This window comes from Rhizorhabdus dicambivorans (assembly GCF_002355275.1).
In the GTDB taxonomy this organism is placed as follows: domain Bacteria; phylum Pseudomonadota; class Alphaproteobacteria; order Sphingomonadales; family Sphingomonadaceae; genus Rhizorhabdus; species Rhizorhabdus dicambivorans.
Genome location: NZ_CP023449.1, coordinates 504,095 through 561,349 on the forward strand (window position 1 = coordinate 504,095; position 57,255 = coordinate 561,349).

At 68.5% G+C, this 57,255-nt stretch carries 48 protein-coding genes (2 of these 48 only partly in view); 26 read left to right on the forward strand and 22 right to left on the reverse strand.

Annotated features, from left to right (window positions below):
• Positions 1-678, forward strand: the 3' portion of a protein-coding gene (locus CMV14_RS02440; protein ID WP_066960348.1) for a GGDEF domain-containing protein. 492 nt of this gene lie to the left of the window's left edge; only the last 678 of its 1,170 coding nucleotides appear in the window; the start codon falls outside the window, past its left edge; its stop codon occupies positions 676-678.
• A gap of 150 nt (positions 679-828) precedes the next feature.
• On the opposite strand, the gene CMV14_RS02445 is transcribed toward CMV14_RS02440, so the two are convergent.
• From CMV14_RS02445 to CMV14_RS02455, 3 genes are all read right to left on the reverse strand, one after another.
• Entirely contained in the window at positions 829-2,277 is a 1,449-nt protein-coding gene (locus tag CMV14_RS02445; RefSeq protein ID WP_066960351.1) for an AMP nucleosidase, read from the reverse strand.
• 27 nt (positions 2,278-2,304) lie between these two features.
• A complete protein-coding gene (locus tag CMV14_RS02450) occupies positions 2,305-2,787 on the reverse strand; it encodes a peroxiredoxin (protein WP_066960354.1) in 483 nt (160 codons plus the stop codon).
• A 106-nt stretch (positions 2,788-2,893) separates the two neighbouring features.
• Entirely contained in the window at positions 2,894-3,895 is a 1,002-nt protein-coding gene (locus CMV14_RS02455) for a glycosyltransferase family 2 protein (protein ID WP_083215701.1), read from the reverse strand.
• A 24-nt stretch (positions 3,896-3,919) separates the two neighbouring features.
• Here CMV14_RS02455 and CMV14_RS02460 point away from each other — a divergent pair, with 24 nt between their 5' ends.
• The 3 genes from CMV14_RS02460 (at position 3,920) to ahcY (ending at position 6,713) form a co-directional block, all read left to right on the forward strand.
• On the forward strand, positions 3,920-4,480 hold the full coding sequence (locus tag CMV14_RS02460; RefSeq protein ID WP_066960456.1) for a YqgE/AlgH family protein: 561 nt from the start codon (positions 3,920-3,922) through the stop codon (positions 4,478-4,480).
• Between the two features lie 181 nt (positions 4,481-4,661).
• On the forward strand, positions 4,662-5,150 hold the full coding sequence (locus CMV14_RS02465; RefSeq protein WP_139114677.1) for a hypothetical protein: 489 nt from the start codon (positions 4,662-4,664) through the stop codon (positions 5,148-5,150).
• Positions 5,151-5,303: 153 nt separating this feature from the next.
• The gene (ahcY, locus tag CMV14_RS02470) at positions 5,304-6,713 is read left to right on the forward strand and encodes an adenosylhomocysteinase (protein ID WP_066960359.1); all 1,410 of its coding nucleotides are present in this window, start codon (positions 5,304-5,306) and stop codon (positions 6,711-6,713) included.
• Positions 6,714-6,826: 113 nt separating this feature from the next.
• Here ahcY and CMV14_RS02475 read toward each other — a convergent pair whose 3' ends face one another.
• Complete coding sequence (locus CMV14_RS02475; protein ID WP_066960362.1) at positions 6,827-7,417, reverse strand: TetR/AcrR family transcriptional regulator; 591 nt, start codon at positions 7,415-7,417, stop codon at positions 6,827-6,829.
• A gap of 109 nt (positions 7,418-7,526) precedes the next feature.
• Between CMV14_RS02475 and CMV14_RS02480 the strand changes: the two genes are divergently transcribed.
• From CMV14_RS02480 to trxA, 10 genes are all read left to right on the forward strand, one after another.
• Positions 7,527-8,669, forward strand: coding sequence for an efflux RND transporter periplasmic adaptor subunit (locus CMV14_RS02480; protein ID WP_066960365.1), 1,143 nt, complete (start codon positions 7,527-7,529; stop codon positions 8,667-8,669).
• A gap of 6 nt (positions 8,670-8,675) precedes the next feature.
• A complete protein-coding gene (locus tag CMV14_RS02485) occupies positions 8,676-11,819 on the forward strand; it encodes an efflux RND transporter permease subunit (protein ID WP_066960368.1) in 3,144 nt (1,047 codons plus the stop codon).
• A complete protein-coding gene (locus tag CMV14_RS02490) occupies positions 11,816-13,237 on the forward strand; it encodes an efflux transporter outer membrane subunit (RefSeq protein ID WP_066960371.1) in 1,422 nt (473 codons plus the stop codon). Before CMV14_RS02485 ends, CMV14_RS02490 begins: the two co-directional genes overlap by 4 nt.
• A 253-nt stretch (positions 13,238-13,490) precedes the next feature.
• Positions 13,491-15,872 carry a PAS domain-containing sensor histidine kinase gene (locus tag CMV14_RS02495; RefSeq protein ID WP_066960374.1) on the forward strand — a complete coding sequence of 794 codons (2,382 nt, stop codon included), beginning with the start codon at positions 13,491-13,493 and terminating at the stop codon, positions 15,870-15,872.
• A 72-nt stretch (positions 15,873-15,944) separates the two neighbouring features.
• Positions 15,945-16,388 (forward strand): tRNA (adenosine(37)-N6)-threonylcarbamoyltransferase complex ATPase subunit type 1 TsaE, encoded by a 444-nt coding sequence (tsaE, locus tag CMV14_RS02500; protein ID WP_066960377.1) that lies wholly within the window; start codon positions 15,945-15,947, stop codon positions 16,386-16,388.
• On the forward strand, positions 16,385-17,344 hold the full coding sequence (locus tag CMV14_RS02505) for an aminoglycoside phosphotransferase family protein (protein WP_066960380.1): 960 nt from the start codon (positions 16,385-16,387) through the stop codon (positions 17,342-17,344). Before tsaE ends, CMV14_RS02505 begins: the two co-directional genes overlap by 4 nt.
• The gene (locus tag CMV14_RS02510; protein WP_066960383.1) at positions 17,341-18,099 is read left to right on the forward strand and encodes a nucleotidyltransferase family protein; all 759 of its coding nucleotides are present in this window, start codon (positions 17,341-17,343) and stop codon (positions 18,097-18,099) included. Before CMV14_RS02505 ends, CMV14_RS02510 begins: the two co-directional genes overlap by 4 nt.
• Before the next feature lie 139 nt (positions 18,100-18,238).
• Positions 18,239-21,322, forward strand: a complete 3,084-nt coding sequence (addB, locus tag CMV14_RS02515) for a double-strand break repair protein AddB (RefSeq protein ID WP_096367658.1) — start codon at positions 18,239-18,241, stop codon at positions 21,320-21,322.
• The gene (gene addA / locus CMV14_RS02520; protein ID WP_066969700.1) at positions 21,319-24,759 is read left to right on the forward strand and encodes a double-strand break repair helicase AddA; all 3,441 of its coding nucleotides are present in this window, start codon (positions 21,319-21,321) and stop codon (positions 24,757-24,759) included. The genes addB and addA overlap by 4 nt, the downstream gene beginning before the upstream one ends.
• A gap of 87 nt (positions 24,760-24,846) precedes the next feature.
• Positions 24,847-25,167, forward strand: coding sequence for a thioredoxin TrxA (gene trxA / locus CMV14_RS02525; protein ID WP_066969698.1), 321 nt, complete (start codon positions 24,847-24,849; stop codon positions 25,165-25,167).
• A gap of 39 nt (positions 25,168-25,206) precedes the next feature.
• On the opposite strand, the gene CMV14_RS02530 is transcribed toward trxA, so the two are convergent.
• The 3 genes from CMV14_RS02530 to argJ form a co-directional block, all read right to left on the reverse strand.
• Positions 25,207-26,001 carry an inositol monophosphatase family protein gene (locus CMV14_RS02530; protein ID WP_066969696.1) on the reverse strand — a complete coding sequence of 265 codons (795 nt, stop codon included), beginning with the start codon at positions 25,999-26,001 and terminating at the stop codon, positions 25,207-25,209.
• Positions 26,001-26,612, reverse strand: a complete 612-nt coding sequence (locus CMV14_RS02535; RefSeq protein ID WP_066969693.1) for a glutathione S-transferase family protein — start codon at positions 26,610-26,612, stop codon at positions 26,001-26,003. The genes CMV14_RS02530 and CMV14_RS02535 overlap by 1 nt, the downstream gene beginning before the upstream one ends.
• Before the next feature lie 129 nt (positions 26,613-26,741).
• Positions 26,742-27,965 (reverse strand): bifunctional glutamate N-acetyltransferase/amino-acid acetyltransferase ArgJ, encoded by a 1,224-nt coding sequence (gene argJ, locus CMV14_RS02540; protein WP_066969690.1) that lies wholly within the window; start codon positions 27,963-27,965, stop codon positions 26,742-26,744.
• Between the two features lie 317 nt (positions 27,966-28,282).
• Between argJ and secA the strand changes: the two genes are divergently transcribed.
• The 6 genes from secA (at position 28,283) to CMV14_RS02570 (ending at position 35,896) form a co-directional block, all read left to right on the forward strand.
• Entirely contained in the window at positions 28,283-31,018 is a 2,736-nt protein-coding gene (gene secA / locus CMV14_RS02545; RefSeq protein ID WP_066969710.1) for a preprotein translocase subunit SecA, read from the forward strand.
• Between the two features lie 150 nt (positions 31,019-31,168).
• Entirely contained in the window at positions 31,169-31,540 is a 372-nt protein-coding gene (locus CMV14_RS02550) for a YbaN family protein (RefSeq protein WP_066969686.1), read from the forward strand.
• 160 nt (positions 31,541-31,700) lie between these two features.
• A complete protein-coding gene (locus CMV14_RS02555) occupies positions 31,701-33,641 on the forward strand; it encodes an ATP-binding protein (RefSeq protein WP_066969684.1) in 1,941 nt (646 codons plus the stop codon).
• 99 nt (positions 33,642-33,740) lie between these two features.
• Positions 33,741-35,108, forward strand: coding sequence for a ribosome biogenesis GTPase Der (gene der, locus CMV14_RS02560; RefSeq protein ID WP_066969682.1), 1,368 nt, complete (start codon positions 33,741-33,743; stop codon positions 35,106-35,108).
• Position 35,109: 1 nt separating this feature from the next.
• A complete protein-coding gene (locus CMV14_RS02565; protein WP_066969680.1) occupies positions 35,110-35,328 on the forward strand; it encodes a sulfurtransferase TusA family protein in 219 nt (72 codons plus the stop codon).
• A gap of 133 nt (positions 35,329-35,461) precedes the next feature.
• Positions 35,462-35,896 (forward strand): Hpt domain-containing protein, encoded by a 435-nt coding sequence (locus tag CMV14_RS02570; RefSeq protein ID WP_238147170.1) that lies wholly within the window; start codon positions 35,462-35,464, stop codon positions 35,894-35,896.
• 170 nt (positions 35,897-36,066) lie between these two features.
• On the opposite strand, the gene bfr is transcribed toward CMV14_RS02570, so the two are convergent.
• Positions 36,067-36,546, reverse strand: a complete 480-nt coding sequence (gene bfr, locus CMV14_RS02575; RefSeq protein ID WP_066969706.1) for a bacterioferritin — start codon at positions 36,544-36,546, stop codon at positions 36,067-36,069.
• A 214-nt stretch (positions 36,547-36,760) separates the two neighbouring features.
• Positions 36,761-36,931 (reverse strand): (2Fe-2S)-binding protein, encoded by a 171-nt coding sequence (locus tag CMV14_RS02580; protein WP_066969677.1) that lies wholly within the window; start codon positions 36,929-36,931, stop codon positions 36,761-36,763.
• A 113-nt stretch (positions 36,932-37,044) separates the two neighbouring features.
• Between CMV14_RS02580 and CMV14_RS02585 the strand changes: the two genes are divergently transcribed.
• The gene (locus CMV14_RS02585; protein ID WP_066969676.1) at positions 37,045-37,818 is read left to right on the forward strand and encodes a methyltransferase domain-containing protein; all 774 of its coding nucleotides are present in this window, start codon (positions 37,045-37,047) and stop codon (positions 37,816-37,818) included.
• 128 nt (positions 37,819-37,946) lie between these two features.
• On the opposite strand, the gene CMV14_RS02590 is transcribed toward CMV14_RS02585, so the two are convergent.
• The 3 genes from CMV14_RS02590 to CMV14_RS02600 form a co-directional block, all read right to left on the reverse strand.
• Positions 37,947-38,345: a hypothetical protein gene (locus tag CMV14_RS02590; RefSeq protein WP_139114809.1), complete on the reverse strand. Its 399-nt coding sequence runs from the start codon at positions 38,343-38,345 to the stop codon at positions 37,947-37,949.
• A 64-nt stretch (positions 38,346-38,409) separates the two neighbouring features.
• A complete protein-coding gene (gene ppc / locus CMV14_RS02595) occupies positions 38,410-41,091 on the reverse strand; it encodes a phosphoenolpyruvate carboxylase (protein WP_066969672.1) in 2,682 nt (893 codons plus the stop codon).
• Between the two features lie 190 nt (positions 41,092-41,281).
• Complete coding sequence (locus CMV14_RS02600) at positions 41,282-41,986, reverse strand: dienelactone hydrolase family protein (RefSeq protein ID WP_066969704.1); 705 nt, start codon at positions 41,984-41,986, stop codon at positions 41,282-41,284.
• A gap of 118 nt (positions 41,987-42,104) precedes the next feature.
• Here CMV14_RS02600 and gpmA point away from each other — a divergent pair, with 118 nt between their 5' ends.
• The 3 genes from gpmA (at position 42,105) to CMV14_RS02615 (ending at position 44,485) form a co-directional block, all read left to right on the forward strand.
• Positions 42,105-42,791, forward strand: coding sequence for a 2,3-diphosphoglycerate-dependent phosphoglycerate mutase (gene gpmA, locus CMV14_RS02605; protein WP_066969702.1), 687 nt, complete (start codon positions 42,105-42,107; stop codon positions 42,789-42,791).
• A 139-nt stretch (positions 42,792-42,930) separates the two neighbouring features.
• Entirely contained in the window at positions 42,931-43,419 is a 489-nt protein-coding gene (gene purE / locus CMV14_RS02610) for a 5-(carboxyamino)imidazole ribonucleotide mutase (RefSeq protein WP_066969669.1), read from the forward strand.
• Complete coding sequence (locus tag CMV14_RS02615; RefSeq protein WP_238147171.1) at positions 43,394-44,485, forward strand: 5-(carboxyamino)imidazole ribonucleotide synthase; 1,092 nt, start codon at positions 43,394-43,396, stop codon at positions 44,483-44,485. Before purE ends, CMV14_RS02615 begins: the two co-directional genes overlap by 26 nt.
• 164 nt (positions 44,486-44,649) lie before the next feature.
• Here CMV14_RS02615 and CMV14_RS02620 read toward each other — a convergent pair whose 3' ends face one another.
• From CMV14_RS02620 to CMV14_RS02630, 3 genes are all read right to left on the reverse strand, one after another.
• Complete coding sequence (locus CMV14_RS02620; RefSeq protein WP_066969665.1) at positions 44,650-45,132, reverse strand: hypothetical protein; 483 nt, start codon at positions 45,130-45,132, stop codon at positions 44,650-44,652.
• 116 nt (positions 45,133-45,248) lie between these two features.
• The gene (locus CMV14_RS02625) at positions 45,249-45,545 is read right to left on the reverse strand and encodes a hypothetical protein (protein WP_066969663.1); all 297 of its coding nucleotides are present in this window, start codon (positions 45,543-45,545) and stop codon (positions 45,249-45,251) included.
• Positions 45,542-48,496, reverse strand: coding sequence for a M16 family metallopeptidase (locus CMV14_RS02630; protein ID WP_096367659.1), 2,955 nt, complete (start codon positions 48,494-48,496; stop codon positions 45,542-45,544). The genes CMV14_RS02625 and CMV14_RS02630 overlap by 4 nt, the downstream gene beginning before the upstream one ends.
• A gap of 192 nt (positions 48,497-48,688) precedes the next feature.
• Between CMV14_RS02630 and clpB the strand changes: the two genes are divergently transcribed.
• Entirely contained in the window at positions 48,689-51,268 is a 2,580-nt protein-coding gene (gene clpB / locus CMV14_RS02635) for an ATP-dependent chaperone ClpB (RefSeq protein WP_066970073.1), read from the forward strand.
• 106 nt (positions 51,269-51,374) lie between these two features.
• Here clpB and CMV14_RS02640 read toward each other — a convergent pair whose 3' ends face one another.
• From CMV14_RS02640 to CMV14_RS02655, 4 genes are read right to left on the reverse strand one after another with little or no spacing between them, the layout of a single operon-like run.
• The gene (locus tag CMV14_RS02640) at positions 51,375-51,992 is read right to left on the reverse strand and encodes an aspartyl/asparaginyl beta-hydroxylase domain-containing protein (RefSeq protein WP_066970075.1); all 618 of its coding nucleotides are present in this window, start codon (positions 51,990-51,992) and stop codon (positions 51,375-51,377) included.
• Positions 51,992-52,615 carry a sulfotransferase family 2 domain-containing protein gene (locus CMV14_RS02645; protein ID WP_066970077.1) on the reverse strand — a complete coding sequence of 208 codons (624 nt, stop codon included), beginning with the start codon at positions 52,613-52,615 and terminating at the stop codon, positions 51,992-51,994. Before CMV14_RS02645 ends, CMV14_RS02640 begins: the two co-directional genes overlap by 1 nt.
• A 7-nt stretch (positions 52,616-52,622) precedes the next feature.
• Positions 52,623-53,588 (reverse strand): aspartyl/asparaginyl beta-hydroxylase domain-containing protein, encoded by a 966-nt coding sequence (locus tag CMV14_RS02650; protein WP_066970078.1) that lies wholly within the window; start codon positions 53,586-53,588, stop codon positions 52,623-52,625.
• Between the two features lie 42 nt (positions 53,589-53,630).
• Entirely contained in the window at positions 53,631-53,885 is a 255-nt protein-coding gene (locus CMV14_RS02655) for a hypothetical protein (protein ID WP_066970079.1), read from the reverse strand.
• 77 nt (positions 53,886-53,962) lie between these two features.
• On the opposite strand from CMV14_RS02655, the gene CMV14_RS02660 reads away from it, so the two are divergent.
• Positions 53,963-54,676 (forward strand): 2OG-Fe(II) oxygenase, encoded by a 714-nt coding sequence (locus CMV14_RS02660; protein ID WP_066970080.1) that lies wholly within the window; start codon positions 53,963-53,965, stop codon positions 54,674-54,676.
• Between the two features lie 68 nt (positions 54,677-54,744).
• On the opposite strand, the gene CMV14_RS02665 is transcribed toward CMV14_RS02660, so the two are convergent.
• From CMV14_RS02665 to CMV14_RS02675, 3 genes are all read right to left on the reverse strand, one after another.
• Entirely contained in the window at positions 54,745-55,005 is a 261-nt protein-coding gene (locus CMV14_RS02665; RefSeq protein WP_066970081.1) for a hypothetical protein, read from the reverse strand.
• 74 nt (positions 55,006-55,079) lie between these two features.
• A complete protein-coding gene (locus CMV14_RS02670; protein ID WP_066970082.1) occupies positions 55,080-57,071 on the reverse strand; it encodes a tetratricopeptide repeat-containing sulfotransferase family protein in 1,992 nt (663 codons plus the stop codon).
• A 133-nt stretch (positions 57,072-57,204) separates the two neighbouring features.
• Positions 57,205-57,255: the end of a TonB-dependent receptor domain-containing protein gene (locus CMV14_RS02675; protein WP_096616425.1), read on the reverse strand. 3,021 nt of this gene lie beyond the right edge of the window; the window shows 51 of its 3,072 coding nt (coding positions 3,022-3,072); its start codon lies off the right edge, out of view; its stop codon occupies positions 57,205-57,207.

Consider the following 57,255-nt stretch of genomic DNA (forward strand, 5'->3'; position numbering starts at 1 on the left):
GATTTCTCGCTGGCGGCGATCGCGATGGGGCCGGGCACCGCCAACGACGAGGGCAGCCTGTTCTTCTTCCGGTCGGTGGTGACGATGCTCTACCCGATCGCCTTCACCGGTGTCGGCCTGTTCTCGGTCTTCCTCGTCGCCGCCGATCTGGCCGATGACATGCGCCGGCTCGCCACGTCGGACATGCTGACCGGCGTGTACAACCGGCGCGGCTTCGAGGATTCGGCCGAACGCGCGATCCGCAACGCCCAGCGGCAGCGGCAGCCGCTCAGCGTCGTCGTCGCCGATATCGACAATTTCAAGCTGATCAACGATCGGCACGGCCACACCGTCGGCGATCGCGCGCTCCGCCATTTCGCCAGCCGGCTCGAACGGCTGGTGCGCCGTGGCGACCTGATCGGCCGGATCGGTGGCGAGGAATTCGCGCTGCTGCTGGTCAACACCCGCCCCCAGGACGCGCTGGAGGTGGTCGAGCGAATCCGCCGCGACATCGCCGCGATGCCGGTCGACGGTGCCGCCCGGATCGTGATGACCGCCAGTTTCGGCGTCACCGGCCTGCGCCCGGGCGACATCTCGCTCGCCTCGCTGCTCGCCCGCGCCGATCGTGCGCTCTACCGCTCGAAGCTGGAAGGCCGCGACCGGGTGACGAGTGCCGACGAGCTTGAAGAGGTGGCTTGAGAATGCCCTTCTTCCCCTCTCCCGCCTTCGCGGGAGAGGCCGGGTGAGGGTCTTCTTCTTGTTCCGACGTCGGCAAGACCCTCACCGCTGCGACTAGTTCGCTACGCTCACAAGTCTCGCTCCTCTCCCGCGAAGGCGGGAGAGGGATTTTCACCGAAACGGCGGCTCGTTGAACGCGCGCAATTTCCGGCTGTGCAGCCGCGCGCCCTCGCCGCGCAGCTGGTCGACCGCGGCGATGCCGATCTGGAGATGCTCGGCGATCGCGCGCTCGTAGAAGCGGTTGGCCTGGCCGGGCAGCTTGATCTCGCCATGGATCGGCTTGTCGGAGACGCACAGCAGCGTCCCATAGGGCACGCGGAAGCGATAGCCCTGCGCCGCGAGCGTCGCCGATTCCATGTCGATCGCCACCGCGCGGCTCTGGCTGAAGCGCAGCGCGGAGGCGGTGTAGCGCAGTTCCCAGTTGCGGTCGTCGGAGGTGACGACGGTGCCGGTCCGCATCCTGAGCCTCAGCTGCTCCATGCTCTCGCCCGATACGATCTCGGCCGCGCGGGTCAGCGCCTGCTGGACCTCGGCGATCGCCGGGATCGGGATTTCGGGGGGCAGGACATGGTCGAGCACATGGTCGTCGCGCAGATAGGCGTGGGCCAGCACATAGTCGCCGATCCGCTGGCTGGGGCGCAGCCCGCCGCAATGGCCGATCATCAGCCAGGCCGCCGGGCGCATCACCGCCAGATGGTCGGTGATCGTCTTGGCGTTGGACGGGCCGACGCCGATATTGACCAGGGTGATGCCCGAACGGTCGGGCGCGACCAGATGATAGGCCGGCATCTGGTGCTTGCGCCATGCGCTGTCGGCGATCGCCTGCTTGGGATCGGGATCGCCGGGCCTTATCTCGACGCCGCCCGCCCCGCTCAGCAGCGTGTAGCGGCTGTCGCCGTCGAGCTGCTCGATCGCCCAGTGGACGAACTCGTCGACATAGCGGTGATAGTTGGTGAACAGGATATAGTCCTGCACATGGCCGGGCGGCGTGCCGGTATAGTGGCGCAGCCGGGCCAGGCTGAAATCGACGCGCGGCGCGTCGAACAGCGCCAGCGGACGCGCCATCGCCCCTTCCTGCACCCACAGCCCGTCGGCCAGCTCGTCACCGATCTGCGACAATTCGGTCGACGGGAAGATGCGCGACAGCTCGACCGGCGAGGCGCCGGTCAGGTCGAGGTCATGGCCCGCGTCGAGCACATAATTATAGGGAATCTCGGTGGTGCTGAGCCCGGCGGTCACCTCCACCCCGTAATCGGCGATCAGCAGGTCGATCTGCTGGGCCAGATAGGGGGCGAACAGCCGGGGCTGGGTGACTGCCACCGCATAGTCGCCGGGTTCCTGGAGCCGCCCGAAGGATCGGCCGAGCGGCCCGGGATCGCGGCCGCCGGCATAACTCAGCCTTATTTCGGGATAGGCGAAGGCGCCGTCCCGCCGCAGGGCGGGATCGGGCCGTTCGCCGGTCCGGATGAACTGCGTCAGCGCGGCGCGCAGACGGGTAACCGATTGCTGGTAGATCGTGTCGAGCTGCTCGACGATTTCAAGGCTCTGGTTTGAAGGCAATATTTTCTCCTTTTGTGCCTTTGCGGATCATAGCTGCGTCAGCATGTGCTCCGCGCTGCTGACATTATATTCGCGCGGGGCCTCGACATTGAGGGTGGTTATCACCCCGTCCTTGACGATCATCGAGAAGCGCTGGCCGCGCATGCCGAGCCCGGCGGCGCGGCCGTCCATCTCCAGCCCGATCGCGCGCACGAAATCGCCATTGCCGTCGGCCAGCATCGTCACCTTGCCGTCGGCGCCGGCCGACTTGCCCCAGGCCCCCATCACGAAGGCGTCGTTGACGGCGGTACAGACGATCTCGTCGACGCCCTTCGCCTTCAGCTCAGTGGCCTTGTCGACGAAGCCCGGCAGGTGGCGCGCCGAGCAGGTCGGCGTGAAGGCGCCCGGCACCGAGAACAGCGCCACGGTGCGGCCGCCGAACAGAGCGTCGCTGGCGATGTCGGCGGGCCCGTCGTCGGTCATCGTCTTGAAGGTGGCGGCGGGAATGCGGTCTCCGGTGCTGATCGTCATCGTCTCTCTCCTGGAAGGCTGATGGCTAAACGAGTCTTGTTGCGGTTTTGCGGGGGAAAGGGAACCCCCACGATCCTCCCCACGCTGCGCGCAGGGAGGATATCACTCACACCCGTTCACGGAGCTTCAGCAGCCAGGGGGCCAGGAACGGCGCGATCCGCATCAGCGCCAGCGCCTTTGCCCAGCGCGGGCTGCGCTTCCCCACGCCGAGCCGGACGAGATCGGCCACAGCGGCGCGGACGTCGCCTGCCTTCACCCGGGCGAAGGCATCCTCGATCGCCATGTCATGCTCGATCCGGGCGATCATCTCCTCGGCGGCCCGCGCCTCGGGACGGCCGGCGAGATGGTCGCGCGCCTTGCTCATCACCGCATGGGCGGTGCGCAGCATGACGGGCGTGTTGCCCGACATCTGCCCCTCGCGCCGCCGGTAGCGGGCCAGCGGACGCGGCACATGGGCCAATTCCCATCCGGCCGAGAGCAGCCGGATCCAGGCGTCGAGATCCTCGGAGGATTTGAGACTCGTGTCGAAGCCGCCAATCCCCAGGATCGCCTCGCGCCGCATCGCGGTCAGCCCGAATATGTTGAACTCGCGCCGGATCAGCTTCTCCAGGGTCGGCGGCCCCGCCTGCGGGCAATAAGCCGAGAACAGCTCGCCTACCCGGTCGGCGCCGAAGAAGGTGGCGTCGCCGGTCGCGAAGCCGGCCTTGGGATTGGCCTCCAGCGCGGCGATCATCGCGGAGACGAAATCGGGCTCCAATATGTCGTCGCCGTCGAGCAGCGCGACATAGGGCGTCTCGGCCACCGCGATCGCCCGGTTGCGCGCGGTCGGCAGCCCGCCATTGTCGGTCTGCAGGAACCGGATGCGCGGATCGGCCAGATAGGGCGCGACATGCTCGGCCACCCTCTGGTCGCCATCGTCGACCACGATCGCCCGCCAGTCGCCGCGATCCTGCGCCAGCACCGAATCGAGCGCATCGGCCAGCATCGCGCCGACGCCATAGGCCGGGATGACGATCGTTATGGCGGCGGGCGTTATGGCGGCGGGCGTGATGGTGGCGGGCGTTGCTCCCGCGCCCGTCTCCGCAGCTTCCCCGGTTGGCGTCCCCATGGCGCTGGACTATAGATGCTGGCGATGGATGCGCCAGCCTCTCTCAGCGGGCAGTTCCTGCTCGCCATGCCGGGGATCGGCGATCCCCGCTTCGAAAAGGCCGTGATCGCGATGTGCGCGCATGACGGGCAGGGCGCGCTGGGCGTCGGCATCGATCGTCTCCTGCCGGGCATCACCCTCCACAGCCTGCTCGAACAGCTGGAGATCGAACCGGGGGTGGCGCCCGATTGCGGCATCCATGCCGGCGGCCCGGTCGAGCAGCAGCGCGGCTTCGTCCTCCACAGCCCCGAATGGACCGGGGAGGACAGCCTGTTCGTCGAGGATCGCTGGGCGCTGACCTCGACCCTCGATGTGCTGCGCGCGATCGCGGGGGGCACCGGCCCGCGCCGCTGGCTGGTCGCGCTCGGCTATGCCGGCTGGGGGGAAGGGCAGCTCGACGGCGAGATGCGCCGCCATGGCTGGCTCGCGACTCGGGGCGACGAAGGCTTGTTGTTCGACCATGAGGCCCCCGCCCGATGGAAAGCCGCGATGCGGTCGGCCGGTATCGATCCGCGTCTGCTGGCGGCGACGAGCGGCCAGGCGTGACCTCGTACACATCCTGGATGTGCACTAGGAGTCTCATTACACTATCGTACTGAATTATTTAGACTTTTGGACCTGGCCTTAACCAGTTTCCGCAAGACATTACGAAAATTTACAGTCAATCCTTTGCGCACGGGAAGTGCCGCCCGCGGGGGGCGGCTCCGGGGAGTAGGGGCAAGCACCCATGCGTAAGACGATATGCGCGGCCATGGCCGCGCTGTCGGCCATGTCACCGGCCTATGCCGGTTGCTGGTCGGCCGAACATGCGAGCGCGGCGCGTATCCGCGATCTACAGACCTACCTCATGGTCGAAACCCTGCGCTGCCAGGCGATGGGATTCAACATTTCGACCGACTATAACGCGTTCGTTCGTGGCAACCGTGCGGCGATCGGCGCGGCGAACGACCGGCTCAAGGCCTTCTTCGTCTCTTCGGCGGGTCCGGTCCGCGGCCAGAACGCCTATGACCGCTTCACCACGTCGCTCGCCAACGCCTATGGCGCCGACCGCACGAGCCAGGACAGCTGCTACGAAGCCGCATCGACCGCCCGCGAGGCGACGATGATGGCCAATGACCGTGAAGGCCTCGAGATGATCGCCGACCGCCAGGGTCTCGATCCGGTCCTTCCCGGCGGACGCTGCGGACGCGGCGCCGTCGCCCAGATCGCCCGCTAAAGCGCAGGCGATCCGCCCTCTCCTCCTACTCCAGGGGAGGAGAACAGGCCCATATAAAGATATCTTTATATTTGCATTTGACGGCCTGCCCGGCTATTGCGCCCGGCATTGCCGCCGGCTTGCCCCGGCTGCCCCCATGTGAGGAGAAGCCCGGTGGCCACCGCCGCAGCGACCGAATTCAACGATTATGTCATCGCCGATCTGAGCCTGGCCGATTTCGGCCGCGCCGAGATCAACATCGCCGAAACCGAGATGCCGGGCCTGATGGCGCTGCGCTCCGAGTTCGGCGCGTCGCAGCCGCTCAAGGGCGCGCGCATCACCGGCTCGCTGCACATGACGATCCAGACCGCCGTCCTGATCGAGACGCTGGTCGCACTCGGCGCCGACGTCCGCTGGGCGACCTGCAACATCTTCTCGACCCAGGACCATGCCGCCGCCGCCATCGCCGCGCGGGGCATCCCGGTGTTCGCGATCAAGGGCGAGAGTCTGGCCGATTATTGGGACTATGTCGGCTCGATCTTCGACTGGGGTGATCAGACCGCCAACATCATCCTCGACGACGGCGGCGACGCCACCATGTTCGCGCTGTGGGGCGCGAAGCTGGAGGCCGGCGCCACCCTGGGCGAGCCCGAGAATGCCGAGGAAGTCGAATTCCAGCGCGCGCTCAAGGCGTTCATCGCCAAGCGCCCGGGCTATCTGACCGAGACCGTCAAGAACCTGAAGGGCGTCTCCGAAGAAACCACCACCGGCGTCCACCGCCTCTACGAGATCGCCAAGAAGGGCGAGCTGCCCTTCCCCGCGATCAACGTCAACGACAGCGTCACCAAGTCGAAGTTCGACAATCTCTATGGCTGCAAGGAATCGCTGGTCGACGCGATCCGCCGCGCGACGGACGTGATGCTGGCCGGCAAGGTCGCCTGCGTCGCCGGCTTCGGCGATGTCGGCAAGGGCTCGGCCGCTTCGCTGCGCAACGGCGGCGCCCGCGTCCTCGTCACCGAGATCGATCCGATCTGCGCGCTGCAGGCGGCGATGGAGGGCTATGAGGTCGTGACGATGGACGAGGCGGTCAAGCGCGCCGACATCTTCTGCACCGCCACCGGCAATGCCGACGTCATCACCGCCGATCACATGAAGGCGATGAAGCCGATGTCGATCGTCTGCAACATCGGCCATTTCGACAGCGAGATCCAGATTGCCGCGCTCGACAATTACGAGTGGTCCGAGGTCAAGCCCGGCACCGATCTGGTCAAGTTCCCCGACGGCAAGCAGATCATCATCCTCGCCAAGGGCCGCCTGGTGAACCTCGGCTGCGCCACCGGCCACCCGTCCTTCGTGATGTCGGCCAGCTTCACCAACCAGACGCTGGCGCAGATCGAGCTGTGGACCCGTGGCGACAGCTACGAGAACAAGGTCTATGTCCTGCCCAAGCATCTCGACGAGAAGGTGGCCGCGCTCCACCTCGAGAAGCTCGGCGTCCAGCTCACCAGGCTGAGCGAGAAGCAGGCCGCCTATATCGGCGTCAGCACCGAAGGGCCGTTCAAGCCCGATCATTACCGCTACTGATATCGGCGCGGGGGCTGGGCATCGGCCCGCCCCCGCCGCCTTACCCTATCCATGTCATGCCCCGATTGGCGCTTCAGGCTGATTCAGCCTGAACCGATCGACGTCCAGGACTCCTAGGACTCCGCGTTCTTCAGCATTGCCATGATCAACCGCGCGATTTCTGATGCGGTGGCCTCGCGGTCGAGATGATGGTCGCCCAGATTGCGTCCGGATAGCCCGAACAGCGTGGCCATCAGCAGTTCGGTGACGGCTTCCAGATCGCGCTCCCCCAGCCGGTCATTGGCCCGGCAGGCCAGATCGCGCAGCACCGCGCGGAAATCTCCCGCGAACTGCCTGATCCGCGCGCCGACTTCGGCCGAGCGGCCCGCTTCGGCCAGGATTTCGAAGGTCAGCGTTTCATACTCGTCGGACAGGGTTTCGAGGATGAGCCGCTCGAACGCCTCGGCGGGGGATATCCGTCCGCTGACGGCAGCGTCGCGGACCTGGGTCATCTGCACCATCCATTCGCGATGATCGTCCTCGACGATCGCCAGAATGATGTCGTCCTTGTTCTTGAACAGCCGGTAGATCTGGCCGACGCTCACCTGGGCCTCGGCCGCCAGTTCCGACATCGCGGTCAGATGGAAGCCGCGCGACGCGAACAGGTTTCGCGCCGCGGCGATGATGCGGGATCGCCCGTCCGGCCTCTGTTGCGCTGCAACCAAATTTCCCGCTCCGACCTTTTGCCCCTTGACCCGCTTATAGCTCCGAAGTAGGGCGCCGGCAAGCGGAATGAACGTTCATTCCAGGCCAGTCGACCGAGTTGAGTTTCCTATGCGACAGCTTCCCATCCCCGGTTTCGCGGCGCTCGCCGCGCTCGCGCTGCTGACCGCCTGTGGTGGCGATCCGCCGCCCGCGCCGCCGCCGCCGCAGGTCGGCGTGGTGACGCTGTCGACGGGATCGGCACCGTTGCAGACTGAGCTTCCGGGGCGGATTTCCGCGCTGGAAACCTCGGAGGTGCGCCCGCAGATCAGCGGCGTGGTGCGCCGCCGCCTGTTCGAGGAAGGCGCGATGGTCCGCGCCGGGCAGCTTCTCTACGTGATCGAGGACGCGCCCTACAGCGCCGCGCTCGGGACTGCCCAGGGCAACCTGGCCCGCGCCCGGGCCTCGATCAACGCCACCCGTCTCCAGGCGCAGCGCTATCGCGAGCTGGTCGGGATCAATGCGGTGAGCCGCCAGGAAGCCGATAATGCCGATGCTGCGGCGCAGCAGGCACTGGCCGATGTGACCGCGCAGCGCGCGGCCGCCCGTGCCGCGCAGATCAACCTCGATTTCACGCGCATCAAGGCGCCGATCTCGGGCCGCATCGGCCGATCGCTGGTAACGCCGGGCGCGCTCGTCCAGGCCGGCCAGCCCGATCCGCTGGCGACGATCCAGCGCACCGACCGGGTCTATGTCGACATCACCCAGTCGGCCGCGCAGCTGCTCGACCTGCGCGAGGCGATGCGGGCGGGCGGCGTCGAGGCGAGCGCGGGCGCCCCGGTGCGGCTGATCCTGCCCAACGGCAAGCCCTATGGGCTTGCGGGGCGGCTGCAATTCTCCGAAGTCAGCGTCGATCCCGCCAGCGGGGCGGTGACGCTGCGGGCGACCTTCCCCAATCCGGACGGGCTGCTGCTGCCCGGCATGTTCGTGCGCGCGCAGCTGACCCAGGGCGTGCGCAGAGCGGCCATTCTGGCTCCCCAGCGCGGCATCACCCGCGATCAGCGGGGCCGCCCCGTCGCCCTCGTGGTCGGCCGGGGCAACAAGGTCGAGCAGCGCATGGTCACGGTCGATCGGCCGCTAGGCGACAAGTGGATCGTCACCGGCGGGCTTCGTCCCGGCGACCGGCTGATCGTCGAGGGGCTGATGAACCTCAGGCCCGGCACGGTGGTGACGCCGGGTGCCCCCCAGCCGGCTCCCGGGACCGCCGGAAACTGATCGGCCATGTCCCGCTTCTTCATCGACCGGCCGATCTTCGCCTGGGTCATCGCGATCATCCTGATGCTCGCGGGCATCGTCGCGCTGCGTTCGCTGCCGATCGAGCAGTTTCCCGAGATCGCCCCGCCCAAGGTGACGATCGCCACCGCCTATCCAGGCGCCGACGCCCAGACGCTGGAGAACAGCACCACCCAGATCATCGAGCAGCAGCTCAAGGGCATCGACAATCTCAGCTATTTCTCGTCGACCAGCGATTCGGCCGGCAATCTGGCGATCACCCTGACCTTCGAGCAGGGCACCGATGCCGATACCGCGCAAGTGCAGGTCCAGAACAAGCTCCAGCAGGCGACCCCGCTGCTGCCGCAGGAGGTCCAGCAGCAGGGCCTGCGCGTGTCCAAGTCGGCGGCCAGCTTCCTGCTGATCGCGGCGCTCTATTCGGAGGACGGCAGCCAGGATCAGGTCGACCTCGGCGACTTCGTCGTGTCGACCCTGCAGGATCCGCTCAGCCGCGTGACCGGCGTCGGCGACACCCAGGTGCTCGGCGCGCAATATGCGATGCGGGTCTGGCTCGATCCGTTCAAGATGGCCACGCTCGGCGTCACCGTCGGCGACGTGAAGGCCGCGATCCGCGCGCAGAACGCCCAGGTTTCGGCGGGGCAGGTCGGCGGGCTGCCCTCGGTGAAGGGTCAGGCGCTCAATGCCGTCATCACCGCCCAGTCGCGCCTGCGGACGGTCGAGGAGTTCCAGGAAATCCTGCTCCGTTCGAACCGCGACGGCTCGGCCGTCAAGCTCGCCGATGTCGCGCGGGTCGAGCTGGGATCGGAGAATTACGCCTTCGTCGCGCGCTTCAACGGCAAGCCGGCGGCCGGGTTCGGCATCAAGCTGGCCCCCGGCGCCAACGCGCTGGAGACGGTCGAGGCGGTGAAGGCCGAGGTCGCCCGGCTGGAGAGGAATTTTCCGGCGGGGCTCAAGGTGGCCTACCCGGTCGACAACTCGACCTTCGTGAAGCTGTCGGTCGAGCAGGTGGTGAAGACGCTGTTCGAGGCGATCGTGCTCGTCTTCATCGTGATGTTCCTGTTCCTGCAGAACTGGCGGGCGACGATCATCCCGACGATCGCCGTGCCGGTGGTGCTGCTCGGCAGCTTCGCCGTGCTCGCCGTGGCCGGCTATTCGATCAACACATTGACCCTGTTCGGCATGGTGCTGTCGATCGGCCTGCTGGTCGACGACGCCATCGTCGTGGTCGAGAATGTCGAGCGGCTGATCCAGACCGAGGGGCTCAGCCCCAAGGAGGCGGCGCGCAGGTCGATGGACGAGATCAGCGGCGCGCTGGTCGGTATCGGCCTCGTGCTGTCCGCGGTCTTCCTGCCGATGGCCTTCTTCGGCGGGTCGACCGGCGTGATCTTCCGCCAGTTCTCGATCACGATCGTCTCGTCGATGGCGCTGTCGGTGCTGGTCGCGCTGATCCTGACGCCGGCGCTGTGCGCCACGATCCTGCGGCCGGCGCGCGAGCATCAGGAACGCAAGGGCCTGTTCGGCTGGTTCAACCGCAGCTTCGATCGCGGCGTCACCCGCTATGATCACGGCCTGCGCCGGGTCGAGCGCCGCTGGGGCCGGACCCTGCTGCTCTACACCGCCATATTGGGGGTGCTTGCCATCCTGTTCCTGCGCCTGCCCGGCGGCTTCCTGCCGGAGGAGGACCAGGGCGCGATGATGGCTTCCGCCACCCTCCCGGCCGGCAGCACGATCGAGGAAACCGATGCGGTGATGAAGCGCATCCAGAATCATTTCCTGGTCGACGAGAAGGACAATGTCTCCGCCATCTTCACCGTCTCCGGCTTCGGCTTCGGCGGGCAGGGGCAGAATGTCGGCATCTCCTTCATCAAGCTCGCCGACTGGAAGGAGCGCAGGGGCGCGGACGCCCGTGTCGGCGCCATCGCGCGGCGCGCCAATATGGCGTTCAGCCAGTTGCGCGCCGGGATGGTGTTCGCCTTTGTGCCGCCTGCCGTCATCGAACTGGGCAACGCCTCCGGCTTCGATTTCCAGCTGAAGGATGCCGGCGGCCTCGGCCATGACGGGCTGCTCGCGGCGCGCAACCAGCTGCTCGGCATGGCGATGGCCGACAGGCGTCTGGTGCGGGTGCGTCCCAACGGGCTGGAGGATACGCCGCAGCTGGCGCTGAAGGTCGACAAGCAGGCGGCGGGCGCGCTGGGCATCGCCCAGGCCGACATCAACGAAGCGATATCCACCAGCCTGGGCGGCTCCTATGTCAACGACTTCATCGACCGCGGGCGGGTGAAGCGCGTCTTCGTCCAGGCCGACGCGCCGTTCCGCACCACGCCGGAGGCGATCGGTGCGGTCCACGTTCGCGGATCGACCGGCACGATGGCGCCGCTCTCGTCCTTCGCGCGCACCGAATGGAGCTTCGGCCCGTCGCGGCTGGAGCGCTACAATGGCGTGTCCTCGTTCGAGATCATGGGCTCTCCCGCGCCCGGGCTCAGCACCGGCGCCGCGATGGCGGCGATGGAGGAGCATGCCGCCAAGCTTCCGCCCGGCGCCAGCTTCGAATGGACCGGCATCTCCCATGAGGAGAAGCTGTCGGGCGGGCAGGCGCCCCTGCTCTATGCGCTGTCGCTGCTGATGGTCTTCCTGTGCCTCGCCGCGCTCTACGAAAGCTGGTCGGTGCCGCTGTCGGTGCTGCTGGTGGTCCCGCTTGGCGTGTTCGGCGCGGTGCTGGCCGCCTGGGCGATGGGCCTGAACAACGACATCTACCTGCAGGTCGGCCTGATCACGACGATCGGCGTCTCCGCCAAGAACGCGATCCTGATCGTCGAGTTCGCCGAGGAGAAGATGCGCGAGGGCCTGTCCGCCGGCGCGGCGTCGATCGAGGCCGCGCGCCTGCGCCTGCGCCCGATCCTGATGACCAGCTTCGCCTTCATCTTCGGCGTGCTGCCGCTGGCCCTCGCCAATGGGGCCGGGGCGGGCGGGCAGCGCGCGATCGGCTGGGCGGTGGTGGGCGGCATGCTGTCGGCCACGGTGCTGGCGATCTTCTTCGTGCCGCTGTTCTTCACCCTGGTGAAGCGGCTGTTCCGTCAGGACGGGCCGGGCGCCGCGCATCTCCAGGGCAAGCCGGTGGAGGCCGGAGCATGAGGCACATCCTGCTTCCCGCCATCGCCGGCCTGCTGCTCGCGGGCTGCAACCTCGCTCCCAAATATGTCCGGCCGGCCCTGCCGGTTCCGGCTTCGACGCCGGACTATTCGGCGCCGGCGGCCGCCGCCGGGGCGGCGATCGTTCCCGCCGACACCGCCTGGCGGGATTTCTTCGTCGACGATCGGCTGCGCGGGCTGATCGCCCTCGCGCTCGATCAGAATCGCGACCTCCGACTCGCGGTCGCCAATGTCGAACAGGCGCGCGCGCTCTATCGGGTCCAGCGTTCCGATCTGCTGCCGGGCGTCGCCGCGTCGGGCGGCGCGACCTACCAGAAGAGCCCGGTCGGCGGGCTGGGCGGCGGCGGGGGCGGTGCCGCAGCCGGCGCCGGGCGGTTCGACATCTATTCGGCCTCGGTCGGCGTCTCCGCCTGGGAGATCGATCTGTTCGGCCGCGTCCGCAACCTCACCCCTTCGGCGCAGGAGCAATATTTCGCGAGCGAGGAGAACCGCAACGCGGCCCAGGCGACCCTGATCGCCGAGGTCGCCAGCGCCTGGATAACGATGGCGGCGGACCAGGAGCGGTTGCGCATCGCCCGCGATCTGGAGCGGACCTTCGGCATGGCGCTGGAGCTGAACCGCGCCCGTTTCCGCGCCGGGGTCGCTTCCGAACTGGAGGTGCGCCAGGCGCAGACCAGCCACGACCAGGCCCGCTCGGACATCGCCGCCGCGACCGCGCTGGTGGCGCAGGACCAGAATGCGCTGAACCTGCTCGCCGGAACCACCGTGCCCGCCGATCTGCTGCCCGCCGCGCTGGACGAGCGGGAGGCGATGCTTGACAACCTGCCCGCGGATCTGCCGTCGGAGGTGCTGCTGCGCCGGCCCGACATCGCCGCCGCCGAGCATCGGCTGCGGGCGGGCAATGCGGATATCGGCGCGGCGCGCGCGGCCTTCTTTCCCCGCATCTCGCTGACGGCGGCGTTCGGCGTCACCAGCCTCGGCCTGTCGAACCTGTTCCAGTCGGGCAGCGAAAGCTGGTCGGTCGCGCCCACAGCCTCGCTGCCGCTGCTCGATTTCGGGCGCAACAGCGGCAATCTCGCTTATTCGAAGGCCAGTTATCGGGCGCTGGTCGCGCAATATGAGAAGACCGTCCAGCAGGCGTTTCGCGAGGTTTCCGACGCGCTGGCCCGTCGCGCGACGATCGGCGACCAGCTCGCCGCGCAGCGTTCTCTCGCCGATGGCGCGCGGGCCGGCCACCGGCTTTCAGAGGCGCGTTTCCGCTCGGGCATCGATCCCTTCCTGACGACGCTCGATGCGCAGCGCACGCTGTACGCGGCGGAGCAGGGGCTGCTGACAACGCGGTTGCAGCGCGGATTGAACGCGGTCGAACTATACCGCGCCCTGGGCGGCGGGCTACGCTGATCGGCAGTTCACGTCGCGGACGGCTAGAGCAGGATGCTCGTCGCCACCCAGACGAAACCGGCCATGCACAGGATCATGCACGCGCGGTCGCAGATAATGTCCACCCGATCCATCATCGGACTCTCCCCGTCCGGTCGTTGCCGGACAGGCCATTCTACGCTGATTCGCGCCCGGCGATAATCGGCAATCGTCGCTGCACCGCAATGTACCGGTCCCGTTGTGGTCGGGGCACTTGCTGCCTAGAAGTGTCACCATGTCGCACATGATCCAGCTCGATCCGATCGCTGCCCTGATGCTCGCGATCATCGTCGCGCTGTGGGTGGCGGCGGCGGTCGCCTCGATCATCATGGGGTTGCGGCGCGACGCGGTCGCCAAGTCCCGCGCCCGCGATGTCGAGCGGCAGGGTGCCCTGCTCGCCAGCGCGCCCGCCGTGCCCTTCCGCATCGGGCAGGACGGGCGGATCGGCGCCGATCCCCGCCTCGCCCACTGGCTGGGGCTGGAAGCCATCCCCGCCAGCATCGACGAGATGGCGGGGCAGGGCGCCGGCGGCATATCGGTGGTCGATGTCGAGGGGCTCGCCGCCGACGTCAACGCCGCCTTCCAGGCCGGCCGGCCGTTCGAACGCGTCCTCCATCTCGCCGGAACCGACCGGGTGCTGCTCGCGCGTGGGCGCCTCGCCCCGCCCGCGATCGGCGACGGGGTGATCGTGTGGCTGTTCGACAATAGCGAGGCGGAGCGTACGATCGCCCGGCTGTCGGCCGATTGCCAGTCGATCAGCGACGCGCTCGACAGCTGCCTCGCGCTGATCGAGGCGGCGCCCTTCCCGATGTGGCATCGCGGGCCGGACCTGAAGCTCGCCCTGGTCAATTCGGCCTATGTCCGCGCGGTCGAGGGCGAAAGCGCGGAGGATGTCGTCGTCCGCGGCGTCGAGCTGGTCGATGCCGCCGAGGGCCGCCCGCCCCGCGCCACCGCGCTCGCCGCGCGCGATACCGGGCGGATCAAGACCCATGTCGTCCCCGTCACCCTGGGCGGCCAGCGCCGCACCATGCGGATCACCGACGTGCCGATGGGCGAGCATGGCGTCGCCGGCTATGCCTTCGACATCCAGGACCTCGAACAGACGCGCGGCGAACTCGGCCGTTTCCAGGAGGCGCAGCGCGAGCTGTTCGACCGGCTCTCGGCCGGCGTCGCCCAGTTCGCGCCCGATCGCAGCCTGATCTTCTTCAACCAGCCCTTCCTGCAATTCTTCGCGCTCCAGCCCGAATGGCTGGCCGACCGCCCCGAGTTCGATCGGGTGCTGGAGCGGATGCGCGAGACCCAGCGCCTGCCCGAGGCGCGCGACTTCCCCGGCTGGAAGAATGAGCGGCGCCACTGGTTCAACGCGGTGGATTCGGTCGAGGAGACCTGGACCCTGCCCGGCGGCCAGCATCTCCGCGTCGTCGCCCAGCCGCTGCCCAATGGCGGGCTGCTGCTGTTCTTCGAAGACCGCACCGAGCAGGTCCAGCTGTCCAGCGCGCGCGACACGCTGCTCCGCGTCCGCGCCGCCACCTTCGACAATCTGTTCGAGGCGATCGGTGTGTTCGCCGCCGACGGGCGCCTCCACATCTGGAACCAGAGCTTCCGCGACATCTGGGGCCTCAGCGACGCCGATCTCGCCCAGAATCTGCGCGTCGACGCGATGGTCGAGCTGGTCGCCGCCAAACTGGCCGATCCGTCGCGCGCCCAGCTGCTGCGCGATCTCGTCCGCATCGCCACGGTCGATCGCCAGGCGCGCACCGGCCGCATGGCGCTGGCCGACGGCCGCTATTTCGACTTCGCGGTGGTGCCGCTGCCCGACGGCAACGCGCTGTTCACCCTGCTCGACATCACCGCCTCGCGCGGGATCGAGGAAGCCCTTCGGGGGCGCGCCGACGCGCTGGAGGAGGCCGACAAGCTCAAGACCGCCTTCGTCGCCAATATGTCCTACGAGCTGCGCGTGCCGCTCACCTCGATCGCCGGTTTCGCCGAGCTGCTCGATGCCGGCTATGCGGGCGAGCTGCCCGGCGTCGCGCATGAATATGTGAAGGCGATCCTCGCCTCGGTCGGCCGGCTCGGCAGCCTGGTCGAGGACGTGCTTGACCTCACCCAGGGCGCCGCCGGCAACCTTCCCCTCGCCGAGGAGGATGTCGACATGGGCGCGCTGCTCGGCGAGGCGGTCGAGGGCGCCCGCAAGGCAGCCGCCGCCAAGCCGCTCAGCCTGGTCGTCGACATCGATCATGACCTCGGCATGATGCGCGGCGATCCGCGCCGCCTGCGCCAGATCGCCGACCATCTGCTCAACAATGCGATCACCTACACCCCGCCCGCCGGCAAGGTGACGATCCGCGTCCATGGCGACGACGACCTGATCGTCTGGACCGTCGCCGACACCGGCCAGGGCATGGAGCCCGCCCAGCGCGCCGGCATCTTCGACGCCTATCCGCGCATCGACGCCAGCAATGACGAGGGCAAGCAGCTGATCGGCATCGGCCTGCCGCTCACCCGCCAGCTGGTCGAGGCGCATGGCGGCTCGATCGCGCTGGAAAGCGAGCCGGGGCGGGGGACGACGGTGACGATCCACCTGCCCCGCCGCCATGTCGAGCATGGCGATGGCTAGTCGTCACGGGCCCACGCCTTCCGTCATCCCGGATCAGGTCCGGGATGACGGTGATGTTATGGCGATGAGCCGGTGATCCTCGCCGGCCCTGACGAAACCGCCGCCGCGGGCGCCGCGCTCGCCGCCGTTCTCCGCCCCGGCGACGTGGTCGCGCTGTCGGGCGATCTCGGCGCGGGCAAGACGACCTTCGCGCGCGGGCTGCTCCACGCGCTGGGCTTCCAGGGCGAGGTGCCGAGCCCGAGCTTCCCGATCGTCATCCCCTATGCGCCGCCCGAGCTGGCGATCCCGCTCTGGCATGTCGATCTCTACCGGATCGAGGACCCGGAGGAGCTGCTCGAACTCGGCCTGGACGAGGCTCGCGCGGACAGCGTGGTGCTGATCGAATGGCCCGAGCGGATGGGCCGGCTGCTCTGGCCCGATGCGCTGCGGCTGACCATCGCCCCGCACGGCACCGATGCGCGCCGCTTGACTTGGGAAGCGCCCGCGCCATGGGAGGGCCGATGGCCAGTACGATGATTCCCCCGCCCCACGCCTTCCCCTTCCTCGACCGCGCCGGCTGGTCGGATGCGGAGGTGTTGCCGCTGGCAGGCGACGCCAGTTTCCGGCGCTATTTCCGGGTTTTGCGTGGGGGCGAGACGGCGGTTCTGATGGATGCGCCGCCCGAGCATGAGGACAGCCGCCCCTTCCTCGCCGTCGCCCGCCATCTCGCCGCGATCGGCTTCCGCGCGCCGCGCGTCCTGGCCGAGGATCTGGAACAGGGGCTGATCCTGCTCGAGGATTTCGGCGACGCCCGGATGAAGGAGGTGATCGACGCCGATCCGCTGGTCGAGACCCATATCTATGGCGAGGCGATCGATCTGCTCGCCGATCTCCACGGCCATGCGGCCGGGCCGCTGCCCCCCTATGACATGGCCGTCTATCAGCGCGAGGCGGCGCTGTTCCCTGAATGGTACATGCCCGCCGTCGGCCTCGATCCCGACATGGCAACGTGGCAGGCCGCCTGGCATGACGCGCTGGCGCCGATCGCCGCCGATCATTCGATCTCGGTGCTGCGCGACTATCATGCCGAGAATATCATGCTGCTCGGCAACAAGGATCTCGGCCTGCTCGATTTTCAGGACGCGCTGGCCGGCCACCCCGCCTATGATCTCGTCTCGCTGCTCCAGGACGCCCGCCGCGACGTCGCGCCCGAGCTGGAGGCGGCGATGATCGCGCGCTACGCCGCGCGCCGTCCGTTCGACGAGGCCGCCTATGCGCTGCTCGGGGCGCAGCGCAACACCAAGATTCTCGGCATCTTCACCCGCCTGTGGAAGCGCGACGGCAAGCGCCGCTATCTCGATTTCCAGCCGAGGGTGTGGGGCTATCTGGAGCGCGACCTCGCCCATCCCGCGCTGGGGCCGGTCAAGGCGTGGTTCGACGCCCATGTCCCCGCCGCCAGGCGCGCGCCCTTCGACTGGAGCGCGATCGCATGAGCTTCGCCAAGCCGCTGTCGCTGCGCCCCAACCCGGCCGCATCCCCGGTCGGCACCGCGATGGTGCTCGCCGCCGGGCTCGGCAAGCGGATGCGCCCGCTCACCGCCACCCGCCCCAAGCCGCTGGTCGAGGTCGCGGGCAAGCCGCTGCTCGATCATGTGCTCGATCGGCTGCGCGGCGCCGGCATCGGCCGGGTGGTGGTCAACGTCCATTATCTCGCCGATTCGCTGGAGGCGCATCTCAAGCGCAAGGCAGCCGACCTCGACATCCGCGTTTCGGATGAACGCGGCCTGCTGCTCGAAACCGGGGGCGGGGTGGCGAAGGCGCTGCCGCTGATCCCCGACGATCATTTCCTGATCGCCAACAGCGACAATCTCTGGGTCGACGGCCCGGTCGACGCGATCAGCCTGCTCGCCGATCGCTGGGACGATGCGGCGATGGACGCGCTGCTGCTGCTCGTCCCGCTCGCCCGTGCCAACTGCCATAGCGGCCTCGGCGATTTCCACATGGACGCGAACGGCCGCATCACCCGCCGCCGCCCATCCAAGGTCGCGCCCTTCGTCTATACCGGGGTCCAGATCGTCTCGAAGCGGCTGTTCACCGACCTGCCGGAGGGGCCGTTCGGCTTCATGCTGCTGTGGGAACGCGCCATCGCCGCCGGCCGCGCCTTCGGCCTCGTCCACCAGGGCCTGTGGTTCGACGTCGGCACACCCCCCGCGATCGGCAAGACTGAGGCGCTGCTGGGGCGGAATTGACGATATCCGTCGCCCCGGCGGAGGCCGGGGCCGTCCCGATGTTCACGCATCCGAGCCGCTGGCGGCCCCGGCCTCCGCCGGGGCGACGATTCGCAACGGGGCTTCCGCCTCCGTCATGGTCGGTTAGAGTAGCTAGCCGATGACCACCCCCGCCGTCTTCACCATTCCCGCGCACCGCGCCTTCGCCGATGCGCTGGCGGCGGGGCTGATCGCCCAATATGGCCCCGATCCGCTGGCGCTGGCGCGCACCGCGATCCTGGTGCCCAACAACCGCGCGGCGCGCGCGATCAGCGATGCCTTCGTGCGGCGGGCCGAGGGCGGATTGCTGCTGCCCCGGCTCGTCGCGATCGGCGATCCCGAGCTGGACGAGCGGCTGGGCGGCCTGCTCGATCCGATCGCCGGCGAGGACGAGGCACCGATCCCGCCCGCGATCGACCCGCTCGAACGGCAGATGATCCTCGCCCGGCTGACGTCGGAGGCGCGCGCCGCCGCCGGGGCGCCGGTCGACGGCGGCGAGGCGATCCGGCTGGCCGGCGAACTCGGCCGCACCCTCGATCAGCTGCTGATCGAACTGGTGCCACCTGCGCGGCTCAAGGATCTGGTCGACCTGCCCGACCTCTCCGACCATTGGCAGCGCTCGCTCGACATGCTCGAAGCGATCCTGACCCGCTGGCCGGCCGAGCTGGAGAAGCGCGGCCGGATCGACCTGGCCGACCGGCGCAACCGCCTGCTCGATCGCGTGGCGAAGCGCTGGCGCGGCGATCCGCCGCCCGGCCCGGTCATCGCCGCCGGCATCGCCAGCACCACCCCCGCCGTCGCGGCGCTGCTCGCCATCGTCGCCCGGCTGCCGCGCGGGATGGTCGTCCTCCCCGGCATCGACACGATCTCGGCGCGTGAAGAGTGGGACGCGCTGGGCCCGCACGAACCCCGCGACGCCGAGGAGCGCGCGCCGCGCCCGATCGAGAGCCACCCTCAGTTCGCGCTCAAGCGGCTGCTCGACCGGATGGGAGTCGGCCGCGAGGAGGTCCAGACCTGGCGCTGGGGCGGCGGCCGTGACGCGCGATCGGTCCGCGCCCGGGCAATCGCCAATGCCATGGCGCCCGCCGCCTTCACCGACAAATGGCACAAGCTGCCCCCGGCCGAACGCCGCCTGACCGGCGTGCGCGCGATCGAACTGGCTAACCCCGCCGACGAGGCGCAGACGATCGCGCTGGCACTGCGCGAGGCGATCGAGACGCCGGGCCGCACTGCCGCGCTCGTCACGCCCGATCGGGTGCTGGCCCGCCGCGTCGCCGCGCACCTCGCCCGCTGGGGGATCGTCGCCGACGATTCGGCGGGCACCCCGCTGTCGCTGACCCCGGCGGGCACCCTGCTGCTCGCCATCGCCGAGGCGGCGGCGGAGGGCTTCGCGCCGGTCGCGCTGCTCGGGCTGGTCAAGCATCCGCTGGTGCGGCGGGGCGAGGAACGCGGCGCCTGGCTCGATGGCGTCCGCCGGCTCGATATCGCCTTGCGCGGCCCCCGCCCGCCCGCCGGGCTTGACGGCGTCGCCGCCTTCCTGCGCGACGGCGAGGGCGTGGTGAAGGCGAAGCGCGCGCGGGCGATCGGCTGGTGGGAAGCGGTGAGGCCGCTGCTGGGGCCGTTGCAAGCCGCTTTTGCACCCCTCCCCTTCAGGGGAGGGGCTGGGGGTGGGGCCTCTCCACAAACACACCGCCGCGAGGAGGACAGGCCCCATTCCAACCCCTCCCCTGAAGGGGCGGGGCTCTCATCCCTCCTCGCCGCCGTTCGCGAGGCCGCGACATCGCTGGCGGGCGATGCCGCCTGGTCGGGCCCCGATGGCCGCGCCGCCGCCGATCTGATCGCCGAGCTGGAGGCGACCGCGCCGCTCGGCCCCGCCGGTTTCGATCCCGCGAGCCTCGCCCCCACATTGCGCCTGCTGATGGATGCGCAGGCGGTGCGTCCGCCGCAGGGCGGCCATCCCCGCCTGTCGATCTGGGGCCTGCTCGAAGCGCGGCTGCAGCATGCCGATCTGATGGTGCTGGGCGGGCTCAACGAAGGGGTGTGGCCGCCGCTGCCCAGCCCCGATCCCTGGCTCGCCCCGCGCATCCGCGCCGAACTGGGGCTGGTCGGGCTGGAGGCGCGGATCGGCCTGTCCGCGCATGATTTCGCCATGGCATTGGGGGCGCCGCGGGTGATCGTCACCCGCGCCCGGCGCGACGCGCGCTCGCCGACCATCGCCTCGCGCTTCTGGCTGCGGCTGGAGGCGATGACCGGCGGCATCACCCGCGAGCATCGCCTGCCCCATTGGGCGGCGGCGATCGATCGGCCCGCCGGCCCGCCCGAACCCGCCGGCCGGCCGCGCCCCGCGCCGCCGGTCGCCGATCGCCCGTCGATCATCGCCGTCACCAAGCTCGACCGGCTGAAGGCCGATCCCTTCGCCTTCTATGCCGATGCGATGCTGAAACTGTGGTCGCTCGATCCGGTCGACGCCGATCCCACCCCCGCCTGGCGCGGCACCGCCGTCCATGCGGTGTTCGAGCGCTGGATGAAGGAGGACGCCTGCGATCCCGAGCGGCTGATCCCCCGCGCGCGCGTCCTGCTCGACGAGATGGCGGCGCACCCGGTGATGCGCGCCCTGTGGGAGCCCCGGCTGATGGCGGCGCTGGAATGGATCGCCGATGCGATGCGCGCGCTGAAGGCGGAAGGGCGCCACGCGCTGGTCGCCGAAGTGAAGGGTGAGGTCGACGTCGCCGGCATCCGGCTGAAGGGCACGGTGGACCGGATCGACCGGCGCGGCGACGGCCGGATCGCGATCATCGACTACAAGACCGGCATGCCGCCCAGCGCGGCGGCGGTGGCGGAGGGCTATTCGATGCAGCTCGGCCTGCTCGGCCTGATCGCCGAGCGCGGCGGCTTCGACGGGGTCGACGGCGTGCCGGTCGACTTCGAATATTGGTCGCTCGCGCGCAACCGAGAGAATGGCTTCGGCTATGTCTCGCGCCCGGTGGGCGGCAAGGACGGGATCGATCCCGAACGCTTCACCGCGCTCGCCGCCGAGACGCTGGGCCGGGCGGTGCGCAAATGGCTGACCGGCCCGGCTCCCTTCACCGCCAAGCTGGCCCCCGAATATGCGCCTTATGGCGATTATGACCAGTTGATGCGGCTCGATGAATGGTATGGGCGCGACATGGCCCTGCTGCCCGGCGAGGCGGAGGAACCGGCATGAGCAACCGGCTCCGCCCGCTCGATCCGCTGCTCGATCAGCAGCGCACCGCCTCCGACCCCAAGGAGCTGGTCTGGCTGTCGGCCTCGGCCGGCACCGGCAAGACCCAGGTGCTGACCGCGCGGGTGCTGCGGCTGCTGCTCAACGGTGCCGCGCCGGAGGCGATACTGTGCCTCACCTTCACCAAGGCCGGCGCCGCCGAGATGGCCGAGCGCATCCATGCCCGGCTCGCGCGCTGGGCGGGGCTGAAGCAGGACCAGAAGCTGGTGCAGGACCTCGGCCGGCTCGGCGAGGATGCGACGCCCGAGCGGCTCGCCCGCGCCCGCCAGCTGTTCGCGCGGGTGCTGGAGGCGCCGGGTGGCGGCCTGCGCATCCAGACCATCCACGCCTTCTGCCAGACATTGCTCGCCGGCTTCCCGTCGGAAGCGGGGCTTGCCCCCGGCTTCCGCCCGCTGGAGGGGCGGGAGCAGGCGACGCTCGCCCGCCGCACCCTTGCCGATCTGGTCCAGGATGCGCAGGCGGGGGGCGATCTCGGCCTGATCGACGACATCAAGGCGCTGAGCCTCCGGCTGGGCGAGGCGCGCGCCGAGGGCTATCTGGGCGACTGCGCCCGCGCGCCCGAGGCGATGGAGAGCCTGGGGATACGGCAGGGCATCGAGCCCCGCCTGCGCCGGACGCTCGGCGTGCCCGATGGCGATGTCGAGGCGGCGATCGAGGCCGCCTGCGCCGATCTCGACCTCGACTGTTTCCATGCGGTGGCGCGCGCCAACCGCGACTGGGGAACGGCGACCGGGCTCGTCGCCGCCGATCTCGCCGCCGCCTTCCTCGCCGCCAGCCCACGCGCCCGCGCCGCGATGCTCGACGACATCCTCGGTCTCGTCCTCACCAAGGCGCGCGAGCCGCGCAAATATCAGGCGGGCCTGCTCAAGGCCGATGCCGCCTATCCCGATCATTGCGGCCGCCTCGCCGAACAGGTGCTGCGCCTGATCGGCTGGCGCGAGCGCGCCGAACTGGCGGCGCTGATCGGCGCGGCGCTGCGCGCGGGGCAGGCCTATGCCGCCGCCTATGCCCAGGCCAAGCGCGCTGCCGGTCTGGTCGATTTCGACGATCTGATCCGCAAGGCGGTCGAACTGCTGCAGACGCCGGGCATGGGCGACTGGGTGCGCTACAAGCTCGATCAGGCGACCGACCATATCCTCGTCGACGAGGCGCAGGACACCAATGCCCGGCAATGGGCGATCGTCGCGGCGCTCGCCTCCGATTTCTTCGCCGGCCATGGCGCGCGCGGGCGCAAGCGGCGTACCCTGTTCAGCGTCGGCGATTTCAAGCAGGCGATTTTCGGCTTTCAGGGCACCGATCCGCTCGCCTTCGAGGCCGCCCGCATCGCCTTCGCCCGCGAGGCCGAGGCGGGATCGCAGGACGCGCCCGAACAGCGCCTGTTCCAACAACTGTCGCTCGATCGCAGCTTCCGCTCGGCGCCCGCCGTGCTGGAGCTGGTCGACCGCCTCGTCGCCGATCTCGGTCCCGACGAGCTGGGCCTGTTCACCCCCACCGATCGCCATGTGCCGTGGAAGGCCGACCTGCCGGGCCGGGTGACGCTGTGGCGCCCGGTCAGCCTCGACGGCATCGCCGGGCCCGATGACGATGCGGGCGAGGAGGGCTGGATCGACGACGCCACCCGCGCCTTCGCCAACCGGCTGGCCAAGCAGGTGCGCGACTGGATCGAGCAAAGGCTGTGGCTGTCGGGGGAGAAGCGGCCCGTCCAGCCTGGCGACATCATGATCCTGGTCCGCCGCCGCGCCGAACTCGCCTCGCTGATCGTCGCCCGGCTCCATGCCGAGGGTGTGCCGGTCGCAGGCGTCGACCGGCTGCGGCTGACCGCGCCGCTGGCGGTGCGCGACCTGCTCGCGGCGATGCGCTTCGCCACCCAGCGCGAGGATGATCTCAGCCTCGCCTGCCTGCTGGTCTCGCCGCTGTTCGGCTGGAACCAGGAGGAACTTTACCGGGTCGGCCATGGCCGGGAGGGGGCACTGATCGACGCGGTGCGGGCCAAGGGCGCCGCCGCCGCCAATGTCGCGCTGGACGACATCCTCGCCCGCGCCGATTTCACCACCCCCTATCGCTTCCTCGAACATCTGCTGACCGGGCCGCTCGACGGGCGGCGCAAGCTGCTCCACCGGCTGGGGCAGGAGGCGCGCGACCCGATCGAGGAACTGCTCAACGCCGCGCTCCAGTTCGAGGGCACGGCGACCGCCAGCATCCAGCGCTTCCTCGACTGGTTCGATCGCGGCGAGGTGGAGATCACCCGCGACAGCGCGGCCCCCTCGGGGGCGGTGCGGGTGATGACGGTACACGGCTCCAAGGGGCTGGAGGCGCCGCTCGTCATCCTCGCCGACGCCACCGGCAATCCCGAGGCGGCGCCCACCACCCGGCTCGACTGGAAGATCGATCCCGACGGCCCCGCCGTCCCGGTGCCCCGCCCGCGCAAGCAGGAGATGGTCGAGGAGATCGCCGCCGACGCCGCCGAACTGGCCCGGCGCGAGCGGCAGGAGCATTGGCGGCTGCTCTATGTCGCGCTGACCCGCGCGCGCGAGCATCTCGTGATCGGCGGCGCGCTCGGCGTCCGCGCGCGGGGCGAGCCGCCCGAGCAGAGCTGGTACAAGGCGGTCGACCGGGCGATGGCGGGGCTGGGCGGCGATTGGGTGCCGGACGAGCATTGGGGCGAGGCGCGCCACTATCAGGGCAGCGCCGCCGACAGTGGCGCCCGCACCCCGCCCCGCGCGCGCCGTCCCGCGCCGTTGCTGGCCGAGCCGGACTGGCTCCGCCGCCCCGCCCCGCCCGAGGCCCGGCCGCCCCGCCCGCTGGCACCATCCTCGCTCGGCCCCGACGACGTACCCGATCCGCCTCCTTCGGCGGCGATGCGGGAGGCGGCACGGCGCGGTTTGCTGCTCCACGCGCTGTTCGAACGTCTGCCGGTGGTGCCGGCCGAGCGGCGGATGCCGGCAGCAGAGCGCTGGCTCGCCGGATCGGCCGGGGTCGAGGATGCGGCGGTGGCGCGGGCGCTGGCCGACGATGCCTGTCGGATCATCGCCGATCCGCGCTTCGCCGCGATCTTCGGGCCGGATGCGCTGGCCGAGGCGCCGGTCGCCGCGGTGGTGGAGGGGGAGGTGATCGCGGGAACGGTCGACCGGCTGCTGGTCACGGCCGAGCGAATCCTGGTGGTCGATTTCAAGACCGGCCGCCGCGTGCCCGCCGGGCTGGACGCCGTGCCCGCCCACCATCTCCGCCAGATGGCCGCCTATGCCGCCGCGCTGCGGGTGATCTTCCCCGGCCGGCCGGTCGAGGCGGCGCTGCTCTACACCGCCGGGCCGAGCCTGATCGCGCTGCCCGATGCGCTCCTCCATTTCGCCGCCCCGGCGACGGAGAAAGAGCGGCTTTAGGGGGGAGGAGCAAAAGCTTGGGCAAGGCCGTTGAGCGGTTCGCGCGGCCATCCTACATCTGGGGCTGAAACCAAGGAGCTTTTCCCGATGCCGACCAAAGCGATCACCGATTCGTCGTTCAGCGACGACGTCCTCAATGCCGACAAGCCGGTGCTGGTCGACTTCTGGGCGGAATGGTGCGGCCCGTGCAAGATGATCGGCCCGGCGCTGGAAGAGATTGCCGACGAGCTGGGCGAGCAGGTGACGATCGCCAAGATCAACATCGACGACAATCCTGATGCCCCCGGCCGCTATGGCGTGCGCGGCATCCCGACGATGATCCTGTTCAAGAACGGCCAGCCCACCGCCACCAAGGTCGGCGCCGCGCCCAAGAGCGCCCTCAAGGGCTGGCTCGAAGGCGAGCTGTAAACAGCGGCGTCGCACCGGCCTCCGCCGGGGCGACGTCTTTCAATCGAACAATACCGCCTTCGCCAGGTCCCACATCGCAGGCGAATTCGCCGCGATCGCGCCCTTGCCGGGCACGTCGAGCCGATAGGGCTCGCCGTCGTTGCGCGCGATCCGGCCGCCCGCTTCCTCCAGCATCAGCGCGCCCGCCGCATGGTCCCAGACATGGGTGCGCTCGTAGAGGGCGATGTCGTTCCGCCCCAGGATCAGCCGGGGATATTGCTCGCCCGCGCAGCGCGGGATGGCGACGATCTCCAGCCGCCCCTCGGCGCGGCGGCGGACGTCGGCCTGGCGGTCCTCGGGCATGAAATAGGTCGCGATCGCCGCCTTGGGCAGCGCCCCTTCGGAACGCCGCGCGGTCACCCGCTCGCCGTCGAAGAAGCAGCCGGCCCCGCGCCGCGCATGGGCGATCCGCCCGCTTACCGGATCGAGAATCCACCCCGCCTCGCGCTCTCCGTCCACCGACAGGCCGATCATGATCGCGAAGGGGCTCTTGCCCTCGGTGAAATTGTTGGTGCCGTCGAGCGGATCGATGATCCAGGCGACACCCTCGCCGACGCGATCGACGATCGAGGGATCGGCGGCGGCCGCCTCCTCGCCGATGATCCGTGCCTCGGGCAGCAGCCGGGTAAGCCCCTCGCTGAGCAGCGCCTCGCTCTCGCGGTCGACGATGGTGACGAAGTCGCCCGGCGTCTTCTCGCCATATTCATGGGCGGCAAGATTGCGGAAGCGCGGCATCATGATGTCGCGTGCCACCCCGCGCATCAGGTCCAGGACGGGCTGGTAGAGGCCGTGCATCAGGTCAGCGGGATCATGACATTGTCGGCATAGCCGGGCCGCGCCTTCAGCCGCTCATACCAGGCCTCGACATGCGGCCGGGCGGGCCGTTCGATGTCGAGCGTGAACCAGGTGTGGGCATAGACGCCCATCGGGATGTCGCCGATCCGGAAACTGTCGCCCGACAGCCAAGGCTTTTCCGCCAGTGCGGCATCGAGGATCGCCATCTTCTCGCCGCAGGTCGCGGCCGATGCGGCGATGGCGGCCAGGTCACGATCGGCCGGCGCGGTGCGGACGATGCCCCAGAAGGCATTGAACTGGGCGGGCGCATAGGAGGTCTGCCAGTCCATCCAGCGATCTGCCAGCGCCCGTGCCCGCAGATCGTCGGGCCATAGCGCGGGAGCGTATTTCGCCGCCAGATAACGCAGGATCGCGTTCGATTCCCACAGCACGAAGCCGTCATCCTCGATCGTCGGGATCAGCCGGTTGGGGTTCATCGCCAGATAGGCGTCGGTGAAGCCGAACTTCCCCCCGATGTCGCGCCGTTCATGGTCGATCCCCGCCTCGACCGCCGCCCACGCGACCTTCTTGACGTTGTGCGAGTTCAGCCGGCCCCAGATAATCAGCGACATTATGTTTCCTCCGGAAAGTCCGGCACCGGCCCGCTCCCCCGCCCGGCCCGCCATTGATTATACCCTGTGGGAGGCCGGGTGGGGGAGCGGGCCGGTGCCGTTATCGGCGTCAGCCGATCAAAAAAGCCCTCAGCTGCGGTAATCGGCGTTGATCGAGATATAGCCGTGGGTCAGGTCGCAGGTCCAAACCGTGGCGCGACCGTCGCCGAGGCCGAGGTCCACCCCGATCTCGATCTCCTTGCCCTTCAGATGCGCGGCGACCGGCGCCTCGTCATAGCCCTCCACCGCCAGGCCGCCGCTGGCGACCTGGGTTCCGCCGAAGCGGATCGACAGCCTGTCGCGCTCGGCGGGCTCGCCGGCCTTGCCGACAGCCATCACCACGCGGCCCCAGTTGGCGTCCTCGCCCGCGATCGCGGTCTTCACCAGCGGCGAATTGGCGATCGACATGCCGATGCGCTGGGCGCTGGCGTCGCTCTCGGCGCCCTCCACCGTGATCGCGATGAACTTGGACGCGCCCTCGCCGTCGCGGACCACCTGCTGGGCGAGGTCGAGGCACAGCTCGGTCAGTGCCGCCTGCAGCGCATCGGCGCCGGCATCGTCGATCGATTCGAGCCGGGGATTGCCCGCCTTGCCGGTCGCGAAGGCGAGCACGGTGTCGCTGGTCGATGTGTCGCCGTCGACGGTGATGCAGGAGAAGCTCTGGCGGTTCGCGCTGTCCAGCATCGCCTGGAGCAGGCCGGGCGCGATCGCAGCGTCGGTGAAGATGAAGCCCAGCATCGTCGCCATGTCCGGCGCGATCATCCCCGATCCCTTGATGATGCCGACCAGCTCGACCCGGGTGCCGCCGATCATGGCCGATGCGCGGGCGCCCTTGGCGAAGGTGTCGGTGGTCATGATCGTGGCGGCGGCTTCCTCCCAGCTCGCCTCGGGCGCCTGCAGCACCGCGTCGATCCCGGCCTCGGCCTTGTCGATCGGCAGCGGCACGCCGATCACGCCGGTCGAGGCGACGAATATGTCCGACGGCTTGCAGCGGACCGCGCCGGCCACCCGCGCGGTGATAGCCTCCACCGCCGCGCGCCCCCGGTTGCCGGTGAAGGCGTTGCTGTTGCCGGCATTGACGACCAGCGCCCGCGCCTGGCCCAGCGGCAGCGCGGCGCGGCACCATTCCACCTCGGGCGAGGGGCATCTGCTTTTCGTCGTCACCCCGGCGACGGCGGTGCCTTCGTCGAAGGCGGCGAAGGTCAGGTCGGCACGGTCCCATGTCTTGTAGCCCGCGCGCGCCACAGCGATCCGCACGCCGGCGATCGGCGGCAGATCGGGGAAGGATGCGGGGGCAAGCGGGGAACGGTCCATGGGTGACTCCGGAATGATTGCCGGGCCTATAGGGGGAGCCGGCCAACTTTTGAAGTTCAGCCCCAAAAGATCCTCCCTGTCCTAAGGACGGGGAGGGGGACCACTCGAAGAGTGGTGGAGGGGTCGGCGCGCAGCGCCGGCTTCGCCGCCGCCGCCTCCACCATTCGCCAGGCGAATGGTCCCCCTACCCACCGCTGCGTGGCAGGGAGGAACTGCGCCGTACAATTGACCAATGCCGGAACGGAACCTATCTGCACCGGGATCATTTGCGCGGCGGCCCGTTGGCCGATCGCACAGCCCTGTCTCAAGGAATGCCCATGCTCGGCGGCCTCGCCAAAGCCCTCTTCGGTTCGTCGAACGACCGCTATGTGAAGTCGCTGCGCCCGATCGTGCAGAAAATCGGCAGCTATGAGCCCGCGCTGGAGGCGATGAGCGACGAGGATCTGGCCGGCCAGACGGTGAAGTTCCGCCAGCGGCTCGATGCCGGCGAGACGCTCGATTCGCTGCTGCCCGAGGCGTTCGCGACGGTGCGGGAGGCGGCGCGCCGCGTGCTCGGCCAGCGCCATTACGACGTGCAGATGATCGGCGGCATCGTCCTCCATCGCGGCGAGATCGCCGAGATGCGGACCGGCGAGGGCAAGACGCTGGTCGCGACCCTGGCGGTCTATCTCAACGCGCTGCCCGGCCAGGGCGTCCATGTCGTCACCGTCAACGATTATCTCGCCACCCGCGACGCCGAATGGATGGGCCGGGTCTACCGCTTCCTGGGGCTGACCGTCGGCACGATCGTCCCGAACCTCACCGACGGCCAGCGCCGCGATGCCTATCGCTGCGACATCACCTATGGCACGAACAACGAGTTCGGCTTCGATTATCTGCGCGACAACATGAAATATGAGCGCAGCTCGATGGTCCACCGGCCGTTCCACTATGCGGTGGTCGACGAGGTCGATTCGGTGCTGATCGACGAGGCGCGCACCCCGCTGATCATTTCCGGCCCGACCGACGACAAGTCCGAACTGTACAAGTCGGTCGATGCGATCGTGAAGCAGGTCGAGAAGTCGGACTATGAGTTCGACGAGAAGCAGCGCTCGGTCGTGCTGACCGAGGATGGCACCGAACGGCTCGAGCGGCTGCTGGAGGCGGCCGGGCTGCTCGAGGGCGACAATCTCTATGATTTCGAGAATACCCAGGTGGTCCACCACCTGAACCAGGCGCTGCGTGCCAACATCGCGTTCAAGCGCGACACCGACTATATCGTCAAGGACGGCAAGATCATCATCATCGATGAGTTCACCGGCCGCATGATGGATGGCCGGCGCTGGTCGGACGGCCTGCACCAGGCGGTCGAGGCCAAGGAAGGCGTCAATATCGAGCCCGAGAACCAGACGATGGCCTCGATAACCTTCCAGAATTATTTCCGCATGTATCCCAAGCTGGGCGGAATGACCGGCACGGCCGCGACCGAGGCCCATGAATTCTACCAGATCTACAAGATGAACGTGGTCACGATCCCGACCAACCTTCCGGTCAAGCGGATCGACCAGGACGACGAATTCTACAAGAACATCCAGGACAAGTTCGCCGCGATCACCCAGGCGATCCGCGAGGCGAAGGAGCGCGGACAGCCGGTGCTGGTCGGCACCGTGTCGATCGAGAAGTCCGAGCTGCTGTCGGAATTCCTGACCAAGGAGGGCGTCGCCCACAACGTCCTCAATGCGCGCTACCATGAGCAGGAAGCGCATATCGTGGCGCAGGCGGGCCGGCTCAACGCGGTGACGATCGCCACCAACATGGCCGGCCGCGGCACCGACATCCAGCTGGGCGGCAACCTCGAATTCCGCCTGCTCGACGAGCATCCCGACCTGGAGATCGGCACCCCGGAGTTCGACGCGGCGGCCGAGCGCATCCGCGCCGAGATTATCGTCGAGAAGGAGCGGGTGCTGGCCGCCGGCGGCCTGTTCGTGCTCGGCACCGAGCGGCATGAGAGCCGCCGCATCGACAACCAGCTGCGCGGCCGTTCGGGCCGCCAGGGCGATCCGGGCCTCAGCCGCTTCTACCTGTCGCTGGACGATGACCTGCTGCGCATCTTCGGCCCGCAGACGATGTTCGCGCGGATGATGAACAAGAATCTGCAGGATGGCGAGGCGATCGTCAGCCCCTGGATATCCAAGGCGATCGAGACCGCGCAGAAGAAGGTCGAGGCGCGCAACTACGACGTCCGCAAGCAGGTCGTCGAATATGACGATGTGATGAACGATCAGCGCAAGGTGATCTACGAGCAGCGCGCCGACATCATGGATGCCGAGACCGTCGACGAGGTGGTCGCCGACATGCGCGCCGAGACCGCCAATGCGATCGTCGGCGAGGCGTGCCCGCCCAACAGCTATCCCGAGCAGTGGGACATGGAGATGCTAACCGCGCGCGCCGCCGACGTGCTCGGCATCGCCCCGCCGTTCGACGAATGGCTGGCGCAGGACGGCATCGATCCCGAGCTTCTGACCGAGAAGGTACAGGCCGAGGCGGATGCGATCATCGCCGCCAAGCAGGCCGACATCGACGAGCAGAGCTGGCACGGCATCGAGAAGAGCGTGCTCCTCCAGTCGCTCGATCATCACTGGAAGGAGCATCTGGCGACGCTCGACGCGCTGCGCCAGGTCATCCACCTGCGCGCCTATGCGCAGAAGACGCCGATCAACGAATATAAGCAGGAAGCCTTCGCGCTGTTCGAGCGGATGCTGGTGGCGATCCGCGAGGAGGTGACCCGCATCCTCGCCCACGCGCATTTCGAACGCACGTCGGAGCTGCCCGAGCTGCCGCCGATGCCCGATTTCATCACCAGCCATCTCGACCCGCTGACCGGTGAGGACAATTCGGGCGACCGCGATGCCGGCGCGCTGGGCCTGATCTCCAGCCGCGCGCCGCAGGGTGCGCTCGGCCTGGCCGGAGACGGCTTCGCCATCTCGCCCGAGGTCGCGGCGACGCTGACCCGCAACTCGCCCTGCCCCTGTGGATCGGGCCGGAAATACAAGCACTGCCACGGGGCGCTTTGAGCAGCCAAAGCCTCGAGACGAAAAGCCGTCATCCTGAACTTGTTGCAGGATCCACCGTTTCACGGGAGAGGACGGCGCGGATGACGGGTGGATGCTGAAACAGGTCCGGCATGACGGTTCAGGCGGGGCGCGGCGTCCGGATGCTTGCCCATGAAATCCCCCATCAAACGCTGGGGCTGGTTCCTGCTCGGCTGGATGATGGTGGCGCTGGGCTTCATCGGCGCGGTGCTGCCGGTGATGCCGACGACGATCTTCCTGATCCTTGCCGCCGGCTGCTTCAGCCATTCCAGCCCGCGCTTCGAGGCCTGGCTGCTCGACCATCAATGGTTCGGCCCGTCGATCCGCCGCTGGCGCGAGCGTGGCGCGATTCCGCGCACGGCGAAGATCGTCGCGATCGTCAGCATGGCGGGCGGCTATGCGGTGCTGCTGTTCACCGTCGATCCGCTGTGGTGGATCGACCTGATCGTCGCCGCCGCGCTGATCGCCTGCGCGGCCTATGTGGCGACGCGGCCCGACGCCTGAAAGCACCGCGCGGGCCCGCCTGCGCAACGACGTTGCGGCATGCGGCACTGGCGTTCACCATTTAACGAAAGTTTACATCAACGCCTTTCCCTTAACCGCAATCTGTAACTAAAAGGCTTCGAAGAGCGGCGCTTAGCCGCAGGGGAGCAGTTCGAGTCCGATGGAGAGCCCAGCCGACGCCGGTCGCCTGCTGACGCTTGCGGAGACGCTTGCGGGGCTCGGCTATTGGCGCTCCGATCGCAGCAGGAACAACTTCTCCTGGTCGCCCCAGATGTACCGCATCCTGGGGATCGCGCCCGATGCGGCGCCCGGCCCCGACCTGTTCCGCGCCCATTATCATCCCGACGATCTCGACAAGGTGGAGTTCGCGGTCGGCGAGGCGGCGCGCACCGGCACCATGCCGCCCACCCGGTTTCGCTGGATCCGTCCCGACGGCCGGCTCGTGCACATCGAGGTCGCCGCCCAGCGTGAGGGCGAGGGCGAGATGATCGGCATATTGCGCGACGTGACCGAGGAGGTCGAGGGCGAGCGGGCGCTGATCGCGGCACGGGATCAGGCTCGCGCCGCCGAACGCACCAAGGCCGAGATGCTCGAGGTGATGAGCCACGAGATCCGCACCCCGATGCACGGCGTGCTAACCGCGATCGACCAGCTGCGCCGCGATCCGAGTGATGCCCAGCGTGCCGCGCTGCTCGCCAATCTCAGCCAGGGCGCCTCGACGGTGATGAGCGTGGTCGACGACATGCTCGATTATACCAGGGTCGAGGCTGGCCGCGTCGTGATCGAAAGCATCAACTTCGACCTGAAGTCGGTGGTCCGCACCACGGTGGACCTGTTCAATGGCACCGCCGCGGCCAAGGGGCTCAGCCTCGACGTCCATGGGCTGGACGGCGATCCCGCGATCCTGAAGGGCGATCCCGCGCGGCTCCAGCAATTGCTGTCGAACCTGATCGGCAATGCCATCAAGTTCACCGAGACCGGCAGCGTCTCGGTCGGCCTCTCGCCGACCCGGTCCGACGACAAGGCCGATTACTGGATGATCATCGTCCGCGACAGCGGCCAGGGGCTGGGCGAGGAGGCGCTGGGCCGAATCTTCTCCCGCTCGGAGCAGGCCGATGCGGCGCGGCTGCGGATGCAGGGCCGCACCGGCCTCGGCCTTGCGATCAGCCAGCAGCTCGCCGAGGCGATGGGCGGGTCGATCGCGGTGGCGAGCGATCCCGGCAAGGGCACGACCTTCTCGGTCGAACTGCCGTTCAAGCGCGCTGACGCCGATGCGGTCCGCGCCGCGGCCGAAGCGGTTCCGACCGGCCCGATGCGCATCCTGCTGGCCGAGGACAATCCGATCAACCGCCGGCTGATGGCCGGGCTGCTGACCCGCGAGGGCCACCAGGTCGTCGCGGTCGAGGACGGGCGCAAGGCGCTGGGCGCGATCTCCGGACAGCCGTTCGACCTGATCCTGATGGACATGCAGATGCCCGAGCTGGACGGCATCGCCGCGACCCGGGCGATCCGCTCGCTGGATCCCCCCGCCTCGAACACCCCGATCCTGGCGATCAGCGCCGATTCGGCGCCCGAGCGGCGGCGCGTCTATTTCGATGCCGGCATCGACAGTTTCCTGCCCAAGCCGATCGTCTCCGCGCAGCTGCTGGAAATGATCGCCAAGATGCGGCGCAAGCCCACCGGCCCCGATATCGCCGGCGGCGACAGCTTCAACCGCGAACGCCTCAATGTGCTGGTCGAGAATGCCGGCTATGAAGACGCCGCCGTGCTGATGAAGATGCTGCTGTTCGACGTCAGCGATCGGCCGCAGCGCATCGGGGCGGCGGTGCGGGGCCAGGCCTGGGAGCTGGCGGCGGCGGAGGCGGAGGCGCTGCGCTCGCTGCTCGACAGCTTCGGCACGTTCAGCCTGTCGCGCCTTCTCGCCGCGATCGGCCGGCAATGCACCCGCCACGAATGCCCGCCCGCGCTGCTCGACGAACTGTTCGAGCAGGCCAAGGCGCTGGCGGCGCTGCTCCACGCGGAATTCGGCTCGGTGCCCAGCGCAATCGCCCATGCGATCGACAATGTGGTGGAGCCCGATTTCGGCAGGCGCAAGAACTAGGCGGTATCGTCGCGCCGGCTCCATCCGATCCAGGTTCGGATGGGCAGGGTGCGACTCGTTGGTGACGGGGTCGCATAATCCCGCTATTGGCGCGGTCCCATGAAAGATTTACCCACCGTCGCGATCGTCGGCCGTCCGAACGTCGGCAAGTCGACGCTGTTCAACCGTCTGGTCGGCAAGAAGCTGGCGCTGGTCGACGACCAGCCGGGCGTGACGCGCGACCGGCGCGAGGGCGACGCCTCCCTGCTCGGCATGGACTTCAAGATCATCGACACCGCCGGTTTCGAGACCGACGACCCGCAGACCCTGCCCGGCCGGATGCGCGCGCAGACCCAGGCGGCGGTACGCGACGCCGATGTCGCGCTGTTCATGATCGACGCGCGCGCCGGGCTCACCCCGCTCGACGAGGAGATCGCCAACTGGCTGCGCGGTGAGGATACGCCGGTGGTCGTCCTCGCCAACAAGGCTGAAGGCAAGGCCGCCGAGCATGGCGTGCTGGAGGCGTTCAACCTGGGCCTCGGCGATCCGGTTCCCTTCTCGGCCGAGCATGGCGAAGGGATCGTCGACCTGTTCGAGGCGCTGCGCCCGCATGTCGACCGCGAGGAGGACGAGTTCGCGGAGGACGCGGACGACGATGAGGAGGCGAGCGGCCCGCTCAAGCTCGCCATCGTCGGCCGTCCCAATGCCGGCAAGTCGACGCTGATCAACAAGATCCTCGGCGAACAGCGGATGATCACCGGGCCCGAGGCCGGCATCACCCGCGATTCGATCGCGATCGACTGGGACTGGAAGGCGCCCGATGGCGAGATCCGCCCGATCCGGCTGATCGATACCGCCGGCATGCGCAAGCGCGCCAAGGTGCAGGACAAGCTGGAGAAGCTGTCGGTCGCCGACGGCCTGCGCGCGGTCGACTTCGCCGAGGTCGTCGTGCTGCTGCTCGATGCGACGCTGGGGCTGGAGGCGCAGGACCTGCGCATCGCCGACAAGGTGCTGCAGGAGGGCCGCGCGCTCATCATCGCGCTGAGCAAATGGGATGTGGCGCAGGACCCCCCCTCGCTTTTCCAGGGGGTGCGCGCGGCGCTCGACGAGGGGCTGGCGCAGGTCAAGGGCCTGCCGCTGCTCACCGTCTCGGGCGAGACCGGGCGCGGCATCGACCAGCTGCTCCAGGTCGCGCACGAGACCCGCGAGGCCTGGTCGAAGCGCGTCTCGACCGGCCAGCTCAACCGCTGGTTCGAAAAGGCGATCGAGGCCAATCCGCCGCCCGCCCCCGGCGGCAGGCGGATCAAGCTGCGCTACCTGACCCAGGCGCGCACCCGCCCGCCCAGCTTCGTGCTGTTCGGCACGCGGGTCGATCAGCTGCCGGAGAGCTACAAGCGCTATCTGGTCAACGGCATCCGCCGCGAACTGGGCTTCGGCGCGGTGCCCGTGCGGCTGACCGTCCGGGCGCCCAAGAACCCGTTCGACTGAAATGGTGCCGGTCCGCGTCGATGCGCGCGGGATGCGCTGTCCCTGGCCGGTGCTGCGGCTTGCGCGGGCGATGCGCGAGCTGGGCGGCGGACCGGTCCTGATTCTCGCCGATGATCCGATCGCGCCCGGCGAGATCGCTGCGCTTGCCGCGGCGCAGGGGTGGGATGTCGTGGCGGCGGGCGAAGCGCATGGCTGGATCGTCGCTTCGACCAAAGTCTGACGCCTCCGCCGAAATAGTTTCTGATGCCGTAACGAAAGCCGAAAACCGGGGCTAAACAAGACCATGCCGGTAACCTGTCATTTACGCCCCTGCCCTATGTTCCTTCCCGGGCAGCCAGGATGGCGAACGGGACATGGGCATGGTGCAGAGCGGCAACGGGGTGGTGAACTGGACGACGTTCGACCAGACGCGTGCCCTGATCGGCAATGATTTCACCAAGATCCTGGGCTATTATCGCGACGATGCCGCGAAATGCGTGGTCGCGGTCGAGCAGGCCTACAAGCTGCGCGACGCCGTCTCGATGGTCCGCCCGGCGCACACGCTGAAGGGCGATTCGCTCCAGTTCGGCGGCGAGGCGCTTGGCAAGCTGGCCGAGCATATCGAACATAGCGCGCGCCGCTGCGTCGAGGAGCACAGCGCCCCCGACAAGCTCGACGCCGAGATCCTCCAGCTGCGCCCGCTGCTGATCGAGACGCTGTCCCATTTCGAGCGCGCCCTGGCCAAGACCGCCGCCGTCCCGATGATCCGCCGCCCCGCCGCCGCCGGCTTCGGCCGCAAGGCGGGCTGAGCCTCAAGATTTTCCAGAGATAAACGCGGCTGACCCCCTTCCTGGCGGGAGGGGGTCAGTATGTAGGTACGCTGTTTCAACAGGCGTCCCCCCAGCGCAGGCTGGGGTCCATGTCTCTATTGCCTAAATGGTGCGGCTCGCTTTGGGAGCCGCGTTCGGACTGATCGCCTTCACTCCTCCAGTGCCTTGCTCTGCAGCTGGATGTAGTTCTGGATGCCCATCCGCTCGATCATCTCGAACTGGGTCTCGAGATGGTCGACATGCTCCTCTTCCGAATCGAGGATCGACTGGAGCAGGTCGCGGGAGATGTAGTCGCGGACCTGCTCGCAATAGGCGATGCCGTCGCGCAGCTGCGGGATCGCCTCATTCTCCAGCGCCAGATCGGCCTTCAATATCTCCTCGACCGTCTCGCCGATGCGCAGCCGGCCGAGCAGCTGGAAATTGGGCAGGCCGTCGAGGAACAGGATGCGTTTCGCCAGCCGGTCGGCATGCTTCATCTCGTCGATCGATTCGCCATATTCGAACTTGGCGAGCTTCTCGATCCCCCAATGCTCCAGCATCCGGTAGTGGAGGAAATACTGGTTGATCGCGGTCAGCTCGTTCTTGAGCGTCTCGTTGAGGATCTCGATGACTTTCGCGTCACCCTTCATCTTGGCCTCCACAATGATATCGGCTCGCGTCCTAATATAGATGCGTACCGATTAAAAGGCCGGGCAAGTTGCTTGTTCCAAAATAAGCTAATAAAAACAAATAGTTGAAATCGTTATTCATTCGCAATCAGCGATAGGGCCGCTGTTGTGATTCATTCGCACGAACGAAAAGGCCGCCCGGAGGCGGCCTCGTCATCGCGGAAGTGTGCGCGGATCAGGCCGCGACCGATTCTTCCTCGACGATGCTGCGGGCGAAAGGCAGGCACTGGCCGCAGCGGGGACGGCGCCCCAGCGCCTCATAGGCGCTGCGCGGGCAGGTCGCGCCCTTGCGGACGGCGTCGCGCACCTCGGTTTCCCTGATCGCATTGCAGACACATACAACCATGCAGCACCTCTCGAATCACCAGATAGCGCTATTGCGACTGACTATCAATAGTGTTTGCACGCGGTTCGTCGCATCGCTTGCATGGCGGGCGCAGGCCTGCTCTAGCGCCGCCGATGACCGCCACGCCTCCCTCGCGCCGGATCCGGATCGCCGCCGCCTTCGATCGCGCGGAAGGCTATGCCGCAGCCGCCGACGCGCAGGCGCGCGCCGCGACGATGCTCGCCCAGCGAATCGCGGCGGCGTCCCTGCCGGCCCGGCCGCGTATCCTGGAGCTGGGATGCGGCACCGGCTTCCTCACCCATGCGCTGGCCGCCTCGATCGGCGCGGCGGACTGGACCGTCAGCGATATCGCCCCGGCGATGGTGCGGCGGGCACGGACGGGCCTGGCGATCGATGCCGACTGGCGGGTGATCGACGGCGAGGCGCTCGATCCCGCGCTCGGCGAGTTCGACCTGATCGCATCGAGCATGGCCTTCCAGTGGTTCGCCGATCTGCCGGGCGCGGTGGAGCGGCTGGCGCGCCGGCTGCGGGCCGGCGGCCTGCTCGCCTTCGCGACGATGGCGGCGGGCAGCTTCGCCGAATGGGAGGATGCCCTGCGGCAGGAAGGGCTTCCGTCGGGCACGCCGGCCTATCCCGATGCCGATGCGCTGGCCCGGCTCGCGCCTCCCGGCTTTTCCGCCGACGTCGCGATCGCCGACATCGTCCAGGAGGAAAGCGACGGGCGCGGCTTCCTGCGCCGGCTCAAGGCGATCGGCGCGGGCACGCCCGCACCCGGCTACCGCCCGCTCGCCCCCGCCGCGCTGCGCCGGGCTATGGCCCGATTCGATGCGGGGCCGCGCCGCGTCACCTATCGTATCGGCTTCTGCCTGATATCGCCTCAGAACTGATGGGTGCAGAAGGCGAGCAGCAGGATCAGCGGGATCGGTATGCCGATCAGCCAGAGCAGGATGGAACGCATGACAGGGTCCTCACATGGAGAGGATAGAACCCGTCAGCGGCAGAAAAGGCTCCGTGATCAGCGCGATACGGTGATCGCGGCCTCGCCTTCGGCCATGCCCGAAAGCGCGATGGTATAGTGGCCGACGGCCAGATCGAAATCGACGATCTTGGCAACGCCCGATCCCGCCGCGCCATGGCCATGGCCGACCGAGGGCACCGGCTTGCCGTCGCGGATAAGCTCGATCCACCCCTTGGCGCCGAGCGACACATGGTAGCGGCCGGGCTCGTCGATATCGACGCCGAGGATCGCGCCATGGTTGGCCGGCGGCTGGGTGAACGGCGGCGCCACCGGATAGACCAGGTCGCGCTGCGGGCTGAGCCGGACGGTCGCGGTCTGGCCGGGATCGAGCGGCACTTCGGCGAGGGTCGGGGTGGCGAGGAGGAGGGCGGCGAAGGCCAGGATTCTAGAACGCACGCTTACCTCCGTCTTCATTTCTTAAGCCCTCTCCCATGAAGATGGGAGAGGGAGAGGCGCCTGCCTACCCGCTGTTCCTCAGCGCCGTCGCGATCGCGTTGATCGAGAGCTGGATGCCCTCGCGCACCCGGGGATCGTCTTCGCCGGCGCGGTGGCGCTTGAGCAGTTCGATCTGGAGCAGGTTGAGCGGCTCGATATAGGGCAGGCGCAGCCGGATCGACTGGTCGAGCGACGGGTTCTTCTGGAGCAGCCGTGTCTGCCGCGTGATCGACAGCAGCGCCTCCTGGCTCCGCTCCCAGCCGTCGCGTATCTCGCCGAAGATCGCCTTGCCCATCGCCTGATCCTCGACCAGCGCGACATAGCGCTCAGCCAGGTCCATGTCCGACTTGGCGAGCACCATCTCCAGATTGGCGAGGGTCGACTGGAAGAAGGGCCAGGCCTCCAGCATTTCGCGCAGCAGGCCGATGTCCTTGTGGCCCTTCAGGCCATGGCCGACGCCGTACCAGCCCGGCAGCATCACCCGCGCCTGCGCCCAGCTGAACACCCAGGGGATGGCGCGCAGATCCTCGATCCGGTCGCTTTTGGTGCGGCTGGCCGGGCGCGATCCGATCTTCAGGTCGGCGATCTCGGCGATCGGGGTCATCTGGCGGAAGAAGGTCCGGAAACCCTCGGTCTCGTACACCAGCCCGCGATAGGCCTTGAAGGCGCGGCCCGAAATGTCGTCCATCGCCGCGAAGAAGCGCTTGCGGTCCTCGGGCCTGAGGCTCTCCTCCTCCAGCGTCGCGAGCAGGGTGGCGGAGGTCATCGCCTCCAGATTGGCGGCCGCGCTCTCGCGGGTGCCATATTTGGCGGCGATCACCTCGCCCTGCTCGGTGATGCGGATGCGGCCCTGCACGGTGCCGTGCGGCTGGGCGAGGATCGCGGCGAAGCTCGATCCGCCGCCGCGCCCGACGGCGCCGCCCCGGCCGTGGAACAGCTGGATCGCGGTGCCGGCCTCGGCGAACACCTTGCGCAGCGCGCTCGATGCCTCGTGCAGGCTCCAGACCGAGGTGAGGTAGCCGCCGTCCTTGTTCGAATCCGAATAGCCGACCATCACCTCCTGATGGCCGCGCGCGGCGGTGATCGCGGCGACCTCGGGCAGGCCGAAATAGCGGGTCATCACCTCGGGCGCGCGTTCGAGGTCGCCGATCGTCTCGAACAGCGGCACCGCCATGATCGCCGCAGCCGGGGGATCGCCCGGCACGTAGAGCCCCGCTTCCTTGAGCAGGATGTTCACCTCCAGCATGTCCGAGACATTGTCGGCCTTGGAGATGAGGTAGGTGGTGATCGCCTGCGGGCCGTACAGCCGGTGCGCCTCGGCGGCAGCCTCGACGATCGCCAGCTCCGACAGCGTCTCCTCGGCATAGGCGCCGAACGGGGTGCGCAGCAGGCGCTTCGATGCCAGTTCGGAGCGCAGCAGCGCCACCCGCGCCGCCTCGTCCAGCGCGAGATAATCGGCCTCGACCCCGGCGACCTTCAGCAGGTCGGCGACGACCCGTTCATGGACGTCGGCATTCTGGCGCATGTCGAGCGTGGCGAGGTGGAAGCCGAAAGTCTCGACCGCGCGGATCAGCCGGCCCAGCGCACCATTGCCCGACAGCGATCCCGCGCCGGTGCGGTTGAGCGCATGGGCGATCTCGACCAGGTCGGCGCGCAGCGAGGCGGGGTCCTGATAGGCGCCATGCTCGGCCTCGCTGAACGGCAGGCGGGCGGGCGTGCGGCCGGTCAGCTGCTGATAGGTCTTGGACAGGCGCGAATAGATGCCGGTGATCGCGCGGCGATAGGGCTCGTCGCTGCGGGTCGAGCTCTTGTCACCCGATGCCTCGGCCAGCTTCTCCACCTCCCAGGTCACCTCGGCCAGCTCCGTCGAGATCGACAGTTCGGCGCCCAGCTCGTGCAGCTCCTTCAGATAATAGCCCACCACCGTCTCGGCCGCGCGCGACAGCGCCAGCCGCAGCGAATCGGCGGTGACGAACGGGTTGCCGTCGCGATCGCCGCCGATCCAGGTGCCGGGGCGCAGGAAGCTCGCCGGGCGATGGCCCAGCGCGCGGCCCCAGCGCGAATAGAGCGCGGGCAGGGTCGGCAGGAAGATGTCGCGCAGATAGGCCAGCGCGGTCTCGACCTCGTCGGCGACATAGAGCCGTTCGCGGCGCAAGGGGCGGGTCTGCCACAGCAGCGCGATCTGGCGGTAGATCGCCTGGTCGATCAGGTCGCCATCGACGGTTTCGACCCGGCCGATGTCCTTCAGGATCATCAGTTCGGATATCTTGTTGCGATGATCGATCATCGACTTGCGCCGCACCTCGGTCGGGTGGGCGGTCAGCACCGGGGCGATCAGTGCGGTCTCCAGCATCTCCACAACCTTGGATCGGGAAATGCCCTGCTTCTCCAGCCGGTCCAGCGCGGCGCCGACGTCGGCGCCCGGCTCGGCGGTGACGCCCTGCCGGTCCTCGGCAAGGTTGGCGAGCATCGAGAACAGCATGAAGCCGCGCACGAAGGCGAGCGTATCGTCGAGGGTCAGCGCGTCGAGGCCCGAGTCGATCTCCTGGCTGCCGACGATCCCGCGCGCCCGATCGACCGAGGCCGAGCGGATATATTCGATCCGCCGGAACAGCGCCTCTCCCCCATAGGCCTTGATCACGTCGCCGAGCAGGCGGCCGAGGAAGCGGATGTCGGGGTTCTGGGTGATCGGCGGTGCGCTGGACATGCGCGGATGCTGCGCCGCAATAAAAGTGAGGTCAATGGGTGACGATACCGGAATCGCTATAGATCAGTCCCATTGCCCTTAACGTCATGCCAGCGAAGGCTGGCATCCATGTCTGTCTTCCCATCAGATGACATCTGGCTGTTGAGAGACATGGACCCCAGCCTTCGCTGGGGTGACGTCCGTTGGCGTCTTACCCGAACAGTTCCTCCAGGAAGTTCCGCATCGCCAGCCAGCTGCGCCGGTCGCTGTCGGGGTTGTACATCCCCTCGCGCGCCGGGTTGGTGAAGGCGTGGACGGTGTGGCCATAGCTGTTGATCTGCCAGTCGGCGCCCGCCTCGGTCAGCTCCCTGGCCAGCCCCAACACCGTCTCGGGCGGATCGAGCGGGTCGTCCCAGCCGTGGAGGACCAGGATCTTCGCCTTGATGTCGCCATGGGGGAAGGGCGGGGCGTCATAAAGGCCATGGAAGCTCGCCACCCCCGCGACATCGGCGCCGCTGCGGGCAAGGTCGAGCACGCATTTGCCGCCGAAGCAGAAGCCGATCGCCGCCACCCGCGCCGGATCGGCGGGGGCGCCGCTGTCGCGCGCGGCCTGCAGCGCGGCGAGCAGCCGGTCGCGCAGCAGGCCGCGATCGGCGTTCAGTGCGTCCATCCAGACGCGGGCCTTCTCCATGTCGGTGGTCCATTTATCGACCCCGTAGAGATCGATCGCCACGCCGACATAGCCGAGTTCGGCCAGGCTGCGGGCCTTGCCCTCCTCGAAACGGCTGCGCCCCATCACCGTGCTGGCGACCAGCACTATCGGGCGCGTCGCGTCGCTGGTGTCGTCCCAGGCGGCAAAGGCCTCGAAGGCGACGCCGCCATGCTCGTAGCGGACGGGCTTTGTGGCGATCGACATGGCGGCGGACTCCGAGGCTGTGTGGAGGCCCTTTTCGCCGCTCATTCCGCCATTGCAAGGGTGACAGAAAGCTGTTCGGCCACTAAGAGGCCCCTTCCGTCGCGCATAAGGGGAAATGATGCCCACCCTCGTCCTGATCCGCCACGGCCAGTCGGCCTGGAATCTCGAAAACCGCTTCACCGGCTGGTGGGACGTCAACCTGACCGAACAGGGTATCGCCGAGGCCCAGGCGGCGGGCGAGCTGATGGCCGCCAAGGGCCTCGATTTCGATCAATGCTATACCAGCTTCCAGACCCGCGCGATCAAGACGCTGAACCTGGCGCTGGAGGCGATGGGCCGGCTGTGGCTGCCGGTCGAGAAGGACTGGCGGCTCAACGAGCGCCATTATGGCGGGCTGACCGGCCTCAACAAGGCCGAGACCGCGGCGAAGCATGGCGATGATCAGGTCAAGATCTGGCGCCGCAGCTTCGATATCCCCCCGCCGGTGCTGGAGCCGGGCGGGGAGTTCGATCTCGCCGCCGACCGCCGCTATGCCGGCATCGCCATCCCCTCGACCGAGAGCTTGAAGGACACGATCGCCCGCGTGCTGCCCTATTGGGAGGCGCGGATCGCGCCCGACCTGAAGGCGGGCAAGCGGGTCGTGATCTCCGCGCACGGCAATTCGCTGCGTGCGCTGGTCAAGCATCTCTCGCACATCCCCGACGACGAGATCACCGAACTGGAGATCCCGACCGGCCAGCCGATCGTCTATGAGCTGAACGACGATCTGAGCGCGAAGGATCGCTATTATCTGTCGGAACGGTAGAAGATGAAGATCCCCCCCATCACGGATGGGGAGGGGGACCACCCGCAGGGTGGTGGAGGGGTAGGGGTCGCAGACCCCTCCACCGCCTGCGGCGGTCCCCCTCCCCACCGCTTCGCGGCAGGGAGGATCTAGGGACTCTATGGCTGAAGCACCGCTGATCGGGATCATCATGGGCAGCCGCTCGGACTGGGAGACCATGTCCCACGCCGCCGCCACGCTCGACGCGCTGGGCGTGCCGCATGAGACGCTGGTGGTCTCGGCGCACCGCACGCCGGACCGGCTCTATGATTATGCGAAATCGGCGGTGGAGCGCGGCCTGAGGGCGATCATCGCCGGGGCGGGCGGCGCGGCCCATCTGCCGGGCATGGCCGCGTCGATGACGCGGCTGCCGGTGCTGGGCGTGCCCGTCGAATCCAAGGCGCTCAAGGGCATGGACAGCCTGTTGTCGATCGTCCAGATGCCCGGCGGCGTGCCCGTGGGCACCTTCGCGATCGGCAAGCCGGGCGCGATCAACGCCGCGCTGTTCGGCGCCGCGATCCTCGCCACCACCGATCCGGCCCTCGCCGCGCGTCTCGATGCGTGGCGCGCGAAGCAGACCGCCGATGTCGCGGTCGAGCCCCACGACTGATCGCGTGATGATCCCGCCCGGCAAGACCATCGGCATCATCGGCGGCGGCCAGCTCGGCCGGATGCTCAGCATCGCGGCGGCCAATCTCGGCTATCGCTCGGCGATCTACGCGCCCGAGCCGAGCGGCCCGGCGGCGGATGTCTCGGCGCGCTGGGTGCAGGGCAGCTATGACGATGTCGCGGCGCTGCAGGCCTTCGCGCAGGGCGTCGACGTCATCACCTATGAGTTCGAGAATATCCCGGTCGCGCCGCTGGAAAGCCTGCGGGTGCCGCTCGCCCCGCACCCCCGCGCCCTCGCGACCGCGCAGGACCGCGCGACCGAAAAGGCCTTCGTCCAGGCGATCGGCGGCCGCCCGGCGCCCTGGGCGGTGGTGTCGAGCCGCGAGGATCTCGACGCGGCGGTCAAGCTGATCGGCGCGCCCGCGATCCTCAAGACGCGGCGCTTCGGCTATGACGGCAAGGGCCAGGCGCGGCTCAAGGACGCGGCCGACGCCGACGAGGCCTGGGCGGCGCTCGCCTGGGCGCCGGCGGTGCTGGAGGGCTTCGTCGATTTCGAGCGCGAATTCTCGATCGTGATCGTGCGCGGCGCCGACGGTACCACCGCGATCTGGGATCCGGTGCTGAACGTCCATGAGGACGGCATCCTCGCGCTCTCGGCGGTGCCCGCCCAGCTGGACGAGGCGACGGTCGCGGCGGCGAAGGCGCTGGCCGGGAAGATCGTCGCCGAGCTCGACTATGTCGGCGTGCTGGCGATCGAATATTTCGACACGGCCGAAGGCCCGGTGTTCAACGAGATGGCCCCCCGCGTCCACAATAGCGGCCACTGGACGATCGAGGGCGCGGTCACCTCGCAGTTCGAGAATCATATCCGCGCGATCTGCGGCCTCCCCCTCGGCTCCACCGCGCGCGCGGCGCCCCGGGTCGAGATGCGCAACCTGATCGGTGCGCAGGCCGGCGACTGGGACATGATCCTGTCGGACCCGGCAGCGCACCTCCACCTCTACGGCAAGGGCCAGGCCCGCCCGGGCCGCAAGATGGGGCATGTGACGAAGCTGTTCTTCGAATAGCCCCACTACCGTCATTCCCGCAGGCGGGAATCCATATTCTCTGAAGCTCGAACCTCTTGGGCGAAGGGCTTATCGATCCCCGCATCCGCGAGGATGACGCGTGTTGGGGAGCGGACGCTTTTTACGCAAAGGTCCCGCTTTCGCCGGGATGACGGTGTAAAGGCTCAGCGATATTCGTCGGTCACGTCGCGCTTGAAGCCGTGCAGGCGGATGGGTTGATAATCGACGCAGACCGGTGCGGCGACGATCCGCATCCAGCGTTCGCCGCCGTCGGCGGGGCGCAGTTCGACATCGAGGGTGAAGCCGCGGCGGTGGCGGATCGCGTGGCCGCGCAGCCGTTCGAGCGCAGCGCGCGACGGTTCGGCATAGAGCCCCAGCGCCTCGTCACGGCTTACCTCCGCGCCGCGCGGCAGGCCGAACAGATCGAACACGCCGAACGACCAGGTCAGCCGGCTGTCGGCCAGATCGCATTCCCAGACGCCCAACCCGCGCCCCGCCAGCATCCGCTCGTCGAGCGACGGATCGACCAGCGCGGCACCCGACCAGCGGAAGTCATGGCCCAGATCGAAGCGCTGGTCGCGCTCGAACAGCGGCCAGCTATGGGTGAGCGGTGAAGGTGCGGACGGTTCCAGGCAACAGTCTTCCATGACGGCGAGGATAATCGCCCCATCCTAACGGATCATGACCGGCGCGTCTCAAATATCTGGCATGATGGGTAAATCCGCGCCGTTCCCCCCTGCCGGAAGACGGGGAGAAGGGCCGGCTAGCCCCGTCGCACCCCCGTCATCTCCGCCTTGCCGAAGGCGCCCATCGTCACCGTGCCGGTCAGCCGGTCGCCATCCACCACCGCCTTGCCCACCAGCGTCATCCGCATCGGCTTCTCGGTCGGCATCTTCCATAGCAGCCGGTCGCCTTCGATGCGGCCGTCGATCACCGGCAGCTCGCCGATGTCGGCGACGTTGCTGCCGGTGAAGCGATCGCCGTCGCGGATGATGGTGAGGACCGAGGCCTGCTCGCCGAACGGTGCCCTGGTCACGCAGTCCCAGATCTCGACGCTCATTGGCCGATGCTCATCCGCTCCACCGGCAGGCCGATCTCCTTGAGCTGCGGCTCGACCTTGGCAGCGTCGCCGACCACCACCCAGATGAAGTCGTCGGGCCGGATCACCGCGCGGGCCGCCGCGTCCAGTTCCTTGGCGGTCAGCGCCCGATAGCGCGCCGGCAGCTTCTCATAATAATCGTCGGGCCGGCGCAGCGAGTCGATCTGGAGCAGCGCGCCGAGCAGGTCGTTCGACGTCTCGAACGATCCGGGCAGCGAGCGGATCTGGTTGTTGATCGTGCGCTCGCGCTCCTCGTCGTCGATGCCCTTGGTGGTCAGGAACGCCTTCATGTCGGCGATCGCCGCTGCGATCGAGGGGCCGGTCTTGTCGGTCTGGACCGGGGCGACGAGGTAGAGCGGCATCGTCTCGCGCAGCATCGGCGCCTGGGTGAAGGCACCATAGGCCCAGCCCTTGGTCTCGCGCAGGTCCATGTTGAGCCGCGACAGGAAGCTGCCGCCCAGCACCTCATTGGCGACGACCAGGCTCATCGGATCGTCGAGCCCCTTCACCGGCAGCAGCTGCCCCGCCATGATGTAGCTTTGCGGGCTCTGCGGCCGGTCGATCAGGACGATGCGGGCGGGCCGCGCCATCCGGTCCATCGCGAACAGCTTTTCGCCCTTGGGCGCGGCGGGCGCGGCCCAGCGGCCGAAGCGCGCCTCCAGCAGCGGCTTCAGCTCGTCGAGCGTGGTGTCGCCGGTGACGAAGATCTTGGCGTTGTCGGGCCGGATCCAGCTCGCATGGAAGGCGAGCAGATCGGCGCGGGTGACGGCCTTGACGCCTTCCTCGGTGCCGCTGCCCGACAGCGGCACGCCATAGGGATGCATCTTGCCATAGAGCAGGATCGGCAGGGTCCGCCGGGCGATGCCGCGCGGCTGGGCGTTCTCGGCGCTGATGCTGGCCAGGATCTGGGCGCGCAGCCGCTCGATCTCGGCGGGCGCGAAGGTCGGCCGCTGGATGATGTCGGCGAGCAGGTCGAGCGAGGGGGCGAGGTTGGCCTTCAGCGCGAACATCGAGACGCTGGTGCGGTCCATCGTCGCCGATGAGCTGATCTGCGCGCCCAGCCGCTCCTGCGCCTCGGCGATGCCGATCGAATCGAGCTTGCCCGCGCCCTCGTCGAGCAGCGACAGCATCAGCCCCTGGGTGCCGAGCTTGGCCTTGGGATCGGCCGCGTTGCCCGCGTCGAAGGCGACCGAGACGCGCACCGTCGGCACCGTCGTCCGCCGGGCGAACACCACCTGCATCCCGTTCGACAGGGTGGCGCGCTCGACCGCGGGGAAGGTGAGGTCCTTGATGTCCTCCACCTTGGGCGGCGAGGAGCGGTCGACCTTCGCGAGCGGCCTTGACGTCGCCCCGGCGGAGGCCGGGGCCACCAGAGGCTCCTGTCCCGACACCATCGCCAAAGCCATGGCGGCCCCGGCCTCCGCCGGGGCGACGAATTTGCCGTTCTCGGCATATTTCGGATTGCGATACCAGGCCGGGCTCATCCCCTCGCGGGCGCTGCCGCCGGCGGCCGCCATGTCGGTATCGGTCCGCTCGCCGGGCTCCACGACCAGCCGGTAGGCGGGGCGGTTGAGCCATTTCTGGAGCGCGGCGCGGATCGACTGCGGGGTCGCCGCGGCGGCGGCGGCGAGGTCCTTCTTGTACTTCTCCGGATCGTTCGAATAGACCGCGCCCTCGGCCAGCGTCACCGCCTTGCCGCTGAAGCCGCCCACCGTCTCCAGCCCGGCGATCTCGCCCGCGACCTGCTTGGTGGCGGCGCGCTTCACCTCGTCGGCGGTCGGGCCTTTCTTCACGAATTCGGCGATCAGATCGTCGAGCTGCTTCGCCACCAGCTTCGCGTCGACGCCCGGTTTCACGTCGGCGGTCACCTCCACCATCGAGATCTTCTCGAACTGCTGGACGCCGGCCGTCACCGACACCGCCGTCTTGGCCTTGCGCACCAGCGCATTGTCGAGCCGCGACGAGGCGAGCCCGCCGAGCACGTCCATGCCGAGGTCGAGCGGGATCAGGTCGGGATCGTTGAGCCCCGGCACCACCCAGTTGCGATAGATGCGGGTCTGCGCGACCCGGTCCTTCATCACCTGATCGACCGGCGCCTTCAGGCTGGGGACGCTGACCTCGCGCCGTGCCGTCTCGGGGCCGCGCGGAATATCGCCGAACCATTTCTGTACCTTGGCCTTCGCGGTCGCCAGGTCGAGATCGCCGGCCAGCACCAGCACCGCGTTGTTCGGTCCATAATGCGCGCGGAACCAGTTCTTGACGTCGTCGAGGCTGGCATTGTCCAGGTCCTGCATCGATCCGATCGTCGAATGGCGATAGGGATGGCCCTCGGGGAACAGCGCCTTCAGCTGGGCATATTCGACCAGCCCATAGGGCTCGTTGTCGCCCTGCCGCTTCTCGTTCTGGACGACGCCGCGCTGGTTATCGAGCTTGGCCTTGTCGATCGCGCCGAGCAGATGGCCCATCCGGTCGGATTCGAGGAACAGCGCCATGTCGAGCGCACCGGTTGGCACCGTCTCGAAATAATTGGTGCGGTCGAACCAGGTGGTGCCGTTCAGGTCGGTCGCGCCGACCGATTCCAGCGGCTTGAAGAAGTCCTCATTGGCGTTCTCCGATCCGTTGAACATCAGATGCTCGAACAGATGGGCGAAGCCGGTCTTGCCGGCGGGCTCGTCCTTCGAGCCGATATGATACCAGACCGACACTGCCACGACCGGCGCTTTGCGGTCGCTGTGGACGATCACCCGCAGGCCGTTGTCGAGGGTGAAGCTGTCATAGGGGATGTCGACCGCCTTCACGAGCGCGGCGACCGAGGCGGGTTCGGCAGCGCCAAGAAACGCCATGGGTGCAGGGGCGGTGAGCGACGTCGCGAGCAGCAGCGCGGCGATCGGACGGAACAGGGAACGACGCATCAGGGAAAGCTTTCCGGACAGGGAAGATGGCGCCACTCTAGCCGCTGGGCCGGCCGGTGCAATATTTGCGCAATACGCCCGTCGAAAGGGCTGGTGCGTTCGTCCCGCCGCTTCCTATATTCAGGGACGGCAAGGGGCTTGTGTTGCATAAAAGCCACACCATATGATGCGGATCAGAGACAGGGATCAGGCATGAACCTCGAAAAATTCACCGACCGCGCCAAGGGTTTCCTCCAATCGGCGCAGACCGTTGCGATCCGCAACAGCCATCAGCGGATCGCGCCCGAACATCTGCTGAAGGCGCTGCTCGAGGATGAGCAGGGCATGGCGTCCAGCCTGATCAAGGCGGCCGGCGGCGATGCCGGCGTGGCGATGCGCGCCACCGACGCGGCGCTGGCGAAGATCCCGGCGGTCAGCGGCAGCGGGGCGCAGGCGACGCCCGGCCTCGACAACGACATCGCCAGGGTGCTCGACCAGGCCGAGCAGGTCGCCCAGAAATCGGGCGACAGCTTCGTCACCGTCGAGCGGATGCTGCTCGCGCTCACCCTTGCCACCACCACTCCGGCGGGCAAGGCTCTGGCCGAGGCCGGCGTGCGCGCGGAGGCGCTGAACGGCGCGATCAACGAGCTGCGCGGCGGGCGTACCGCCGACACCGCCAGCGCCGAGGACCGCTATGACGCGCTCAAGAAATTCGCCCGCGACCTGACCCAGGCGGCGCGCGATGGCAAGCTCGATCCGGTGATCGGCCGCGACGAGGAGATCCGCCGCACCATCCAGGTGCTGGCGCGGCGCACCAAGAACAACCCCGTCCTGATCGGCGAACCCGGCGTCGGCAAGACCGCGATCGCCGAGGGGCTGGCGCTGCGCATCTCGCATGGCGACGTGCCCGATGGCCTCAAGGACCGCAAGGTGATGGCGCTCGACATGGGCAGCCTGATCGCGGGCGCCAAATATCGCGGCGAGTTCGAGGAGCGGCTGAAGGGCGTGCTCGACGAGGTGAAGGGCGCCGAGGGCGACATCATCCTGTTCATCGACGAGATGCACACGCTGATCGGCGCGGGCAAGTCGGAAGGCGCGATGGACGCCGGCAACCTGCTCAAGCCCGCTTTGGCGCGTGGCGAGTTGCACTGCATCGGCGCCACCACGCTCGACGAATACCGCAAATATGTCGAGAAGGACCCGGCCCTGCAGCGGCGCTTCCAGCCGGTGTTCGTCGGCGAGCCGACGGTCGAGGACACCATCTCGATCCTGCGCGGGCTCAAGGAGAAATATGAGCTGCACCATGGCGTGCGGATCACCGACGGGGCGCTGGTCTCGGCGGCGACGCTCAGCAACCGCTACATCACCGACCGTTTCCTGCCCGACAAGGCGATCGACCTGATGGACGAGGCCGCGTCGCGGCTGCGCATGGAGGTCGAGTCCAAGCCCGAGGAGATCGAGAATCTCGACCGGCGGATCATCCAGCTCAAGATCGAGCGCGAGGCGCTGAAGAAGGAGACCGACGCGGCCTCCAAGGACCGGCTCGACGCGCTCGAGGCCGATCTGGTCGAGCTGGAGGAGCAGTCGGCCGAGCTGACCACCCGCTGGCAGGGCGAGAAGGACAAGATCAACGCCGAGGCGAAGATCAAGGAGCAGCTCGACGCGGCGCGGATGGAGCTGGACCAGGCGCAGCGGCGCGGCGACCTCGGCCGTGCCGGTGAGCTCAGCTACGGCGTCATCCCCAATCTGGAGAAGGAACTGGCCGAGGCGCAGGGCGCGTCGGCGGGCGCGATGCTGCGCGAGGAGGTGACGTCCGAGGACATCGCCGGCGTCGTCAGCCGCTGGACCGGCATTCCGGTCGACAAGATGCTCGAGGGCGAGCGCGAGAAGCTGCTCGCCATGGAGGAGATGATTGGCAAGCGCGTGATCGGCCAGAAGGACGCGATCGACGCGGTCTCCCGCGCCGTCCGCCGCAGCCGTGCCGGCCTGCAGGACCCGAACCGGCCGCTCGGCAGCTTCCTGTTCCTCGGGCCGACCGGCGTCGGCAAGACCGAGCTGACCAAGGCGCTGGCCGGTTTCCTGTTCGACGATGATTCGGCGATGGTCCGCATCGACATGTCCGAGTTCATGGAGAAGCATTCGGTCGCCCGGCTGATCGGCGCCCCTCCCGGCTATGTCGGCTATGAGGAGGGCGGCGTGCTGACCGAGGCGGTGCGGCGCCGGCCCTATCAGGTCGTGCTGTTCGACGAGGTCGAGAAGGCGCATGGCGACGTGTTCAACGTGCTGCTCCAGGTGCTCGACGACGGGCGGCTGACCGACGGCCAGGGCCGCACGGTCGACTTCTCGAACACCTTGATCATCCTGACCTCGAACCTCGGCAGCCAGTTCCTCGCCAATCTCGGCGAGGGCCAGCCGGTCGAGAGCGTCGAGGATCAGGTGATGGACGTGGTGCGCGCCCATTTCCGGCCCGAATTCCTGAACCGGCTCGACGAGATTATCCTGTTCCACCGGCTCGGCCAGGAGCATATGGGCCCGATCGTCGACATCCAGGTCGGCCGGGTCGGCAAGCTGCTCAAGGACCGCAAGATCAGGCTCGACCTCACCGACGGCGCGCGCGCCTGGCTCGGCCGGGTCGGCTATGACCCGGTCTATGGCGCGCGCCCGCTGAAGCGCGCGGTGCAGAAATATCTGCAGGACCCGCTCGCCGAAGCGCTGCTCAAGGGCGAGGTGCCCGACGGCTCGGCGCTGACGATCGACGAGGGCGACGGCAAGCTGGAGCTGAAGGTGGGGTGATCCTATTCAACCGTCATTCCTGCGAAGGCAGGAATCCATGTCCTCCTTCTCAGATGCCATCTCGGGTGGCCAGAGGCATGGACCCCAGCCTGCGCTGGGGTGACGGTTATCGGTCGGGGTTGGCCAGCACCGCCTCCAGCCACTCCGGCTCGGGCTGGTCGGCGTCATAATATTCGAAGATCAGGTGGATGCGGTCCTCGGCGCCGCGGTTCTCGACCGCGTGGACCGCCATATTGTCGACCTCGACCGCCTCGCCCTCGGGCATATGCTCGCCGACGCCATCGGTGAAGAAGGTGACGCCGTCATTGGTCTGCAGCGGCACATGGATCTTGTGCGGCCATTTGGCGGCGGGGTTGGCGTCGCGGTGGGGCTTGATCACGCCGCCGCCCGGCATCCGCGCCAGCATCACGCGCGGGAAGACGCCGTTGGCATAGCCATAGGGCGCGACCGCCTGGGCCAGCACCGGCTCCAGCAGCGCCCGCCATTGCGGCCAGTTCGGCCGGTCATAGTCCGATCGCCAGTCCTTCAGGTTGGATACGAAGCGGAAGACGATGTGGCGGGTCGCGTCGAGCGCCTCGAAGCGGTTGGGCTTCTCGGCATTCTCGCGGTCCCATTCGGCCTCGGGCAGCGCCAGCACCGCCGCGCGCAGCGCCGCGATGTCGACCGGGCCGAGCCGGCGCAGGCCGCGCGCCTTGCGCGGGTTGGGGGTCGGGGCCGCGCGCATCAATAATCATAGCCGAACAGGTCGAGGTCGCGGCCATAGCGCGCCGCCACCCCGTCGATCAGTTCCTGGTCATAATAGTCGCGATAATCGCCGCGCTGCGACGTGTTGACCTTCTCCAGCGCGCTCGGCGCCACGCCGATCCTTTCGCAGATCGCGTCATAGCTCGCCTGCATCGTCTCCACCTTGCCGATCATGTCGGCCTGCACCGCGCCGTCGGGGCCGGTGACGAAGCGGTGCTGCGGCCAGAACACCATGTGGTTCTCCGGCGGCGCGGTGAACAGGAAGTGGCGCATCACCCCCTGTGGATCGCGCTGAAAACTGCCCTGCTTGCTGGTCGCGAAGGAGCAGTAGGAGACGAAGCGGTCGAACGGATTGCGGACGAAGGCGAACTTCAGATAGGCGCCGAACGCCTCCTCGCCCAGGAAGGGGCGGACCTCCTCGAAGCTCAGATGGCCATGGCCGACCTTCGCCAGTTCGGGCCAGGGGAAGCGCTTCTCGACGATCAGCCGGGCCTGCTCGACATCGTCGGGTCCCATGTGGAGGCGCAGCGCCTGGCGAACCGAATGGGTGCCGGTCTTGGGGACGGCCGCGAAGATGAAGCGGTGCTGGTGCGATATGATCATGAACGGGTCAGCGGGCGGCGGCGAGCGCAGGGGCCGGCGCGGCCGGCGCGCGGTCGGCGGGCACCGCCACCAGAAAAATCAGCTCGGCCAGCGCCCGGTCCAGCGGCACCTGGTTGTGCAGCAGGATCGCCGAGGCGCGCAGGCTGCGCAGATCCTCGCGCACCGTCTCGATCAGCCGGCGATAGGCGGGCAGGCCGGCGGGCGAGGGGCCATGCTCCGCCCACACCGCCATCCAGCTGCTGGCGAAGCGGTCGAGCCGGGGCGCTACCGCGTCGAGCGCCGGGCCGGCCGGCGCCAGGCCGAGCAGATAGTCGATATGGCAGCGTATCTCCCAGCCCGACATGATCTCGGGCAGGTTGACCTGTTCATAGGCGATCGGGCCGTTCGCGGCGCCCGGCGGCACCAGCTCGGCCCCATCCGAGCCCGCGCCCGCCTGCGCGGCGGCCACCAGATCCCACAGCCGCTCGCCGCCGACCGTGTCGAGGACGAGGTGGACGCGCTTGGCGCTGCCGCCATTGCGTACCCGGTGCATCTGGAAGGTGTCGAACACCCAGCATTCGCCGGCCGCCATATGCACCGTCTCGCCCCCCGCGGTGAAGGATACCGAGGGCTCGGTGACGATCGGCACATGCACGCGCAGATGGGTGCGCCAATAATAGCCCACGTCGACATGGTCGGGCACGTCGGATCCGGGGGCGAGGCCCATCAGCCGGCTGCGGCCCCAGACCGCGCCGATATCGGCCATGATCTGCATGATATAGGGGCAGGCGCGCAGATGCTCGGTCGGCGCCATCGGCCCGGCGAAACCGTTGGAGATGGTGCCGCCCGGGGTGATCAGCGGCACCGCGTCGTTGCCGGGCAGCTTGCCGGGGTGGGGCAGCCAGGCGGAGGGCGGCAGCGCGGCCACCTCGGCGGCCAGCGCGGCCGCGTCGTAACGGCACGGCAGTTTCAGCAGCGGGCGATCGAGGCGCATGTCAGGCGGTCGTGCTCGGGGCCGGTCGCGGCGGACGGGTCGTCACTCGCGCCGCACCTCGATGATCCGGCCGTTCATCTCCTGCGCGGTGCGGCGCATTTCCTCGGCGATGATGTCCCATTGGGCGACGGTGTGGCACACCTTGGTGCGGAAACGCGTGCCGGTCTGCGGGCGGGTCTTGCACACCACCTTGTCGCCGGGGTCGCCCTTGGCGTCGGCCGGGCCGGATTCCACCGCGAAGGCCGCGCCCGGGAAGGTCAATGCAGCGGCCAGGATGACCACAATCTTGCTGCGCATAATATGCTCCGGAGTTATTGGCATTTTTTACCAGCAGGTGCATGGCTTAGCAACCGCGGCAGCTTTCGATCGGGCAGATGGGCAGTGATTTCAGCATAGCGCGGGGCCTTGACGTGGAGGCGCTGAAAGCCGCCTTCGATCGCGACGGGCGGGTCGAGGTCCGCGGCTTCCTCGTGCCGGCCGATGCGGCCCGGCTGCGCGCGCATCTCGCCGCGCGGGATGACTGGACGCTGGTGCTCAACGCGGGCAAGGCGGTGTACGAGATTCCGCGCCAGGGCTATGCCCAGCTCTCCGCCGCGCAGCTGGCCGATCTCGACCGACATGTCGTCGAAGCGGCCCGCACCGGCTTCCACTATCGCTACGAGACGATCCGCGTCGCGGACGACCCCGCCATGCGCGGACGGACCCCGCTCGATGCCTTTGTCGGCTTCATGTCGTCGCCCGAGGTGCTGGCGCTGGTCGCCGCGATCACCGGCGCCGATGATATCGCCTTCGCCGACGGGCAGGCCACCGCCTATTCGGCCGGCCATTTCCTCACCCGGCACGATGATGACGTCGCCGGAAAGAACCGGCGCGCCGCCTATGTGCTGGGGCTGTCGGACGGCTGGCAACCCGAATGGGGCGGGCTGCTGATGTTCCATGGCGCGGACGGCCTGGTCGAGCAGGGCTATGTGCCGATGTTCGGGGCGCTGCGCCTGTTCGCGGTGCCGGCGATGCACAGCGTCAGCTATGTCACCCCGCTCGCGCCCGAGCCGCGCCTGTCGGTGACGGGCTGGCTGCGGCACCGCTGAACGCCCGTTTGAACGGAGCCTGATCCGCCCGCTGGCGAAGGCCGGGCGCTTTATCCCGGCGAAGGGCCTCAGTTGCCGCGCGCGCCGTTGACCACGGGGCCGACCATCTCCTTGGCCGTGCGCCGGTTCTCTTCCGAGATCAGTTCCCACTCGGCGATCGAATGGCACACCTTGGTGCGCAGGCGGGTGCCGGTGGTGGGCTGGGATTTGCAGACGATCCTGCTGCCGTCGGCCGGCTGTTGCGAAGCCGGCTGGTCGGCTGCCAGCACGGGAAGCGGGGCCAGCGCGGCCAGCGTCGCGGCAAGCAGGAAGCCATGGGTGTAACGCATCGTTCGACTCCGGAAATCTATGTCCTGTTCCATACTATCGCGGTGGCGCCTGCTCAATGTCGCCGCCTCCCGCATCACTCCAGCGAATAGCCGTAGCGCTCCGCCCAGGGGGCGAGCACGGGCAGCGCATATTTCATCGGCTCGCGATAGCGGGTCCAGCGGCCGCTGGCGCGCGCATAGACCTTCTCCGTCACCTGCGCGTAGCTCGGCGTCCGGATATGGCCGCGCTCGATCGCGGTGCGCTGGTGATCGAGCGCCTGTCCCTCCCAGTCGAGGCCCAGGAAATCGACAATCGGCCGCACCGCCCCCTCGGTGTCGGCGACCAGATCCTCATAGCGGATCGTCTCCACCCGGATCGGGAAGATCGCCCGGCATGTCTCCCAATAGCGGAAGATGCGGTCATAGGTGCGGCTGGCGTTGGTCAGGTCCAGGAAGCTCGACATCGCCTCGGTCGGCTTGAAATTCTGCATATAGCAGCTCAGCACCACGTCGGCCGGGTGCCGCATCGCCAGGATGATCCGCGCATCGGGGAACAGCCGGTGGATCAGCGGCACCCGCAGCATCGACAGCGGGTTCTTGTCGATCACCAGCGCCCCGGCCGGCGGCGGCGAGACCTTGTCGAGCTCGGCGAAATAGAGCGCGCGGAGCCGGGCGATCTCCTCGGGCCCGATCTCGGCCAGCCGGGTGAAATCCCCCAGCTCGGCGGCCACCTTGTCGAGGATCGGCACCTCCTCCAGCACATGGGTGCGGCTGTGGCCCATCAGGATCGTGTCGAGCAGGGTCGTGCCCGATCGCGGGAAGCCGACCAGGAAGGCGGGGGCCGGCGGCTGGTCGATCGGCGGCGCGTCGGCCCATCGGGCGAAGAATTCGGGGGTGGTGAGCGCCTCGATCCGCTCGATGTCGCGCTGATAGGCGCCCCGGTCGACGCTCTGGCCCAGCGGGCTCAGCGCGGCGGCGCGGTTCATCTCGGCGAAGGCGGCGGCGGCCTCGTCGGTGCGGCCCAACCGGTCGGCGGCCTCGCCGATGAACTGCTCCACCATCGTCCGGTCGATCGCATCGGAGTCGATCGCGCGGGCCAGGTCCAGCGCCTCGTCCAGCCGGCCCTGGCGGCGCAGCGACAGCGCGCGCAGATAGTCTATCTCGCCGCCACGCGCGCCGGCCGCGTCGGCGTCGGCGATCAGCTGGTCGAGTTCCTCGATCCGGTTGTCGCGTTCCAGCAATATGCCCAGGTTCAGCCAGGCCGGGCCGAAGCCGGGCCGTGCCTTGATCGCAAAGCGATAGGCCTGTTCGGCCTGGGACAGATTGGCGAGATCGGTGAAGGCGATGCCGATCGCCAGGAATATCTCGGGGTCCTGCGGGTTCAGCCGCGCCGCGGTGCCGAGCGGCGGCAGCGCCGCCTCGGCATGGTCGAGCGAGCAGAAGGTGCGGCCCAGTTCGAGCAGCGGGATCGGATCGCGGGGGTCGAGCTTATGGGCTTCCTCGAACACGAAGCAGGCATCCTGGTGCCGGTCGAGCGCCAGCAGTGTGCGGCCCATGTTGAGGTGGACCAGCGGTGATTGCGGGCGCAGCGCGCGCGCCTGCTGAAAGGCGATCAGCGCATTTTCCAGGTCGCCCTGCGCCAGGCGGGCATTGCCCAGATTGTTCCACGCCTCGAAATCCTGGGGATTGGCGGCGGTCAGCCCCTCATAGACCCATACCGCCTCGCCGGACTGGCCCTGCGCCTTGAAGATTTCGGCGCGCAGCCGCTGCATGTCGGCATGGTCGCGCACCTTGGGGTCGTCGCACAGCGCGGCGGCCTCGTCGGCCCGGCCGAGCGCGAGCAGCGCCTTGGCGAGGTTGACGCGGTTGTCGATCGTGTCGCCGCCATGGGCGATGGCCTGCCGGAAATAATCGGCGCCGCGCGCGGCATCGCCGGCCTGGGCGCAGACAACCCCCAGGAACTGCAGCACGGCGGGGTTGCGCGGCTGCGCCTTGAGCACCGCCTGGCCCTGGGCCAGCGCGGAACCGAGATCGCCGCGCACCAGCGCGTCATAGGCGGCTTTGAAGCGGTCGTTGAGGGCGTTCATCACGGTTTTTCTAAAGCATTTTCCAGTCAGGTGAAATCACCTGACGGTTCGGAAAATGCGGGAAACCAAGAGCAAAGAAGAAGGGGGCGGGGTACCGGACCCCGCCCCCCTTTCAGGTGCGTTTCGCCGAAGATCAGAACTTCAGGCGAGCCGACACATAGGCGCGCCGTCCGATGACGTCGTA

What these genes read in the sequence shown, in the direction of transcription:
- CMV14_RS02450 (WP_066960354.1), bottom strand. Translation starts at nt 2,787, where the DNA reads ATGACGATCAGCACCGGAGACCGCATTCCCGCCGCCACCTTCAAGACG.
- CMV14_RS02455 (WP_083215701.1), bottom strand. Translation starts at nt 3,895, where the DNA reads ATGGGGACGCCAACCGGGGAAGCTGCGGAGACGGGCGCGGGAGCAACG.
- CMV14_RS02460 (WP_066960456.1), top strand. Translation starts at nt 3,920, where the DNA reads ATGGATGCGCCAGCCTCTCTCAGCGGGCAGTTCCTGCTCGCCATGCCG.
- CMV14_RS02465 (WP_139114677.1), top strand. Translation starts at nt 4,662, where the DNA reads ATGCGTAAGACGATATGCGCGGCCATGGCCGCGCTGTCGGCCATGTCA.
- CMV14_RS02480 (WP_066960365.1), top strand. Translation starts at nt 7,527, where the DNA reads ATGCGACAGCTTCCCATCCCCGGTTTCGCGGCGCTCGCCGCGCTCGCG.
- CMV14_RS02485 (WP_066960368.1), top strand. Translation starts at nt 8,676, where the DNA reads ATGTCCCGCTTCTTCATCGACCGGCCGATCTTCGCCTGGGTCATCGCG.
- CMV14_RS02490 (WP_066960371.1), top strand. Translation starts at nt 11,816, where the DNA reads ATGAGGCACATCCTGCTTCCCGCCATCGCCGGCCTGCTGCTCGCGGGC.
- CMV14_RS02495 (WP_066960374.1), top strand. Translation starts at nt 13,491, where the DNA reads ATGTCGCACATGATCCAGCTCGATCCGATCGCTGCCCTGATGCTCGCG.
- CMV14_RS02505 (WP_066960380.1), top strand. Translation starts at nt 16,385, where the DNA reads ATGATTCCCCCGCCCCACGCCTTCCCCTTCCTCGACCGCGCCGGCTGG.
- CMV14_RS02510 (WP_066960383.1), top strand. Translation starts at nt 17,341, where the DNA reads ATGAGCTTCGCCAAGCCGCTGTCGCTGCGCCCCAACCCGGCCGCATCC.
- addB (WP_096367658.1), top strand. Translation starts at nt 18,239, where the DNA reads ATGACCACCCCCGCCGTCTTCACCATTCCCGCGCACCGCGCCTTCGCC.
- addA (WP_066969700.1), top strand. Translation starts at nt 21,319, where the DNA reads ATGAGCAACCGGCTCCGCCCGCTCGATCCGCTGCTCGATCAGCAGCGC.
- trxA (WP_066969698.1), top strand. Translation starts at nt 24,847, where the DNA reads ATGCCGACCAAAGCGATCACCGATTCGTCGTTCAGCGACGACGTCCTC.
- CMV14_RS02530 (WP_066969696.1), bottom strand. Translation starts at nt 26,001, where the DNA reads ATGCACGGCCTCTACCAGCCCGTCCTGGACCTGATGCGCGGGGTGGCA.
- CMV14_RS02535 (WP_066969693.1), bottom strand. Translation starts at nt 26,612, where the DNA reads ATGTCGCTGATTATCTGGGGCCGGCTGAACTCGCACAACGTCAAGAAG.
- argJ (WP_066969690.1), bottom strand. Translation starts at nt 27,965, where the DNA reads ATGGACCGTTCCCCGCTTGCCCCCGCATCCTTCCCCGATCTGCCGCCG.
- secA (WP_066969710.1), top strand. Translation starts at nt 28,283, where the DNA reads ATGCTCGGCGGCCTCGCCAAAGCCCTCTTCGGTTCGTCGAACGACCGC.
- CMV14_RS02550 (WP_066969686.1), top strand. Translation starts at nt 31,169, where the DNA reads ATGAAATCCCCCATCAAACGCTGGGGCTGGTTCCTGCTCGGCTGGATG.
- CMV14_RS02555 (WP_066969684.1), top strand. Translation starts at nt 31,701, where the DNA reads ATGGAGAGCCCAGCCGACGCCGGTCGCCTGCTGACGCTTGCGGAGACG.
- der (WP_066969682.1), top strand. Translation starts at nt 33,741, where the DNA reads ATGAAAGATTTACCCACCGTCGCGATCGTCGGCCGTCCGAACGTCGGC.
- CMV14_RS02565 (WP_066969680.1), top strand. Translation starts at nt 35,110, where the DNA reads ATGGTGCCGGTCCGCGTCGATGCGCGCGGGATGCGCTGTCCCTGGCCG.
- CMV14_RS02570 (WP_238147170.1), top strand. Translation starts at nt 35,462, where the DNA reads ATGGGCATGGTGCAGAGCGGCAACGGGGTGGTGAACTGGACGACGTTC.
- bfr (WP_066969706.1), bottom strand. Translation starts at nt 36,546, where the DNA reads ATGAAGGGTGACGCGAAAGTCATCGAGATCCTCAACGAGACGCTCAAG.
- CMV14_RS02580 (WP_066969677.1), bottom strand. Translation starts at nt 36,931, where the DNA reads ATGGTTGTATGTGTCTGCAATGCGATCAGGGAAACCGAGGTGCGCGAC.
- CMV14_RS02585 (WP_066969676.1), top strand. Translation starts at nt 37,045, where the DNA reads ATGACCGCCACGCCTCCCTCGCGCCGGATCCGGATCGCCGCCGCCTTC.
- ppc (WP_066969672.1), bottom strand. Translation starts at nt 41,091, where the DNA reads ATGTCCAGCGCACCGCCGATCACCCAGAACCCCGACATCCGCTTCCTC.
- CMV14_RS02600 (WP_066969704.1), bottom strand. Translation starts at nt 41,986, where the DNA reads ATGTCGATCGCCACAAAGCCCGTCCGCTACGAGCATGGCGGCGTCGCC.
- gpmA (WP_066969702.1), top strand. Translation starts at nt 42,105, where the DNA reads ATGCCCACCCTCGTCCTGATCCGCCACGGCCAGTCGGCCTGGAATCTC.
- purE (WP_066969669.1), top strand. Translation starts at nt 42,931, where the DNA reads ATGGCTGAAGCACCGCTGATCGGGATCATCATGGGCAGCCGCTCGGAC.
- CMV14_RS02615 (WP_238147171.1), top strand. Translation starts at nt 43,394, where the DNA reads ATGTCGCGGTCGAGCCCCACGACTGATCGCGTGATGATCCCGCCCGGC.
- CMV14_RS02620 (WP_066969665.1), bottom strand. Translation starts at nt 45,132, where the DNA reads ATGGAAGACTGTTGCCTGGAACCGTCCGCACCTTCACCGCTCACCCAT.
- CMV14_RS02625 (WP_066969663.1), bottom strand. Translation starts at nt 45,545, where the DNA reads ATGAGCGTCGAGATCTGGGACTGCGTGACCAGGGCACCGTTCGGCGAG.
- CMV14_RS02630 (WP_096367659.1), bottom strand. Translation starts at nt 48,496, where the DNA reads ATGCGTCGTTCCCTGTTCCGTCCGATCGCCGCGCTGCTGCTCGCGACG.
- clpB (WP_066970073.1), top strand. Translation starts at nt 48,689, where the DNA reads ATGAACCTCGAAAAATTCACCGACCGCGCCAAGGGTTTCCTCCAATCG.
- CMV14_RS02640 (WP_066970075.1), bottom strand. Translation starts at nt 51,992, where the DNA reads ATGCGCGCGGCCCCGACCCCCAACCCGCGCAAGGCGCGCGGCCTGCGC.
- CMV14_RS02645 (WP_066970077.1), bottom strand. Translation starts at nt 52,615, where the DNA reads ATGATCATATCGCACCAGCACCGCTTCATCTTCGCGGCCGTCCCCAAG.
- CMV14_RS02650 (WP_066970078.1), bottom strand. Translation starts at nt 53,588, where the DNA reads ATGCGCCTCGATCGCCCGCTGCTGAAACTGCCGTGCCGTTACGACGCG.
- CMV14_RS02655 (WP_066970079.1), bottom strand. Translation starts at nt 53,885, where the DNA reads ATGCGCAGCAAGATTGTGGTCATCCTGGCCGCTGCATTGACCTTCCCG.
- CMV14_RS02660 (WP_066970080.1), top strand. Translation starts at nt 53,963, where the DNA reads ATGGGCAGTGATTTCAGCATAGCGCGGGGCCTTGACGTGGAGGCGCTG.
- CMV14_RS02665 (WP_066970081.1), bottom strand. Translation starts at nt 55,005, where the DNA reads ATGCGTTACACCCATGGCTTCCTGCTTGCCGCGACGCTGGCCGCGCTG.
- CMV14_RS02670 (WP_066970082.1), bottom strand. Translation starts at nt 57,071, where the DNA reads ATGAACGCCCTCAACGACCGCTTCAAAGCCGCCTATGACGCGCTGGTG.